Below are 52,536 nucleotides of genomic sequence, written 5' to 3' on the forward strand. Positions count from 1 at the left end.
CGCTGCGGCATCACCGTCGTCGCCTCCGAATCCGCAACCGAACGACGCGGCAACGGATCAGGACGCTGAGGCATGACCGTCGTCTCGGGCAGGAACGCACCAGAGCGTCCCGGAGCGGCAGCCGGGTTCTGCGGCATCACCGTCGTCGCCTCCGAATCCGCAACCGAACGACGCGGCAACGGATCAGGACGCTGAGGCATGACCGTCGTCGCCTGCTGATCGACAGCCGGGGATTGAGGAGCGGAAGGAACTCCACCGCCGCCGGGCACCGACGTCGCTTTGCCTGCACCCGTACGCTTAAGGCCACCGTTTTGACCAAGGTCGCCTGCGCTTGGACGCCTACGCTCCGACAGCGGAGTCACGGCGCTTTCGGCGAAGCGCTGGGCAGCCGAGGCTGACAAAGCGACCTGCGAGTCGGGGGATTCGTGCTGAGCAGCCGATCCTTGGTCTGTCTCTCGGGATTCTGTCACGATCAGTCCTTCCGTACTCAGGCGTTCCGCGTGCGTGCGGTCACGGCTTGGGAGACAACATTTTGTTGATCGGCGATGGAGGTTAGGCGAAGGAATTCCCTTCGATTCTCCACTACCGTCGCAAGTTTCTGGCGGTCAGCATCGATACGCGCCGGGTCGGGGCCGTGCTGAGCCATGATGCACTGGTCAAGTCCGAGAGAAGCCAGGTTTGCCAGGAAGGAACGCATCGCACGGGTTGCATCGCGCCCACCTCGCGTTGACCACTTGATGGAGGCCTTCTGCACGCGCTTATCTATGGCCATCGTCACCTCGCCGGGGAGTACCCATCCGGTGCGTACGTAGGGGACCAAGCCCTTGCGGATTTTCGCTCGTTGCTGGCGCGTTGCTCTCAGCAGCAGGAGCGCCCACAGGATGAAGCCGGGTACATAGATGACACCGTACATGGTATAGAATCCCCGGTCGCCAAAATATGCTGCGCTGCCATTCCACGTCAGATGGATGAGCATGGCGCACACCCAAAAGATCGTGACGATGCCAGCCCTCATCCATCCGTTCTTGAACGAGAGCAGGGCCAGAGCCAAACCGATTCCGGTCATGGATGTTGCCATCACGTGCAAGAACGGACTCATCAGGCCGCGCAGAGCGACCAGCCACAGAAGGTGCGCAGTTCCCTCTGGTTCTCCGCGCAGGTAGTAGAGGATGTCTTCCGTGAACATGAAGCCGGCTGCTGACAATCCCCCGTAGATGGCACCATCGAGGACGGAGTTGATGTTGGTGCGACGAACGACGACGACGATGATCACGCCGATGGCTTTGAGGGTCTCCTCGACGAGGGGAGCGACGAAGGTTGTGGACAGAGCGTTCGCCGTATCAAAGTTGCCGAGTGAATAGTCTAGGTTCTTGCCCAGCGCGGTATTGACGATGCCGGAGGAAAGTGTTGCGATGCCCGCGCCCCACAAAAACACTGCGACCTTGGTTTTCCATGGCTCGGGGGCCCACCGGTCCAGGCGGTGCAGGAACGCGAGGACGATCCCCAGGGGAATGAGAGCAAGCAGAGTAGTTTTCACGAGCGCCAGGTAGCTCGATGCCACCGGCGAAAGGAAGAAAACGGTGAGGCCGATCAGGCCGATAATCCCGGCAGCGGTCAGGATGATTTCAAGCCAGGGGAAGGAATGCTGAGCCTTCGGTGTCTGCCACACGGGAGCAGCTTCGTCGGGGGCGGGCGAACCAATGCTGCTGGCCTCACCGATGGCGGTGGCACTGAGCTTCTTGAGCCGGTAGTCTTCGCCCGGCCCTCCCCAATGGGCGCGTCGCATATCAGTATCCTCGTCCGCCAATGTGAGTATCGTCGTCAAAGTCGATGGGTTCCGGTATCGGAGCGCGCCCAGCGAGCCTGAGCAACTTTACCATTCGTGCGGAACGCAGGGCCCGAACCCCCGCGACGTCAACGTTGTGCACATTTCGCGTCAATTCGATGCGGTAGCAGGTCGCGTCGAGAGCCTCGAGGCGAGCGGCGGCCTGCGGATCCGAGGTTATTGAGCAACGTACCTCAGGAGTGAGTGTGTCACGGATGGCGCGTGACAGCGCCGACGCTCGCTCCAACCGTGCCGCGACCTCCACACGATCACCCCTACGCGAGGCCGTGGTTCGTCGGTCGAGGCCATCGGTCGTTAGCTGGTCACCGTCGTCGTGGATGGAGGCGCGCGCGACGTCACGCATAACCTCGGCCCCTCCCCCATTGAAAGGAGCAGTCTGTGCCAGGAGTGAGGCCTCGGAGGCACGGCGCAGCAGCAGACGTGAGAGCGCTTCACGCGAGGCGATAATGCGCTGGTGCAGACGGTCGAGCCTGCGTGCCCGACTGATCGCTGCTCCGACGCTGATTGCGAGCGCGACGACGACGAGGACAATGGCGACAAGAACCCAAGCGGACAGTGAGATCACGACAGCGATTCTCCTCGCTTTTTACGACGACGGAACAGATGACGCGTCCGGCGCGGACCGGAGGTGGCGGGACTACCCATGTCGATGGCCAGTTTGTATACCTCGAAAACCTTGTCTGCGACGACCTCCCAATCGTATTGAACCGATGAGCGCTGGCCGGCTTCGGCCAGCGCGTCGAGCCGCGCCGGATCCCCCAGCAGGTCAATGAGGGTAGCCGCCAAGGCTTCGGAGCTGCCCGTCTCGAAGAGGGCACCCGCGCGCCCATCCTCCAGGACCGCGCAAAAGGCCGGAATGTCGGAGGCAACGACTGCGGTGCGCGCGGCCATCGCCTCGACCAGAACGATGCCGAAGGACTCGCCTCCCGTCTGCGGAGCAACGTAGACGCTCGCGCCCGCCAACAGGGATTCCTTCTCCTCGTCGCTAATGCCACCCAGGAAGGACACCGATTCGCCGAAACGAGCCACGGCCTCGCGACAATCGGGTGCGTCTCCCCGGCCAGCGATCAGGAAACGCGTACCCGGGAAGCGCTCGAGGACAGTTTCGATTGCTCCGACGAAGATACTCAGTCCCTTACGCGGCTCGTCGAGACGCCCAAGGAACACGACGACAGGACTCTCCTCGGTGGCGGCCCACTGAGGAAGGGGCGTCGCCGTGCGGAACGAGGCGGTCTCCACGCCATTCGGGATGATGACTGCGTCACCACCGTGGTGTTCGATGAGAGTGCGTCGCGCTTCCTCGGACACGGCGATGCGCACGCCAATGCGCTCCATGTAAAGCCTCATCGGGGCCGAGGCAATGGCGCGGGAAACCGAACGACCGAGCGCCGCGTGGAACGTGCCGACCAGCGGGGCGCGCGAGATCATCGCCGCAGCCATCGACACCGACGGCACAACGGGTTCGTGCACGTGGACAACGTCAAAGTCGTTCTCCTCCAGCCAGCGCCGCGTGCGCGTCATCGTCGTTGGCTTGACCGAAATGTTGGCAACAGAACCGTTGAAGGGAACCGACACCGAGGAGCCTGCGGATGTGATCCACTCGGGCAGGTCACGTGACGTTGACGGCGTCAGGACGCGCACGTCGTGGCCGCGTGAGCGGAGTTTGAGCGCAAGGTCGCGAATGTGGAAACCCACTCCCCCGGGCACGTCCCACGAATAGGGGTTCACGATCCCGATCTTCATCGATTCTTCCTCTCGTGCTCGGCCCGGGCACGGGCTAGGCGCTGGGGGTCCAAGTCGTCGATGAACACCCGCTGCATCATGTGCCAGTCTTCGGGTTTATCCGCCATCATCGCGGCGAACGCGCTGACCCACGCCTGTGTCAGCGCCTCCACGCGGTTGACACCGGGGGCAAGGTCGGCTGGGACGGCGATAGGACCCACGCAGCGCACGCGAACGTCCGCCCCCGTCGGCGACTCGTTCTCGTAGGTAATGCACGCCGCGAAGAGTGGGCGTTCCAGCTTCAGAGCGAGGGCTGCCGGGCCGGCTGCGACGAGCGCGCGTCGCGTGCCTAGGTCCACTTCGATGCCAGAGCCGGAAATATCCCGGTCGGCCAGGAGGGGCACAATGACACTGCGTCCGCGTACGCGCTCGACGAGGGTAGCGAACACCGAGTCACCCTTGCCGACGCCGATGACTTCCATTCCCAAACCCTCGCGCAGGGCAACGAAACGCTGGAACAACGAACGCGGCTCAACCTTCTCAGCCACCGTGACGATTGGTCGCCCGTTCGCACACACCCATGCTCCCGCGCGATCCCAACTGCCCGAGTGTCCCAGGGCCAGAACGACCGGGCCGTCGACGCTGGCTGCGACGAGTTCCCCGAAGCCTTCGAAAGTGATGCCCTCTGCCAGCGGTGCCCCACGTCGCGAACCGAGCATGAGTTCCTCGGCGTAGTTGCGAATATGCGAGCGAACAGCGGCAACGACCAGTTCCTCCGTTGGCTCGCTACCAGTGAGCCGAGCCACATTGGCACGCAGACGTGCGATGGACGCTCCCCCACGCCGCGCCGCGATCCCAGCTCCGACATGGGCCGCGCGCATGACGAGGCCGAGCGGAAGGCGGGGAGCAACAGTGAAAGCTACGGACAGGAGGGAAAAGGTCACGAGGCTCCCTCGTCGATGTGACGCGCAGTGAACCAGATGCGCTGGCAGACGGTCACGAAGGATGCGAACGCCACCCAGGTCAGGCCGACGGCCAGCACCCACTCGGGCGCCCCGAGGCTCATGATCATCGCCGACCCCATACCAACGATCAGGCGATCCGTGCGCTCAGCGATGCCGAGTTTGGCGACGACACCGACCGATTCCGCGCGTGCGCGCGCATAGGGCACAGCAGCCGCACCGACGATCGAGCAGATGCCCGCGATGATCACCCATGTACGCACAGGGGAATCAGCCATGCGGAAGACCGCGAAAGCAGTCAACGATCCGAAGACCGCGCCGTCGGCGAGCCGGTCAAGCGTCGAATCCAGGAAGGCACCGAAGCGCGTTCCGCCGGTCGTCATACGCGCCAGCATTCCGTCGACCGAATCGCCGAACATCACGACCGCCAGGGCGATGCCTCCCTGCCAGATCCAGCCCCGCGGGATACAGATGACCGCGACGGCCACGGACGCGACCGTCCCAGCCACCGTCACCATGTTCGGGGTCACGCCCATGCGCGCGAGCACGCGAGCCAGGGGCGTGAACACGGCCTTGGTGATCGATCGTCCGTGGTTGCCGAGCATCAGCCCTCCTTCGGCCAGGCGGCGGCAAGCCGGGCGCGCGCGTCCTCAAGTAGTTCAGGCACAGCCTTCGTGCGCGCGATGATGGGAAGGAAGTTCGCATCCCCCGCCCACCGGGGCACGACGTGCTGGTGAAGGTGAGCGGCAATGCCTGCACCCGCGACCTCGCCCTGGTTCATGCCCAGGTTGAAGCCGTGAGGTCCAGCCACCTCGCGGCTGACCCGCATGGCGGTGGCCGTCAGCTCTCCCAGCTCCACGCGCTCGGCGTCGGTCAGCTCCGTGTAGTCGGAAACATGACGGTACGGGCACACCAGCAGGTGGCCTGAGTTGTAGGGGAACAGGTTCATGAGCACAAAGCAGGTGGCCCCTCGGTGAACGATGAGTCCCTCATCGTCGGCCTTGCCCGGCGCACTGCAGAACGGGCAGGTCCTGTCGCTCGCATCGGCTGGTTTGCCTTCTCCGTGGATGTAGGCCATCCGGTACGGGGTCCAGAAACGACCGAAGCCGTCCGGGACGCCCGCGAGTTCGCGGGCGTCCTCGGTGGGCAACGGTTCGGGGTGCGTGCCCGGCTCCGTCATGGTGCTCACGCCTCGTCGAGGCCGTCGATCTGGTCGGCGTTGTTGCGCTGCTCGATGTGCGAGACGATCAGCTCGACGGCGCGATCAACGGCGACGCCGTTATGCTGCGAGCCGTCACGCAGGCGGAAGGACACGGCCCCGGCCTCGACGTCCTCGCCGCCGGCGATGAGCGTGTAGGGGATCTTGTCCTTGGAGGCGTTGCGGATCTTCTTGCCGAAGCGGTCATCCGACAGGTCGGTCTCGACGCGTACGCCACGCTCGCGCAGCTTGGCGGCAACATCCTTGACGTAGTCGTCGAAGGCCTCCGCGACGGGGATGAGGCGGACCTGGACGGGCGAGAGCCACGCCGGGAACGCGCCCGCGTAGTGCTCGGTGAGCACACCGATGAAGCGCTCGACGGAACCCAGCTTCGCGGAATGGATCATGACGGGGCGCTGACGCGTACCGTCGGCGGCCGTGTACTCCAGGTCGAAGCGCTCGGGCTGGTTGAAGTCATACTGGATCGTCGACATCTGCCAGGTACGGCCGATGGCGTCCTTGACCTGCACGGAGACCTTGGGGCCGTAGAAGGCGGCACCGCCCGGATCGGGAACGAGGTCAAGGCCGGTCGCAGCGCACGCGTCCTCCAGAGCCTTGGTGGCGGCAGCCCAATCCTCGTCCGAGCCGATGAACTTGTCCTTCTTCTTGCCGTCCTCGTCGCGCGTGGACAGCTCGAGGTAGAAGTCCTTCAGGCCGAAGGCGGAGAGGATCGAGAGGAAGAACTCGATCTGGCTACGGATTTCTTCGGAGGCCTGCTCGGGCGTGCAGTACGTGTGCGAGTCGTCCTGCGTGAAGCCGCGCATACGCGTCAGACCGTGAACGACGCCGCTCTTCTCGTAGCGGTAGTCGTGGCCCAGCTCGTAGAAGCGCAGGGGCAGCTCGCGGTAGGAGCGGCCGCGCGAGCGGAAGATGAGGTTGTGCATCGGGCAGTTCATGGCCTTGAGGTAGTACTCCTGGCCCGCCTTGGTGACGTTACCCTCAGCGTCGCGTTCCTCGTCCACGAGCATGGGCGGGAACATCGTGTCCGCGTAGTAGGGCAGGTGACCCGACGTGTGGAAGAGTCCGCCCTTGGAGATTTCGGGGGTGTGCACGAAGTCAAACCCGGCCAACTTGTGACGGTCGGTCACGTAGGACTCGATCTCGTGGCGCAGGATGCCGCCCTTGGGGTGGAAGATGACCAGGCCGGGGCCGATCTCCTCGGGGAAGGAGTACAGGTCCAGCTCGGCTCCGAGGCGACGGTGGTCGCGGCGCTCGGCTTCCTTGATGCGCTCCTGGTAGGCCACCAGGTCCTCCTTGGAGGCCCAGGCGGTACCATAGATGCGCTGAAGCTGGTCGTTCGACTGGTCGCCCTTCCAGTAGGCGGCCGAGGCCTTGGTCAAGGCGAAGCCGTTGCCGATCAGCTTGGTGGAGGGCAGGTGGGGGCCGCGGCACAGGTCCTTCCAGGCGACGGAACCGTCGCGGCGGACGTTGTCGTACATGGTGAGGGTGGCGCCGCCAACCTCGACGGAGGCACCCTCGGCACCCTTGCCCTTCGTGGTGACGAGCTCGAGTTTGTAGGGCTGCTCGGCCAACTCAACCACGGCCTCGTCCTCGGAGACCTCGCGGCGCACGAAGCGCTGGCCTTCCTTGACGATGCGCTTCATGCGCTTCTCGAGTTCACGCAGCAGCTCGGGGGTCACCGCGTCGATGTTGCCGAAGTCGTAGTAGAAGCCGTCGGTGATGAACGGGCCGATGCCGAGGTTCACGTCGGGGAAGACGTCCTGAACAGCCTGCGCGAGCACGTGCGTGGCGCTGTGGCGCAGGATGTTCAGGCCATCCTCGCTGGCCAGGGTGATGGCCTCGACGGTCGTGCCCTCCTCAAAGGGGGTCGCGAGGTCACGCGGCGTGCCGTCAACCTTGATGGCGACGACGTCACGGGACTTTTCGAACCACGTCGTGCCCGTGGTCCCCGCTGGTACGGTCTGGTTTTCTCCGTCGATGACGAGCGAGATGTCGGGCACGGTGTCTCCTTTTTCGATTCGTTCGAGAGCTTTAGTCGCTAGTGGGATTCTATCCCTGCTGACCCCGCCGTTCAGGAGCGGGCGTGCCAGTCCTTGACGGCTTTGGCCGCACTCAGGGCGCGATAGGTGCTCTTCTTAATGGGCATATCCCAGCCGCCGGGCACGTCTGTGAAGTGCGAGGCAAAGGCACTCTTGTACTTGCCGACGCTGTAGAGTTCGGGGCAACGCGGCGAGTGCGCGCCCATAAGATCGAATTCGCGCACGCCGTCGCGCGCCAGGAATTCGGCTGCCAGGAAGTCCAAAACGGGGGGCTGGCGCAGGCGTCGGCCGGCCTCCGTGGAAGCACCATATTCAGCCTGTGCGCGAATGCCCTCAACCAGACAGAAGTCCCAGCACAGGATATTACCGTCGGCGTCACGCATCGAGAAGATGCGCGCGTGCTTGGGGCCGAGAGTCGTGAGCAGGCTCATGTAATAGTCCTTGGGGTGAGGACGGAAACCATCGCGCTCGGCGGTCTCTTCCATGACAGCGTAGTACTCGTCGATGACCTCGGCGGCGTTGGCTGTGTCCTCATGGAAGGTGATGCCTTCGGCTTTGCCCTTCTTCAGGCCGGAGCGGATCGAGCGCTTACCGGACTTGGGCATGGTGGCCAGAATCGCGTCCTCGGTCTTGCCGGAGGTGTCGATAACGACGGTGCGGTCGTAGGAGATGGTCTGCAGCGGCATGACCAGGTCGGGGTGCTGGTAGATGGCGTGCAGGCGCACGAAGACGACGGACTTGTCCCGCTCCTTGATCTCGCGCACCAGGTCGGCGCGCAGCGCGGCCTCACGTTCCGGGCTGGCTTCCTTCACCCAGGCAGGACCCCACTTGGCCCACAGGTAGTGCACGCCGCGCACCGTGTACTTGTAGAGGGTGATGAAGGCTACCTTGGTGTCGTCCTCGTACCAGGCGTAGCGTCCCCACACGCCGTGTCCCTGCGACTTTTCGAAGGTCTCCCACACGCAGGTCTGTTCGATCGGCAGGGAGCGGTCCTGGAATCCGGAGACTGCGGCAATCTTGTCTTCTTGAGAGATGGGCACGAGTGAGGTGGTCGTCATGGTGTCCTCAGTTTGTTGTAAATGTCTGTCGCGTGTAGGTAGGTGGTCAGTGTAGCAGGGGCTGCTCCCCCGTTGACGAGGTCCTGGCCGGGTCTCGGGTGCAGTTCCTTGGGGCGGGTGACCGCCTCAGTACGAGGTTTCGGTGGGCTTCGGGTAGTAGCGCGCGAACTTGCGGCGGTGGTTTTGCTTCTGAAGCCACACGGTCAAGTTACGGCGCGGGTCCGTCTCAGTGGGGTTCAGGAGCAGGTCGAAGCGGCGTCCCTCGCGGATGATGCGCTTGACGCGCGCACGCAGATCGGTGTCGATGATGTAGCGCAGGAGCAGCGAGTCGGGAACCAGCGTGTAGAGGATCTCGTCCTTGGCCTGCGTCTGCTCGCAGGCCTGGCCGTCGATGAGGTCAGCAACCATCGGGATCATGGGGTTGGCACCGGCGGCGGCCATGTACCAGTTGTTACGGCCAATACGGGGGTTAACCTCGAAGAAAACGGCGCGTCCATCGCGCGGGTCGATCTTGACATCGAAGTTCGCGAACCCACGGTAGCCGTTCTCGGTGAGGAGCGTGCAGGCGTCCTTCCACAGCGTAGGGAAGTTCTCAGTGATCATGGCGACAGGGTTACCGATCATAGTCGGAGCGTGGTCTTCGAGGAGCACGCGGGCCGAGCCGATGAGCGTGACTTCACCGCGCGAATCCACGTAGGCGGTGATCGAACGCATCGCGGTGTTGTCCCCGGGGATCAGTTCCTGGACGAGGAACGTGTCGCGGAAGCCCGCATCCTTCAGAGTCTTCCAGAGCTGAGTCAGTTCCTCAGGCGTGTCGATGAACCAGATCTTGCGCTTTCCCTCAAACTCGAGGACGTCGTAGGGTTCGCCGTTAGCGGCCTTGGCCACCACGGGGAACGTAAAGGGGATCTCCGGGGCCGCCCAGGCCTCGTCCGTGGCGTTGGAGAAGTCCACCTCGACCGTGCCGGGCGTGTCGATGCCGGCGCGCTCGCAGGCGCGCGCGAACTCTGCCTTGTCAGTGAGCCTCTCCATGACCTCCAGGTTCGGGAAGGGCAGCGCGTAGTGGCGCGAAAGCTTGTCCATGTTGCGGGCCACGAACGCGGAGAAGATGTCATGGTTCGCCATGAGGATGAGTTTCTTGTCGGGGAACTCCCCCGCGATCATCATGAGCGTGTCGAGGAGCTGGGCGTCGGTGGCGTGTGCGCTCACGTGGCGGACATCGAAAAAGTGTGACCGTGTGATCGATTCGGTCGGCTGGGACCCCACACAGATGCAGCGGCACCCGAAGGCTTCATTGAAACAGCGGCCAATTCCGTATACGCCGAAGTCCCCTCCGATGATCACAGGAAGGATGTCCTGGCGGGGAGAGAGCGGACGTGGCCGAGTCAGGTAGTCAATCGTCATGCCACCAGCCTAGCGCCTGGTAGGATACAGAACGATCCCTGAGACTTGACTCACCTACCCGAAAGTCCATCATGAGTGCCCAATTCCCGCCCAACAATCGCCAGCCGTATCCGCGCCAGCCGATGGGCGGATACCAGCAGCAAGGCGGCTACCAGCAGGGCGGATACCAGCAGGCACAGCCTCAGCAAGGCGGCTACCAGCAGGGCGGATACCAGCAGGCACAGCCTCAGCAAGGTGGCTACCAACAGGGCGGATACCAACAGGCACAGCCTCAGCAAGGTGGCTACCAACAGGGCGGATACCAACAGGCACAGCCTCAGCAAGGTGGCTACCAACAGGGCGGATACCAGCAGGGCGGATACCAGCAGGCACGACCCCAGCAGGGCGGCTATCAGCAAGCAGGCCCACAGCAGCGCGGGTACCAGCAGGGCGGCCAGCAACGCTACGGCGCGCCCATACCCAGGCAGCCTCGGCCCGCCATGGCACCGATGGGTGATTCTTCGGACGACAATACGAGAAAGATGATGATCGCTGCGATTATTGCTGGCGTCTTCGTCATTACGCTGGTGTGCGGCTATCTGCTGAAGGACTACTTCTTTTCCGAAGTAGTCGTCTCGGAGGGTTCCTCTCACCAGACGACATCGGAAGCCGTAGCGAGTATGCAGATACATCCATTCGTCGCCCTCACGACGCCTACTGCCTCCTCAGAATCCCATGTTCTTGCGCTCTGATCTTCTGCCCGCCGCTCGTGTCGATGCCGACCCGTGGTGGAAGAACGCGGTCCTTTACCAGGTGTACCCCCGCTCTTTCCAGGACACGAACGGCGACGGGATCGGAGATCTCGACGGTATCTACCGTCGCCTCGAGTACCTGGCGCGCCTCGGGGTCGACATCATCTGGATCTCCCCCATCTATCGCTCGCCGCAGGCCGACAACGGCTACGACATCTCCGACTACCGCGACATCGACCCGCTGTTTGGCGACCTAGCAGTCTTTGACACCCTCGTTGCGCGCGCCCACGGGCTGGGTATGCGCGTGGTGATGGATCTGGTAGTCAACCACACGTCGATTGAGCACCCGTGGTTCGTTGAATCGGCATCGGGGCGCGAGTCCGCGCGCCGCGACTGGTACTACTGGCGTGATCCGCGCCCAGGCCTCGAACCGGGCACGCCAGGCGCAGAGCCGACGAACTGGGAGTCTTTCTTCGGTGGTTCTGCCTGGGAGTACGATCCAACCTCGGGCCAGTACTACCTCCACTTGTTCGCCCGCGAGCAGCCGGATCTGAACTGGGAAAACCCGCAGGTGCGCGACGCGGTCTACGACATGATGAACTGGTGGCTTGATCGCGGTGTCGACGGCTTCCGTGTCGACGCAATCGACGTTATCTCCAAGCGCCCAGGCCTGCCCGATGGAGGCCCCGCCCGTGCTCCCTTCGGTGTCGGTCACGAGTGCTTCGCTGATGGCCCTCGCCTGCACGAGTTCCTCCAGGAGATGCACGAGCACACGTTCGCGCTCCACCCCGGCACGTTCACGGTCGGCGAGGCTTCCAACGCCTCCCCCGAGTCTGCCCTCCTGTTCTGTGATCCGGCCAGGCGCGAGTTCAACATGCTCATCCAATTCGAGCACGTGAACCTCGGTCAGGAGAACGGGAAGTTTTCCCCGCGTCCCCTGGCTGACGGCGAGTTGGCCGACGTACTGACTCGCTGGCAGGAGACCCTGGGCGAGCGTGGCTGGAACGCCCTGTACCTGGAAAATCACGACCAGCCGCGGGCGGTGGCGCGCTTCGGGGATCCCCAGAACGCCTGGTTCGAGTCTGCGACCGCCCTGGCAACCGCGTATTTCCTGCAGCGTGGTACACCCTTCATCTACCAGGGCCAAGAGATCGGCATGCTCGGCGGGCAGTTCACCCGACCAACCGATTTCCGTGACGTCGAATCCCTGAACTACCTGCGCGCCCATACCGGCGATGATGTGCCCGCCGGTCTGGCGGCTATCTCGCGCGACAACGGACGCACCCCGATGCAATGGGATTCCTCCCCTAACGCCGGGTTCACGAGTGGAACGCCTTGGATCGACGTGCCTGCCTCGGCCTCGCATATCAACGTCGAGGCACAGCTGGAGGATCCCTCCTCCGTTTACGCGTACTACCGCGCGCTCATCGAGGCACGCCACCGAGTGCCGGCACTGACGGTCGGCTCCTTCGAACGTATCGACGCTGGCGATCCTGCCCTGTTCGTCTATCAGCGCTCCTGTGAGGGGTCTGCTGTTCTCGTTGCCGTGAATCTCTCGGGACGCGCAATCATCCCGTCAGGCGCCCTCATCGACGAGGCCTTCCCTTCTTCGCGCTGGAACCTGTACCTGGGAAACACAGCGGATTCCCACTCCGACACCGAGCAAGAAACACTGCACCCGGCCCCGGCCTCGTCCATGGCCCCCTGGGAGGCGCGCGTCTACCTGGCAGCACGCTAAGCGCTGACGGGTACTGAAGACGCAGACACGAGTGGGTGGGAGGAACATTACTCCTCCCACCCACGTCAGTTGTGCGCGTGCCGCGCAAGACTCAGCGGTGGCGACGCTTGGCTGCCACGAACGACAGACCCGCGAACGCGACGATTCCCGCCAACACGCCCAGCCCAGCGGCGTCGGTACCCGTCGACGCCAGGTTCGGCGTCGGCGACGGTGTTACCGAAGGAGTCGGGGCCGGGGCGGAGGGCGTCATCGAAGGGGTCGGGGCCGGGGTGGAGGGCGTCTCCGAAGGTGTCGGCGACGGCGTGGGGGCCAGCGTATTCGTCAGGGTGAGCGCGAAGATGTGGTCATCACTCAGTGTGAAACTCGCCTCTCGGTTGTCAGCTGCCAGCGTGACGCCATCGGCGGTCTCAAACACACGACTCTCCGCATCATTCCAGGTGATCTCGGCGGCCTCGGGCAGATCACCCTCGGACACGGTCACCTCGGTGCCCGGCGGCAGTGGCGCAGGGTAGGTGTAGGTTTCGCCAGCCTTGATGGTCGCCTCGAAGGTCTTGTCCACCGTGGGGTCAGCGGCGTTCTTCAGCGTGATCTCCAGCGTATAGTTGAGGTCCTTCGCAGCTTCCGGCAGGTCACCCTCAACCTTCTTCGTCACCGAGAACGTCTGATGAGCGTTGGCGTCTGCGACCGCACCGTAGCGCAGCACCTTCGTAATCGGGTCGACCCTCTCGCCGGGAACGTTGTAGGTCACGGTGTTGGAAAACTCGCCAACAACATCACTGGCTCGCTTAGCACCCTCAACGCGGGCCGGCAGCAGGATGATCGCCGACTGATTGGCGGGGATCTCGCCGAGCGCGACCGTCACCTTGGTGGGCGTGCACTGGATCTGAGCAGCCGCACCGAATGCGCCATTGGACGTGTCCTTGTCACGGCGCAGGCCCTCAGAGGTGGTCGGGTCGGTCACGAGGTAGGTGTGAGTCCTCGTGTACTCGTTGACCGTGTCGCAGTCAAAGCTCCAGCTGGAGGCGGCGGGTGCCTCGTCGACAATGGACGCACCCGTCACAGCCGTGTCACCCGCAGGCAGCACGACGCGCCACATGATGGCTTTGTTCTCATCACCATCCTCAGAATCGGACAGGTTAATCCAGCCGTCCTTCTGGTAGCGGGCTTCACCGGGGGTACGGCGCGTCATCTCGAGATGACGCGTGGCCTTTCCACCGATCTCGACGACGTAGGTCTCGCCCCCGGGGCCGGAATAGCTGGCCAGGCCATACGTCGTGACCGTGCCGTACCACTGCGCAGCGGATTCGACCTTGTCATTAAAGATGACGGTCACCGTCCCATCAGTGGCCCAGGTTCCGCAGCCGACGGCGACGTTGTCGTGGGAGTACACCGTAAAGGCACGCGCAACATTCGGGCGCAGAACGGTCTCGCCCGTCGCCTGATTGACGACATTCGCGTTGTAGGTGAAATAGTCACCGGCCTTTACGTGTCCCTCGGTCTGCCAGGGAAGTTTCACTCCCAGATCCCACCAGTCTCCCACGGCGTGGACCTCGTGCCCCGCGTGATCAACAAGCTGGGCGTTGTCCCAGTCCAAGGTAACCTTGTCGCTCACATCCGTCACCGGTGCTGGACAGGCCGGCGCGTCGGCATGTGCAGGGACCGACGCGGAGACGATTTGTGTGACGCCAAAGAAACTCAATACCAGTGCACATATGGCAAGAAGGGCACCAAAGTGACGGTGCTTCAACGCAACCATAGAAAACTCCTGTCAACGGGATGCGCGACGATGTCGCTTCACACCCCGTCAGTGTAGGCCATTACCCTGTAATTAGGTCAAGATACGGTTCAAACACCGCCCCACACCCCCCAAAATTAGGATTCGTAAGGCGTTTTATCCGTGTATTTACGCCATTTATATTGCTAGTGTCAATTTTGAAAGTTCGGGCGTGTCGAAACGGCGGGTGCCGACGCGCGACCAGCATGAATGATCAACGACCGGGCACACCTATTTGACTGTACTAACCGACTGATAGGGTTTTAGCCTTTCAGTCGCTCACAGATGATGATTACCTGGAACAAACACCCTTACCAACCCGTCAAACAAGATGGCCCACACAAGTGCGCCGCATGTCATATTCGCCCATTGTGCAGCAGAAACACCAGCCAGCCATTCCCCCTTCAAGCTCACCACATGCACCCAAGTTGGACAGCCAGAACACCCGCACAACTACGAGTGACATTCATCACCCAAGACACGGCTAAACCCGCCTGGCGGAACCTAGGCGTGGCCTCCCAGCCGCCAGCAGATGGGTTAATGAACGCATATGCTGGTCGAACCCGCCTGAGAGATCCTTGAAATAACGTTGTTGCAATTCCAAGGTTTGGGGCTATTGGACACGTGGTGTTGCCGTGTTGCATCGCTAGATGTCGGGTCCGCGCACGGTCTGGTGCTCCACTCGTTGTTTGCGCTGTGGCCACGGGGTATCAGCTTTGGACCTGGCCACCGTTGGGCACTGGAGCTGCGATCTCGTGCCCTGTGGTACCCGGTGTCTGGGTGATTTGGGGGTCGTGGTGGCATGAGAAGCATCGAATCGACGCATCACCAGCACGCGCGGCACTCATAAGGAGCATGCCGCCCAAAGTGCAGACCACCTCGCCGAAAAACGGCAAAAATGGGCTGTTCTGGGTGAGGTGGTCTGCGATTTGGGCAAATCCGGGAACACGGCAAACACGACCACCCACAACCGCGACTTTCCCGCGCAACACAGCCGACAAGTCACCACCCCAGCAACACGATGTGTCCATCCTTCGGCTTATAGGACATGTCGTGTTGCTGGGTTCGTACCTTGCGCGCCTTGGTATGCCCTTCTCGTCCGCACGTGGGCCTACTATTCCGAGTCTGGGCTGTCTCATCCTCACGTGGACCCGCTATTCCGAGTCTGGGCAACCCCGCCCACGTACGGAACAGCGGGTTAACGTGCGGAACAGACGGCCCACGTGCGAAACAGCGGGTTCACATGCGGGACGCGTTGGAACCCAGGCCGCTGTCGCACACAGCCAATCCATGACGGATCATGGGGCAGCCACACACAGGCCCGCGATGCAGCATTCACAGGAACGAGGCAAACACGACCACCCACAACAGCGACTTTCCCGCGCAACAAAGCTGAAAAGTCACCCTGCTAGCAACACGATTTGTCCATCCTCATAGTTGGTCCCAACCAACTAAAACACCGACTTTCCCGCACCAGCACAACGAAAAGTCAACACTCCAGCAACACGTAGTGTCCTATAACCCGATAACCCCGCAACATCACGCAGCATGAGGGAAAATACGAAAAAGCCGGACCCTATGGTTCGGCTAATATGGTGGGCGATACTGGGATCGAACCAGTGACCTCTTCCGTGTGAAGGAAGCGCGCTACCCCTGCGCCAATCGCCCGAGGTGGGTACGGGATTCGAACCCGTGTATACGGCTTTGCAGGCCGCTGCCTCGCCTCTCGGCCAACCCACCACGCCCAATGGGATCGTGTGGATTCCCGATTGAGAGCGGATGACGGGACTCGAACCCGCGACCCTCACCTTGGCAAGGTGATGCTCTACCAACTGAGCCACATCCGCGTGAACCGCTTGTGCGGCTGGGCTAATGCCCGATAACCCCAAGGGGTTTCCGTGGGCGATACTGGGATCGAACCAGTGACCTCTTCCGTGTCAGGGAAGCGCGCTCCCGCTGCGCCAATCGCCCGAGCGGATGACGGGACTCGAACCCGCGACCCTCACCTTGGCAAGGTGATGCTCTACCAACTGAGCCACATCCGCGTTGTCTCCGGAACGTTTCCGTTCCTTGCAACGGGTAAAACCTTAACAGACCTTCCGGCGAGAATGCAAAACGAAACCGCAGTAATCCAAGTCACATGCTCATTTTTGCCCGGATTATCACCAGTTGTGCGGTGTTCATGCCACCCTTATTCGTATGGAAACTCGACCTGGTAAGGCGTACCCGCTGGGCGCCACCTTTGATGGAACCGGCACCAACTTCGCGATCTACTCATCGGTCGCCACCGCAGTCACGCTGTGCCTGCTCGATGACGACCTGAACGAAATGCGCATCCCCATGACGGAGGTGGACGCCTACGTGTGGCATGTCTACGTGCCGCAGGTGCGTGCTGGCCAGCGCTACGGCTACCGCATCGACGGACCATGGGATCCCATGAACGGTCTGCGCTGCGACCCTTCCAAGCTCCTACTCGACCCCTACGCTAAGGCTATTGAGGGCCAGCTGAAGGATTCCCTCTCCCTCCTCTCCTACTGTTCCGACGATCCCCTCGTCCTGAAGGGCGGGGATTCCGCCGCCGCCACGATGCACTCCATCGTCGTCAATCCCTTCTTCGACTGGCAGGGCGACCACAGCCCGGGTCACGACTACTCGGAGTCGATCATCTACGAGGCACACATCAAGGGCATGACGATGCGCCACCCGGACGTGCCAGAAGAGCTGCGCGGCACCTACGCCGGTATGGCACATCCCGCGATCATTGAGCATCTGACAAAGCTGGGCGTCACCACGGTCGAGCTCATGCCAATCCACCAGTTCACGAACGATACGACGCTCCAGGCCAAGGGGCTGTCGAACTACTGGGGCTACAACACGATCGGATACTTCGCTCCGCACAACGCCTACGCGGCCAGCCGCGAACCCGGCGCACAGGTCTCAGAGTTCAAGGCGATGGTCAAAGCACTGCACGCCGCAAATATCGAGGTCATCCTCGATGTTGTCTACAACCACACAGCTGAGGGCAACCACATGGGTCCGACGCTGTCATTCCGCGGCATTGACAACCCGTCGTATTACCGCCTCGTGGATGGGGATCGCCGCCACTACTTCGACACGACGGGAACGGGCAACTCCCTGCTCATGAGTTCCCCTCAGGTCCTCCAGCTCATCATGGACTCCCTGCGCTACTGGGTGACCGAGATGCACGTCGACGGCTTCCGCTTCGATCTAGCCTCCACGCTTGCCCGCCAGTTCGCTGAGGTCGACCGACTCTCCGCATTCTTCGACCTTATCCACCAGGACCCGATCGTCTCGCAGGTCAAGCTGATTGCTGAGCCTTGGGACGTGGGCGCGGATGGCTACCAGGTGGGCGGCTTCCCTCCCCTGTGGTCGGAGTGGAACGGGAGATACCGCGACACGGTGCGTGACTTCTGGCGCGGCGAATTCTCCTCGTTGCCCGGCTTCGCGTCCCGTTTGGCGGGTTCCTCGGACCTGTATGGGACGACGGGCCGCAAGCCGATGGCATCCATCAACTTCGTCGTTGCCCACGACGGCTTCACGCTGCGCGACCTCGTGTCCTACAACGAGAAACACAACGAGGCGAACGGTGAGGGCGGCGCGGACGGCGCGAACGATAACCGGTCGTGGAACTGTGGCACCGAGGGCAACACGGACGACAAGGACATCATTGAGTTGCGCTACCGCCAGCAGCGCAACTTCCTGACGACCCTCATGTTCTCCCAGGGCGTACCGATGATCGCCCACGGCGACGAACTAGGTCGCACCCAGCGCGGCAACAACAACGCGTATTGCCAGGACAATGAGCTGTCGTGGATCGACTGGAACCTGGACAAGCACGACCACAAGCTCCTGCAGTTCACGCGCGACCTGATCCATCTGCGCCGCGATCACCCGGTCATGCGCCGCCGCCGCTTCCTCGAAGGGCCTGCCAAGCGTGGCGGCGAGTCTGAGCTGGGTGAGATCGAGTGGTTTACACCCGCTGGCACGCACATGACGGAAGAGGAATGGAACCAACCGTGGGCGCGCTCAACGATGGTCTTCTACAACGGGGATGCGATTCGTGAGCCCGATGCCGACGGACGCCGGATCCTCGACGACGATTTCCTGCTGCTGATCAACGCTGCGCCGGAGGCGGTCGACTTTACACTCCCCGACGCAAAGTATGGGTCCCTGTGGCACACGGTTGTTGACACGGCGGGCGACGATGACCACCGAGACTACCGCTCGGGAGACACCGTACATGTCAGGCCACATACCGCCTTCATTCTGCGCAATCCGCGCGGCCTGTAAAACCTAGGGGTCATCTCGATACGTTGCAGGAAACACGTACCCGCTACTTATCGAGATGGCCCCGCGCGGCGCGTCTGTAACAAAAGACAAGATGACACCCGTACGATTTCAATCGTGAATGAGAACGCGGTGCCCGAGGACTTTGTTCGGGCCCTGCTGTCCCTGCGACAGGCCTCCCACCTGCCGCATATCCTCCTCGAGGAGGTGCCACCGCCTCGGCGGCTGGCTCCTTTTACAGCTGCGCTCGCGATGCGCACGATCGATGAGGACAGCGCTGGACAGCCTTTGTCGACTGGCCGCATGGTCGTGTTGCACGACCCTGTGGGCCAGCTCGGCTGGAATGGCACGTTCCGCATCGTGTGTCAGATGCGCACTCAGGTGGATTCCATCATGGCCGTCGATCCGATGTTGTCGGAGGGCGTGTGGGGGTGGATGCTCGATTGTCTTGACGGCGCGGGCGCTGGTTTCCACGACATCACGGGCACGGTCACTCGTGAGATGAGCGAGGCGTTCGGTGGACTGGAGCTGCGAGGCTCGTCCCTGTTTGTCGAGGTCCGAGCCTCGTGGACGCCCAATAGCGAGTATCTTGGGGAGCATCTATTCGGGTGGGCGGATGCCATGCGCAAGACGGCTGGCATCGTTCCTACCCGTCACCTCGAAGGAGTTTGAGTGCTGGTAAACAATGGCGGTGGCTTGCCGCAGGGCGATACGGATAACCCGGAGCTTATCGCTCAGCCACGCGGGGGGACCCCTGCCGTCATTGATACCCGAGAAGGCCTCGAGAAGGCCGCACGCGCGCTGGCACAGGGTTCGACGCCGATTGCGCTGGACGTGGAGCGCGCGCAGGGGTTCCGTTATGGTTCGGACCCGTATCTGGTTCAGATCCGCCGCGAGGACGTTGGCTCGTTCCTGATTGACACCCATGCGCTGCCGGATCTGTCGGTGTTGCAGCCCGGTGTTGAGGACGTGTGGCTGCTGCACGATTGTTTGCAGGATCTGCCGAATCTGCGTCAGGTGGGTCTGCGTCCGTCCGCTCTGTTCGACACGGAGATTGCCGCTCGCCTCGTGGGTTTGGAGCGTTTCGGTCTGGCGGCGGTGGCTGAGCAGGTGTTGGGCTTGGGCCTCGTGAAGGATCATCAGGCATCGGATTGGTCGGTGCGCCCTCTGCCCAAGGAGTGGCTACGCTACGCGGCGCTCGACGTCGAGCTGCTCACGGAGCTGTATTACCGCCTGTCGAAGCGCTTGGATCAGATGGGGCGTTGGGAGTGGGCGCAGCAGGAGTTCGCGCACGCACTCAGCGTCAAGCCGCCGACCGCGAAGCCTGATCGGTGGCGTTCCCTCCCCGGGGCCGGCAAGATCCGTTCGCGCCGAGGTCTGGGTGTCCTCAAGGCGCTGTGGGAGACCCGTGAGTCAATCGCGCGTCGTATCGACATGTCCCCTGGGCGTCTGGTGCGTAACGCGGCGCTCGTACGTGCGGCGTCGAATCCGCCTCGCAACAAGCGTGCCCTCATGTCCATCAACGAGTTCCGCTCCCCCATCGCCCGACAGTACGAGGATGAGTGGATGCGCGCGCTCGCGTCCGTGGCCGCTTTGACCGAGGACGAGCTGCCGCCCAAGCGCAAGCCAGTGCAGCCCGGCTCGATCCCGGAACCGCGCCAGTGGGTTCGCATCGACGAGGCCTCGGCTGCGCGCCTGGGAGTCGTTCGTCGTGCGGTCGCCTCGGTGGCGGCCAGCGTGGGGCTGGCACCCGAGGTGGTGCTGGCTCCGCAGGTGCAACGCTACCTCGCGTGGGCGCCTCTGGATCCTTCGCGTCCATCCGGTGACGAGGTCGAGGAGCGCATGGTGACGCGCGGAGCCAGGGATTGGCAGATCGATCTCACACTCGACCCGGTGTGTGACGCACTCGGCGTCTGAGGGGGCCGCTCGACGCATGCATGCGTGCGACGCGTGTGCGTCGAAGCCCCACCATTCGCTGGTCCATTCGGTCGGCGCCCCCGAGTAACGTGCGTCAGCGCGCTGCGACCACGCTCACGAGGCCGCGAGCCGTCGCCTCAATGCCGTCCGCGTCGTAGCCAAAGTCAGCGATCATCCGGGAACGTTCCCCGTGCTCGGGGAATCCCTGGGGGACGCCGAGGCAGCGCACGGGTATTCCAGATTCCGCGAGAGCGTCGCGCAGCGCCCAGCCGAAGCCGCCGTGCACGATGCCGTCCTCGACCGTGATCACGGCGTCGTAGTCGGCGGCCATGTCCACCAGACCGGACGAAATGGGGATGAGCCAGCGGGGGTCCACGACGGTGACGCTGATGCCGTCTGCGGCCAGTCGTTCCCCCGCCTCGATGGCGTCGGGCGCGCATGCTCCGGTTCCCACGATCAGTACTTTGGCGGGTGAGGACGGGCAGGCCTCGTCGAGGAGAACATCCACTCCCCCAACGCTGCACAGTGCAGGCATCGGCTCAGGCAGGGCACCCTTGCGGTAGCGCAGGACGGTGGGCGCATCGCTGACGTCGAGTGCTTCGCGCAGCTGGCCGCGCAGCGTGTCCTCGTCGCGGGGTGCGGCCAGACGCAGCCCCGGGATCAGCGAGCACATCGCGATATCCCAGACGCCGTTGTGGGACGCACCGTCCGCTCCCGTAATTCCCGCTCGATCAAGGACAAGCGTGACGCCCGCCTTGTGCAAAGCAACGTCCATGAGAAGCTGGTCGAAAGCGCGGTTCAGGAACGTCGCGTACAGGGCGACAACGGGATGCGCGCCCTCGTAGGCCATGCCTGCAGCGGAGGCGACCGCCTCAGCCTCCGCGATGCCCACGTCGATCACGCGACCCGGGTAGGCCTCGTGCATGGGACCCAGACCAACCGGCAGCATCATCGCGGCAGTAATCCCGACGATATCCGTGCGCGTCGCGGCCTGGGCGCAGATCTCGTCCGCGAAGACGCCGGTCCAGCCAAAGCGTTCAGGGGCGACGGGCAGGCCCGTCTCCGGGTGAATCGGGCCAACGGCATGGAAGCGATCAGCGATGTCTTTCTCGGCGGGCTTGTAACCGCGTCCCTTCTCCGTGATGACGTGAACGATAACGGGTTCTTCGAGCATCCGCGCACGACGCAAAGCTGTCTCCACGGCGGCGATATCGTGCCCGTTCACAGGACCGATGTATTTGAGGCCCAGATCCTCGAACATGACCTGCGGCAAGAGAGCATCCTTGAGTCCAGTCTTCAGGCCGTGCAATGCATCGTAGGCGGCGCGCCCCGGCGTCCCGTGGCTAAGAAGATGTTGCTTACCCCACGCAAGCGCCTTCTCGTAGCCGGCGGAGGTGCGCAGCGCGTCCAAGTGGTCAGCGAGGCCGCCGATAGTCGGAGCGTAGGAGCGACCGTTGTCATTGACGACGATGACAATGCGGCGGTGCTTCGAGGCCGCGATGTTGTTGAGGGCCTCCCACGCCAAGCCACCCGTGAGCGCGCCATCACCGATGACGCCGACCGTCCACGTGCGTTCCCCATGTCGGTGTTTCTCGCGTGAAATGCCATCCACCCACGCCAATGAGGCCGAGGCATGGGAGGACTCCAACACGTCGTGCTCGGATTCGGAGCGCGACGGGTAGCCCGACAATCCGCCCGGGCAGCGCAGCGCGGAGAAATCCTGGCGCCCCGTGAGCAGCTTATGCACGTAGGCCTGATGCCCCGTGTCGAAGACGATCGTGTCCTGGGGGGAGCGGAACACGCGATGCAAGCCAATCGTCAGCTCGACGACACCAAGGTTCGGGCCGAGGTGGCCGCCCGTGCGCGACACGTTGTCGATCAAGAAGGCGCGGATTTGCGCCGCCAACTGATCCAGCTGTTCCCGCTCGAGGCGACGCAGCTCCCGAGGGGTGGTACAGCGCGACAGCAAGTCACGCGTGCTTAGTGCTCCAGACATGGCTTCTAGTGTAGATGCCCAGCGTCTCACCTACAGATCAAATTATTCGCGCACGGGTCCCGATACACGCAGGCCCCTAGCGGGCGCATTAAGATAGGAGTATTGGCTCGCCATACCGCTCAAGGAGGCACTATGTCCGTTACCGTCGCACCCCACGGCGTCTGGAAGTCCCCGATCACGGGCAACTCGTTCACTGCTCGATCCGTCACTCTATCCCAGGTTCGCGTGGACGGGCCAGATACCTACTGGGTGGAGGGTCATCCGCTTGAAGGCGGTCGTGGCACGCTCCTGCGCCGTCGGAGCACCGGTGAGACGGGAGAGGTCTTGCCGCTGATCGACGGTGTGCGTCTGCCAGACATTGGCACCCGCGTCCATGAGTATGGCGGCAAGGCGTACGCGGTGCACCACGGCGTCATTGTTTTCTCGGATCGCACCGACGGACGCGTGTACGCCTTTGATACGGCGGAGCCGCGCCGCGGCATACGACCGCTGACGACCCTGTCTCAGGTCCGTTACGGCGACTTCTGGATTGCCGACGTGCGCGGCCTCGTCTACGCGGTGGCCGAGGATCACTCGGGCGAAGGCGAACCCGTCAACTCCATCGTGGCAATTCCGCTAGACGGTTCGGCGGCGCGCAATAACGACGCCATCATTCCCGTCTTCGGCGGGACCGACTTCGCGCAGGCTCCAACGGTGTCCCCGGATGGCACGAAGCTGGCATGGATCTCGTGGAACCACCCGAACATGCCGTGGACCTACTCGCAGCTGCACGTGGCGTCCCTGACTTTTGAGGGCACCATCGACCAGGAGGTCATCCTCGTCGATCAGCCGGGCGTGTGTGTCTACGAGCCGCGTTGGACGCTCGACGGCGAACTCATTCACGTGGATGATGCCTCCGGCTGGGCGAACCTGTACCGCACCCAGGGCTTCACATGGAAGGACGGCGAGGACCCGAACGCGTGGACGTCGCGTCTGCGTACCCGCGCCCTGCACCCAGGCAAGCGCGCGTTCTCACACCCGCACTGGCATCTCGGCCTGCACTCCTACGACAACTTCGATAACGACTACCTGGTGTGCTCGTGGGCCGAGGACCAGGTGTGGCACATCGGTACCGTGCGCATCGACAACGGCATGACCGAGGAATGGGCGACTGGCTGGTGGCCCATCGGTAACGTCGCTGCCGCTGACGGTCGCGTCGTCTTCCTGGCTGACTCCGCCACGCACACGCCGGCGATTATTGAGGTGTCGCGCGGCAAGACGAAGGTGCTGCGTCCTTCTTCTGAGGCCGAGGTTCCCACCGCCTTGGTCTCCACCGCTGAGATGATCACGTGGAAGACCTCGGACGGTGAGGAAGCGCACGGCTTCTACTATGCGCCCGTGAACCCCGACTTTGAGGCTCCCGAGGGCGAGCTGCCCCCGCTCATTGTCAACGTGCACGGTGGCCCGACCAGCGCGGTGCGCCCCGGCCTGCAGATACCTTTCCAGTACTGGACTAGCCGCGGTTTCGCTGTCCTGGACGTGAATTTCCGTGGGTCGACGTCCTTTGGTCGCCCCTACCGTGAGCGTCTCAACGGAAATTGGGGTGTCATGGACGTTCAGGATTGCATTGACGGCGCTCAGTACCTCATCGACCTGGGCCGCGTCGATCCCCGACGCATTGCTATCCGTGGACGTTCGTCCGGCGGCTTCACCGTGCTCAACGCGCTCGCCTCCTCCGATGTGTTCACCGCTGGCGCTTCCTTCTCAGGTATCGCGGACCTGGCGAAGTTGGCGGAGACCAGCCACAAGTTCGAGTCGCACTACGACGGTATTCTGCTTGGCACGTTCGACAGGTCGGATCCGGTGTGGACACAGCGCTCACCGATCAACCGCGTTGCGGAGATCACGGCCCCCCTGCTGCTCCTACAGGGCACTGCAGACCCGGTGGTGCCTGCCTCGCAGGCACAGGAAATGTACGAGGCTCTGCGCGCTAACGGCAGCGCTGTCGCCCTCAAGCTCTACGAGGGTGAGGGACACCGCTTCCGTTCGGCCGTCAACATTAAGGATGCGTTGCTGTCGGAGCTGGCCTTCTACCGGACCGTCTGGGGCATCGACACCGATAACCCCATTCACGTGGAGATCGCGAACCTGTGACACTCTCATCGAAGTCCCCGCAGTCTGACCACTCGGCTGCGGGGACGCGCGTTCGCGTCGGCCACACAGTCGCCGCCCATCGGTCCCTGCTCGGCGTGGCCGCCGCGCTCGTTGGCGCGGTTGTCGGCGCGGCAGCGGTTCTGTTTAACCTCGCGATTCGCGGGTGGACGTGGGTGTCGACCGGCTTCGACGAGTACACGACCCACATTGGGCAGTCGCACGGCGTCTGGGGCTGGGCACCGTGGCTGTTCCTGCTGCTGTCCCCCGCCATAGCGGGCTTCATCTACGGGCCACTTATCCAGCGCTACGCACCGTCCGCGAAGGGCCACGGTATCCCCGAGGTCATGCTCGCGGTGCGCCGCAAGGGTGGGCTCATCCCCGGGCGAGTCGCGGTCGTGAAGATCCTGGCCTCGGCCCTCACAATCGGCTCCGGTGGTTCGGCAGGCCGCGAGGGACCCATCGTCCAGGTGGGGGCATCGCTCGGCTCAACCATCGCCTCGTGGATGCGTATGCCTGTCTCCCGCGTCGTCCTTCTTGCCTCCTGCGGGTCGGCGGCGGGTATCGCGGCGACCTTTCATGCGCCCTTGGCGGGCGCGGTTTTCGCCCTCGAGGTCATCCTCGTCGAGTTCACGGCTGAGACCTTTGGCTTCGTCGTTCTCTCAGCCGTCACCTCCTCCATCGTGGCGCGCCTCCTGCAGGGTGACGAGATGGTCGTGCGCGTCGCCGACAACCTAGCCTTCGCGTCCATGTCGGACATGTGGTGGGTGGCTCTCCTCGGTCTCGTTGCGGGACTCTGCGGACTCGGTTTTTCGAAGATTCTCTATGCCTCCGAGGACGCCATTGACTGGGTGTGGGCGCACACGCGCCTGCCTGAGTGGGCGCGCCCGGGCGTCCTTGGCTTGCTCCTAGGCGCTGGCCTCGTGGCTTTCCCGTACATGTACGGGTCGGGCTATCCGCTGGAGGAGGAGGCGATCGCGGGCAACTACTCGATCGGCTTCCTGTTGGCGCTCATGGTGGGGCGTGCGCTGTACACGTCCTTCACTATCGGCATAGGCGGATCGGGCGGCGTGTTCGCCCCGACGCTGTTTATCGGCGCGATGGCTGGCGCTGCTTTTGGGGACGCGCTGTCGCCTGTGACGAATTCGCCGGTCGGCGTCTTCGCTGTGGTGGGCATGGGCGCGGCCTTCGCGGGTGCGGCCCGCGCACCGATGACGGCGGTGCTCATCATCGTGGAGATGACGGGGCAGTTCTCGTTGATTCTCCCCATGATGTTGGCGGTTGTCATTGCCACGGGAGCCTCGCGTTTCCTCACCCGCGCGACGATCTACACGGAGAAGCTGCGCCGCCGCGGCGACGTTCTTGACGATCCTGTTGAGGGCACGCTGCTGGGTACGCGCGAGGCCTCGCAGTGGATGATCGCAGCTCCGGAGGTCCTGGCCTGCACCCGTTCCGTTGCCTCCGCGCTGTCGGCGCTGCGCCGCACGAAGGAGACCGCTCTCCCGGTCGTCGATAATGAGGGGCGCTTCGCGGGCCTCGTGTCCTCGCTGCGCCTGGCCGAACTCACGCAGGAGGGCGGTTCGCTCGACGCTCCCGTCTCGGATCTGCCTCTCATCGACGAGGCCGTGGCGGCCTCCGCTCCCCCATCCGAGGTTCTCGGGGCGCTGAGGTCCACCGGCTTGCAGGCGTTGCCCGTTCTGGATGAGGATCGCCGCGTGGTCGGTTGGGTGTCCGAGCGCGACCTGGTGGATCGCATGTACCGCGATCAGCGCCGCGCTATTGCTGCCCGCACGCAGACCTCGTGGGGGTCGCGCATACAGGAGCGCAGGAGGACACGCTAGCGCCGATACCACGACGCCAGCAGACCGCGCAGCGTGACGTAGCTCGATCTGGCGGCACACAAAACCGCATGCAATTCCCACCACAGTAGCATCAGTTCATATCTGTTCGATGCGATTTGCAAGGGAATTGCATGCGGAATTGCATGGGTTCAAGCAGCCATACCGAGCTGTCCTGCCGTGAAAATGCTCTGATGAGGCTGAAGCAATCGATTGCGGATAAAATGGGCTTATTTGTCGCGGCTCAGAACCTTTAGGATGAGCGTCTCAGCGCGCGATGAGTAAAGATATCGCCTCAGCGAAGTCATCGCTCTATCGATGGAAAAGAGTAACTCAAGTCCTTCGTAAATTCGCAATGCTAGAGATGATTCAAGCAATTCTTTCCGACTGTCAACCACATCACGATCAACCGCCCAAAGATAAGGTTCCCACTCCTCAATCCATGAACGAACCCCATACTTTGTAAACAAAGAACGTTCGACGGTTTCAACAGTTCTTAACCGACGAAAGCCACGATAATAGAGATCCCATATATCTTCATCATAAACAGAAAACGCCCTTACGAAGCGATCCAGCTCATCAGCTGACAACCTTTGCACAAGATCACACAATTCCTGCAGATCAGCAATTTCTAAAAAGTTGTACCCACTTAGCTCTCTCTCAAAAATATAATCATTAAACTCTTCCACCCTCAGGAATCCAACACCATCAGAAGACTGTAAATTAGGAAACAATCGTCTAATCTGCAATTCCACAAGCGACGAACGAACACCAACAACATACTCAAAATTTAAACAAATATCATAGGCATTTCGCTCATACCAGAAGAGTAGCTTTTCATACAAGAGCACCACTTCTTTACGATAGATAATACCCTCTTTTTCAACCAATCTTCTTACATCGCGCTTATGACTATAAAAGTACAAATAGAATACAATTGAAAATATAGGAAGCAAAGCCAATACTGCAGGCACTTTTACCGAAACAACATTAAGTAACTGCCCCAAGGAAATAGACCCTTTTATCGGATCAATTATTTCACCACAGTATTGCAAGACAGGAAATTCACATGCTCCCAGTGCAAAATATGCCGACATAATGGACAGACAGACTGGAACAGAAAACAGCATCCGCGCAACCCTCGCCAATCCAGCGCGCACAGACCACGATGACAACCCCCGCCAAACACGATCATTACTAGCACGATCAAAATAGCGCCACCCTTGACAAAGCAGAAAGGTTAGTTGCCCAAGACAATAATCTAGACGAATTGCCACCAAAGCGCCATACACACTACCTTTTGAAATTGCTCGACGACCCCAACGACGGATGCGAAAAGAGCAGTTTACGTATACCAGCTTAATAAGCATTTCCCACACGAACAAAACACCGAGCAACCCAATACACCGCACAACAATTAGCAGGAACAAGCTCACCCCCGGCGAGTGTGCACTAGAATCACGAAATATTTCTAATCCTGGCACCCATAAATGCAGAGCTATCGAAAATAAAATGGGCATGATGAACTTACGGGCAATAATTTTCATCCGCATATGCATCATCTCCATCTAGAGCTTCCATCACCATTGATGGACTCACTATATCAAGATCGTGTCAACACAGATACGCACTCCACGTGGTGGGTGTGTGGGAAGAGGTCCCAGGCCTGCAGTGATTCGAGCTGGTACCCGGCCTCGGTGAGGGCCCGCAGGTCGCGCGCGCCCGCCGCCGGGTCGCACGAGACGAGCACAACGCGCGGGGTACCCGTGGCCGCGATGGCCTGGCAGACCTCGGCACCAGCACCGGCGCGCGGCGGATCAGCCACGACCACATCGGGCACGGCTCCCAGCTGGCCCGACAGGTCGACGACGCCCTCGCGATCCACATTCCCGGCGAAGGCATCCACCCAGTCGAACGCGGCAAGGTTCTCTCCGGCGTCACGCACGGCACCCTCCTCGCCCTCGAGCGTCGCAACACGACCGGTCTCGCCGACAGCGCGCGCGAGCGGCACAGAAAACAGGCCCGCGCCCGAGTACAGTTCCATGACCGCGCGACCGACCCCGGCCTCGTCGACGCCGAACGCCGCAGCCAGAACGGCGTTCGCGAGCACCTCGGCACCGCGCACGTGCGTCTGCCAGAAGCCGGAGGGACGCACGTAGTAGGACTCCTCCACGCCACCGACGGGCACGTTCCAACGCAACACATCGGCGTCAATACGCACGCCGTCGGCGGCGTAAGTATCCTCGCCGATCAGGACAACGGGATCGCCGCCGGAAGGGGCCACCGCGCGCACGCGGTCCCCCGGTTTCCACAGGCGTCGCCACGGCGTCCCTTCATCGAACAGGCCGAGTTCACGGATCGCCGGCACGGCCAGCGGCATGTCCTCGAGTGCGATCACGCGTCGGCCGCGGAACTCATGCATGCCGGCGCGGCCCGCCTCGTCGATGACGACGTCGATGCGCGAACGGCGACCGGTCAGCGGATCGATCGGGTCCTCGTCCCCGGGTGCGGGCACAACGTGCACTCCCCCGAGGGCATCCACGGCCTCTGCTAGGGCCTCGCCACCCACGTGGCGTACCTGCCCCGCGATCACGCGGGACTTCCAGGCGCGCTGGGCGACCGGAGTCAGGTGCGCGAGTTCACCACCGCCGACACCTCCGGGACCTGCCTGAGGCCAAACGGACTCCACGCGATCATCGGAGGCGGAGAGGACCTCGACGGCATCCGCCCATGCGAGCTTCTTCTGAACGGCGGTCACGCGCGCACGAACGATCTCGCCGGGTGCCGCGTGGCGTACGAAGACAACGCGTCCGTTCTCGTCGCGGGCGACGCACGCGCCGCCGTGCGCGGGTTCACCGACGGTCAGCTGGAGGATCTCACCGACCCCCTCGCGGGGCTGCGTGTGTGCGGGGCGACGACGCTGAGAAGAGCGGCGACGGGACGGACGGTGACTCATGAGGACTCCTCAGCGGTGTTTTGCGCATTAGCGGGCTGCTCAGCATGGGCATTCGACTCAGACGAGGTCGGTGCTCCCACGCGCAAGAACGGATCGTTGACGCGCTGACGCCCCTCCACGACGTCGTCCTCTCCGAGTTGCCAGGGCACGATCGTAATGACCACGCCGGGCACGTCCAGGAGAGCGGCCCGCAGGCGCAGACCGGACTGGTTGTGAACCAGGTTCTCCCACCAGTGGGTGACGAGGAACTGGGGCATGTAGATGACAAGCATCTCCGTGGGCATCGCGCGACGGCGACTGCGCACGTATTGCAGGATCACCGAAGCGATGTCGCGGTAGGGCGCGGACAGGAGAGTCAGCGGCACGGGCACTCCCGAGGCACGCCACTGACGCAGCATCCTGTTCTCTTCCTCGTCGTCGGCGACGACCGAGACGAGTTCAATGGACGTCGGTGAGGAAGCTCGGGCGGCCGCGATGGCGCGCATCGCGGGGCGAGACAGGGAGGAGACGAGGACGAGGGCGCGCACGCGGGTCGGAAGAGCACGGCGCGCGTGCCAGTCATCAACCCGCAACTGCTCACGGACAGTCTTATAGTGGCGATGAATCGAGATCTGACCACAGAACGCAACGGCGATCATCAGCAGGGTGATCCAAGCACCGTGCGTGAACTTGGTAGCCAGAACGATCAGGAGAACCGCGCCCGTCATCATGAAGCCGACGATGTTGACGGCGCGCGAGCGCAGCACACTCATGCGTTCCTGACCCGACTGGCGCGTGCGCAGCTGCCTGTTCCAGTGCTTAATCATGCCCAGCTGCGAGAGCGTGAAGGAGATGAAGACACCGACGACGTAGAGCTGGATGAGGCGTGTGGTCTGTGCCTGGAAGCCGACGATCAGCGCGATCGCCGCGACGGTGAGCACGACGATGCCATTGGAGTAGGACAGGCGGTCGCCGCGACGCACCATCTGGTGAGGCAGGAAGGAGTCGCGTGACAGGACCGAGGCCAGGGTTGGGAAGCCGTTAAACGCAGTGTTTCCAGCGAGCACCAGAATGAAGCCGGTGACGACGGTGATCAGAATGAACAGCACGGATCCGTGCCCGAACACCGCGGAAGCGATCTGTGAAATCGCGGGGTCAACAGGGGTCTTCTCAGGGACAGGGGCACCGTCGAGAGTCAGCTGCGCGGCCGGGTCTTCGACGATCTTGACGCCCGTGGCGCGAGCAAGCACGAGGATTGAGATCATCATGGAGGCCGCGATCATGCCCAGCATCGCCAAGGTTGTCGCGGCATTGCGGGATTTCGGGCGACGGAACATGGGCACGCCGTTCGAGATAGCTTCGACGCCGGTCAGGGCCGCACAGCCCGAGGAGAAGGCACGCATGAGCAAGAAGGCACCCGCCAGTCCGGCCAAGCCGTCGGCATGTCCGGGGGCCGCCACGAGATCGTAGGCAGCCGTGGGGGCAGTACCTAGATGGCCCGTCGCCATCTTCGCGAAGCCGACGACAACCATGAGACCGATAGAAAACATGTACACGTACGTGGGCACAGCAAAGGCGCTGCCCGCTTCACGGGTACCGCGCAGGTTGAGCGTCGCCAAAATGATGACGAGAGCAACCGCGATGGGGACCTCATGACCGAGCAACGATGGCACGGCTGTGGTGATGTAACTGGCACCCGAGGAAATCGAGACGGCGACCGTCAGGATGTAGTCGACCAGCAGAGCCGAGGCCACAAGTAGTCCCCAGGAACGCCCGAGGTTCGTGGTCACAACCTCATAATCGCCGCCACCCGACGGATAGGCGTGGACAGTCTGCCGGTAGGAAGCGACCACGACTGCCAGGACGAGGGCAACCACAACGCCCACCCACACGGATTGGACGGCTGCCATGCTTCCGGCGAGCGCCAGCGTTAAGAGAACTTCATCGGGTGCATAAGCAACCGACGACAGCGCGTCCGAAGCAAAAATCGGGAGGGCAATGCGTTTGGGGAGAAGCTGGTGACCCATCGCGTCCGATCGCATCGGGCGCCCGATGAGCACGCGCTTCGCGTAAGCCAACAAGTTCATCACGAATGTTAAGCGTAGTCCACCTGACCCGCGTCTGGGAAAGACACATGAGCACGCGTGGCCATCTGGCGTGCACCGGAGTAGTTTGGTTCTCGTGCACTTTGTGATCATGGGTTGCGGGCGCGTTGGTGCCCGCCTGGCATCAACGCTCGACGCAGTGGGTCATTCCGTGGCCATTATTGACCAGGATTCCAAGGCTTTCGCGCGCCTGTCCCCCGACTTTTCTGGCCGGAAAGTCACGGGCGTAGGCATGGACCGCGACTGCCTGCGTCAAGCGAACATCAAGGACGCGTACGCCTTTGCGGCGGTCTCTTCGGGTGATAACTCGAACATTATCGCCGCGCGCGTCGCACGTGAGGTTTTCCACGTTGAGCACGTGGTGGCCCGCATCTACGATCCCACGCGCGCCTATCTCTACGAGCGCCTGGGCATCCCCACGGTGGCCTCCGTGCAGCGCACCGCCGAATCCGTCCTTCGCCGCATGCTTCCCCCGGATGCCTCACTCATCTGGTCCCACCCAACCGGCGCGGTCGGCCTCGTCAACGTGACCCCCTCCCCCCACTGGTATGGCCTGAGCTTCGCAGTCGTCGAGGAACTCACAGGATGCCGGGTCATCTTCACATCGCGCCTGGGTTCGATCCGCACGGCCGAACCCAGCTTCGTTGTGCAAGAGCACGATCAACTGTATTTCGCGATCAACGGGACGGACACGACGCAGCTGCGTGACCAGCTGGCGAGTCCGCCCAAGACGGAGGAATGAGCATGAAAATCGTCATCGCGGGAGCGGGTTCGGTGGGCCGCAGCGTCGCCCTGGAGCTGCTGGCGCACGGCCACGACATCACACTCATCGACAACATGCCGGAGAAGCTGCGCATCGCGACCGTCGCGGACGCGGACTGGGTGCTTGCGGACGCTTGCTCGCCTGATGCTCTGCGTGACGCCGGCGTGGAGGAGGCGGACGTCGTTGTCGCAGCGACCGGCGACGACAAAGCGAATCTGGTGATTTCGCTGCTATCCAAGACAGAGTTCGCCGTCCCGCGTGTCGTCGCACGCCTGAACAATCCGAATAACGAGTGGCTTTTCGATCAGGCATGGGGTGTCGACGTATCGGTGTCGACGCCGCGTATCATGACCGCTCTGGTCGAGGAGGCTGTCTCCATCGGCATCCCGGTGCGTCTCTTTTCGTTCAATACCGCTGCTGTGTCCATGCACGCACTGATTCTTCCCGAGGATTCGCCCGTGGTCGGCAGGCGCGTGCACTCCCTGGAGTTGCCCCCGCGCTCCGTCCTGGCTGCGCTACTGCGCGATGGGCGTCCGCTCACTCCCAGCGCCGATGACGTATTCGAGGCCTCGGACGAGCTGTTGCTGCTGGTGCCGGATTCGGATGCGTCGGCTCTGGATCAGCTGCGCGAGGCCGTAGCGTCCCCGTCCTCGGAAGAGGAGACGGAGGACGAGGAGTAGTCGCGCAGGCCCCACCAGGTGGCCCAGGCACCGAGCGCGAAGAGCGGCAGACCCAAGGCGAGCTTGGCGATGCCGAGTGCCGCGACCGCGCCTGCGGCCCACAGGGGGGCTTGGACGGCGACGCGCAGGCCAAACAAACCCGCCCACATCCACGTGAGCAGGGCGCAACGGCGGCGGAGGGGACGCAGGGAGGGGTCACGCTGCCAGCCCGTGGACAGGCCGGTAAGCATTGCGTAGAAGAAGCCGACCAGGGAACGCCGCGCGAGGACTGACAGGGCGAAGGCCGCGGCCATGGCGAGGTTCGTGACGATCCCCCACGCAAAATAGTTTTCGCCACGCCCGGTCGCGGCGGCCAGAATAACGCCAACCGCGACGCCGAAAAACCCCGAGACGGCCTGTTGAGTGCTCTGACGCTGGATCAGTCGAATGATGCAGGCGATGACTGCGACGGCGGAGGCCGCGACGAGGGTTGGCACGAGGGCGTGGGTTGCGACGTAGACGATGACGAAGATCAGCCCGGGAGCGCTGGTCTCAATGACGCCGCGTGTGCCGCCCAGGGTCTGCGACCACGAGAATTCCTCGGAGGCAGCCTGGCTCATCCAGCGCGGCGCGGGCATCAGCCCTCCCCCGCGATGACATGGTACAGGGGATTGATGATGACCGTGCGCTCGCCAACACGACCGACGGTGCCCTCAACTTCGAGGCGCTGACCGACGCTCAGGCCCGGGATGGATGAGCGGCCCGGCCAGCGCAATTCGAGCGTGTCGGTTCCATCGTAGAGCGTGGCGACGAGAACACGCTGGGTACCCTCCTCCGGCGGGTAGGTCATACTCAGGAGGGTGCCGAACACCAGCGCGTGGCTGCGGTCGGTCACGTCGCGGATGGGTGTGACGCCGCGGGCGGCGCGCGCAGAATCTTCGTCGAGGGCGGCATCCAAGGAACGCGCGTCCTTATCCAGGCCGAGGGCCGCACCGACCCGAGAAATCCACGAGGCCATGTCAGTCCTCCTGGGCGCCTGCGGGCAGGTGAACGGGCAGCAGCTCCAGGCGCGTGCGCGGCTGCTCGTCGCGACGAATGACGATGCGGTCGATGACCTTTTCGATCTCGAGTCCGGACTCAGCGTTGGCGGCGGCGGGGCCGATGATGTCGATGCGCGCGAACCAGCGGTCGCCTTCGCGGCCCAGGATGCGCATGCGCGAGGTCGCGGAGCGGCCATCAGGCATCTTCATCGGCATATCAACGAGCAGCTCGGCACCGTAGCGCGTGCGGATGTCGGCAACCTTGGCACCCTGCTTCTCGAAGCCCGCACGGATTTCATCGCGCAGCTCATCCCAGACTCCGCCGGATCGCGGCGCGGCAGCGACGCTCATCTGGATGCCCGAGTTACCGAGTACTACGAGAATCTGCAGGACGGTGGTGCCGTCGTCGGCGACCTGGGTGCGCAGCTGCATACCCGGACGAGACGGGAGTAGAATGGCACCCATGTCGACGTAGCCTTCGGAGGTATCCACGTCCTTGTAGTTGCGAGGACCGGGCTGACTCCAGATTTCGGCGTCTTCGTCACTGAGGCGAGGCAGCGCCTCAACCTCGTCGAAGTCGTCGTTGTATGTCTTTTTCTTTCGTCCGAACATCCCTCTACCTTACATCGCGCACTCGGTGCACACAGGATTGCCGTTGGCATCCACGTGATCGAGCTGCGACGCATGGTGGACGAGGAAGCACTCCGAGCAGGTGAACTCATCATCCTGGCGCGGAACGACGTGAACGGTCAGCTCTTCCTTGGACAGGTCGGCACCGGGAAGCTCAAAGTTCTCGGCAGCCTCGTTCTCGTCTTCTTCGATCTCGGCTGAACCGGCATCGTTGCGACGGGACTTCAGCTCCTCAATCGAGTCCTCTGAGACCTCGTCTTCGTTCTTACGCGGTGCATCGTAATCGGTTGCCATGGTTCTCCCCTTTCACCCTCGTACAGTTTTATACGAGTGTCTATGCGCAGGGAGGATAACACTTGTGGAACGAATGTGCCATCGTATGTGTGACACGCGCGCCGTTACGCGACATTGTGCGCATAATTTGAGACGATTCCACCGTGACGTATGAGGAGGAAGCGATGATTGAGCTCGAATTGCTCGGGACCAGCTCCGACGGCGAGTCCCTGGTGCTCACCGACGCCCAGGGTGAACGCTATTCGATCTTGATCTCGGACGAGCTCCGCGGCGCTATCCGCCGTGACCGCCCCAAGGTGGATATCACGCCCTCGCGTCCTACTCTTGCTCCCCGCGACATTCAGGCTCTCTTGCGCGCAGGTGCGACCCCGGAGGAGATCGCATCCACACACGGCATGGACGTGAAGGCTGTTGAGCGTTTTGAGGCTCCCGTTCAGGCTGAGAAAGATTACGCGCTGTCTCGGGCCCAAGCGGTGCGCATCGGTGAGGGCGGCCCCACGATGGGCGACCTCGTGCTGGACCGTCTGGCGGCGCGTGGCGTCGAGCCGTCCTCCCTCGATTGGTCCGCGACGCGCGAGGCCGGGGAACCTTGGCAGATCATCGTCACCTTTGTGCAGGGAGCAGCCGAGCACGCGGCCCACTGGCATCTGTCAAACTCGGGCACGCTCGAGGCCATCGACCAGGAGGCCCAGTGGCTGACCGAACAGGTCTCTGCTTCCCCCTCCTCGTCGATTTTCTCTCCCATCCCCCGCCCCGCGCCGGCTCCTGATCCCGACGAAGAGGATCTACGCACCCGCGAGGCCCTGATCGATCAACTGAACGCTGCGCGCGGCAAACGCCAGAAGGTCGACGTAGATCTGGGCGACGAGGAGGATGAAGAAGCAGAATACCTGGCCGCTATCGCGGGTGAGGATGCGGAGAACTCCGCCGAGCCTGAGCCGTCGAGCGGCCCGATCTCCGCACGTATCTACTCGTTGGCTTCCGCGCGCACCAAGATTGAGCAGGACGCGGGTACGCCCGCTTCCGGTGCCATCCCCCTGCCCACGCGCCGTCAGGTCACCGGTGCCATCCCCGTCGGTATCCGCTCGACGCGTGACGGCGCCCAGACCTCGTCCCACGCGCTGCCGTGGCTCTCTGACTCCGCTTCTCCTTCCGAAGGGACCGAGGCCTCGGCGAATTCAGAGGAGCAGCGCACTCCCGCGCTACCCATGAAGGCCGTGACCGCTGGCGGCGAGTCCTCCGGCGCGGACAATGCTCCCACGACGACGGGGGCTGTGTCTGCTCTGACGGGAGGCGCGCTGACCGCAACCGGATCGATACCTGCGCAGGGTCTCTCAGGGAACCGCCTGACACGTAGCGTGTCCTCTAAGAAGGGGCGGCGGTCGGTGCCCAGTTGGGACGAAATCGTCTTTGGCTCGAAGCCGTAAACAGGTCGGCCCCCTGACAACAGGGGGCCGACATTATTAGGAGAGCGTCACGACGGGGATACGCATCTCAGTCGGCGTCACCGAGCCATGAATGCCTGGCATCGCGATGGCCGCCGCGCTCTGTGTCCGCGAATCGACCACTCCCCCGCGCCCGCGCGCAAGAACCAGCAGGTCGCCGATAACCGATGCGCCGCTGCCCTCGCCGATGAGCGCGGGCATCTGGGCGCGCGACAGCACCCAGGCGCTCTCCCCCAGCGTCTCACGCCAGCGTTCCTCAACCTCGTCGGCGCGTCCCTCCTCGGCGTGCACATGGGCCGCTCGCGTCTCGCCCGCGACGATTCGCACACCCTCACGCAGGACGGGCGTGGAGGCCACGTCGATAATGCGGTCGGGTTCCACGTTGATCATGCCGTGATCGGCCGTCAGAACGACGCGTACGCCGCTCGGCAGGCCCCGCATGAGCATTGCCAGGCCCGCATCAAATTGCTCGACCTGTCCGATCCACGCATCGGAGGCCACGCCGTGAGCATGACCCGAATGGTCGATCTCGGACCAGTACAGGTAGACGACAGGCGTGCCCGCGCGCAGCTCGCGCAGGGCCGCGCTCACGCGCTGCTCAAGGGTATCGGCGGGCACGTGGCGCGCACCGCGCAGTGCTGCGCCCGTCAGGCCGGACCCGGCGAAGCGCGCGGGCGACACGACCGCTGAGGACACGCCCTCCTCGGCAAGACGCTCAAAATAGGTGGGGACCGGCTGCCACTGCGTGGGCGCAGGTCCGCCCTCCATAGCGAGCAGATTCATGACGCCACCCCCGTAGGCGACGGAGAAGCCCACCATGTTGGTCGCTCCCGGGCGCGCACCCGTGCCAAACGCGGTGATCGCAGCCGACGTCGTCGATGGCACAATCGTGTGGATCGAGCGGATGTCGGCCCGCATGCGACGAAGCGTCGGCGTGTGCCCCAAGTGCTCTTGCATGAGTTCATAGCCAAAGCCATCGACGAGGATGAGGAGCACTTGGTCAGCCCCGGCCTCGATCCCGAGCGCGCTGGCGGCCTCGGACGACGCGCCGGGCAGAGCCGGGTCGATGGCGGCGAGCGCGCCGGGGATGATGTCCGTGATCGACGGATCGGTGGTGCCCGGCAGGTCAGCGCCGGGCATGTCCAGTGTCATGACGCGTTCACTCACTGCGGGTCCCCATCAGCCCAGCCAGGCAGTCAACGAACTCGACGGCCTCGTCCAAGGCATCCTGCCCGTCGGCAGCCGCCGACACGCGGAAGGTCATGTCATCCGGATACGAAGTACCCGTGTAGCCGTGGTCGGCCATGCAATTCGGGTCGTCGCAGCGGGCGGGTTCGACGTCAAGACGGCGCGCCCCCTTCAAGTCCAACGCGATGGTCATCTCGGACAGGCCGACGGCGTTCTCGGGGTCAGTGAAAACCTCCATCGTGGAATATCCGGCGATGTCAGCCACGCGGTGCACGGCCGTCGCGATGGTCGCCGATCCGCCGTCCATCTCGTCGACGTGCAGCTGGACGATCGCCCGCTCGGTCAAAGAAGCGACGGTGAGGTGACGGAACACGGAACCCCGGTCGAAGCCCGTGTCCACCTGACACAGCGTCGCGAGAGGTTCTCCTGCTCCCAGCGCTCGGCGTAGCGCACGCTCCACTGCGCGCGGGTAAAAGCCGCTTCGTTCTATGCGGGTCCAAGTATTCATCCCACAATTGTGCCCCTAACCTGCGTCCCAGTCGAAATGAGAGCGTTCCCGCGTCATAATTGCGCCTATGGCAAAAAAGGACCAGGTCGTCGACATTCCCGAAAAAGACGAAAATATCTCCGAGATCGACGTGTCCGATGAGATGCGTGGGTCCTTCCTGGAGTACGCGGTCTCCGTCATCTACGCCCGAGCGCTGCCCGACGCGCGCGACGGCCTCAAGCCCGTGCAGCGCCGCATCATGTTCCAGATGGATCAAATGGGGCTGCGTCCCGACAAAGGGCACGTGAAGTCTCAGCGCGTCGTCGGCGAGGTCATGGGTAAGCTGCACCCGCACGGCGATTCCGCGATTTACGAGGCCTTGGTGCGTCTGGCTCAGCCGTTCAATTTGCGGGTTCCCCTGGTAGATGGACACGGTAACTTCGGGTCGCTGGATGACGGTCCGGCCGCAGCGCGTTACACCGAGGCGCGCATGGCACCCGCCGCGCTGGACCTGGTGACGGGCCTGGACGAGGACACGGTCGATTTCGTCCCCAACTACGACAACCAGTTCATGCAGCCCGACGTCCTGCCGGCCGCATTCCCGCAGCTCCTGGTCAACGGCGCCTCGGGCATCGCCGTGGGTATGGCGACGAATATCGCCCCGCACAATCTTTCCGAGACGATCGCGGGCGCTATCCACCTGTTGGATAACCCGTCGGCGTCCGTCACCGACCTCATGCGCTACATTCCCGGCCCCGACCTGCCTGAGGGCGGCGTCATCGTCGGACTCGAAGGTATCAAAGAAGCCTACGAGACGGGCCGCGGCACGTTCAAGACACGCGCGAAGGTCCAGATCGAGCGTGTGACGGCCCGCAAGATGGGCATCGTCGTCACCCAGCTGCCCTACATGGTGGGACCCGAGAAGGTCATCGAAAAGATCAAGGAAAACGCGAACGCGGGCCGTCTCAAGGGCATTTCGTCGGTCCAGAACTTCACTGACCGCGTCCACGGCCTGCGCCTGGTCATCGAGGTGAAGAACGGCTTCGTTCCCGAGGCCGTGCTCCAGCAGCTCTACCAGCGCACGCCGCTGGAGGATTCCTTCTCGATCAACGCGGTGGCGCTCGTGGATGGCCAGCCGCGCACGCTGGGCCTCAAAGAGATGCTGCAGGTCTTCCTGGATCATCGCCTGGACGTCACCACGCGCCGCAGTCGCTTCCGCCTGACAAAGTGTGAGGATCGCCTGCACCTGGTCGAGGGCTTGCTCATCGCGATCCTAGACATCGATGACGTCATCGCGATCATTCGGTCTTCCGATGACGCGGAGAGCGCGCGTGAGCGCCTCATGACGGCCTTTGACCTGTCCGAGGCCCAGGCGAACTACATTCTGGAACTGCGCCTGCGTCGCCTCACGAAGTTCTCCCGCATCGAGCTGGAGACTGAGCGCGACGAGCTGATGGCGACAATCGCTTCCCTGCGCGAGATCCTGGAGAATCCGAAGCTGTTGCGCAAGCTTGTGAAGAAGGAGCTGCGCGAGGTCTCGAAGCGTCTGGGCACGCCGCGTCGCACGCTGCTCATGGCCTCGACGGGCACGCCAGTGGGGGCTGCGGTGGCTGCGGAGGATGCCGCCCTGGCAGCCTTGCCGTCGGTGTCGCGTTCGGGTGAGGGCCTGGAGCTGCAGATCCCGGACGACCCGTGCGTGGTCGTTTTGTCCTCCTCGGGCGCGCTTGCTCGCATTGAGGGCGGAGAGCCGCTCGAGCCGGGTTCGCGCGCGGCCTCCGACGGCTGGCGGGTGCAGCTGGCTTCGACGGTGCGCTCGCAGGTGGCCGTGGTGACCCAGGATGGCATCGCGCACCGCATCGAGGTCGTGGACCTGCCGGCGCTCCCCCGCTTCGAGACGGGTCTGTCGTTGGCCGGGGCTATGTCTTCCTCGATGCTCCTGCACACGGATGTGCCAGCCGTGGGTCTCCTGAACCCTGAAGGCGAGGCCATCGTCGCGATGGGCACGGCCCACGGCACGGTCAAGCGGCTGCGCCCGGACGTGCTCCAGCGCGACGAGTGGGAGGTCATCACCCTGGAGGACGGCGACCGCCTCGTGGGCTTCGATCAGTGCACTGACGACGCTGACCTGGTGTTTATCTCTTCGGATGCGCAGCTGCTGCGCACGCCCGCGGCGAAAGTTCGCCCGCAGGGTCGCACGGCCGGTGGCATGGCGGGCATGAAGCTCAACCCCGGTGCCGTGGCCCTGGGCTTCTGGGTGATCGAGGCTCCCATCGATGCTGTGGTGGTGACGGTGGCTGCTGCGCTGGGCGCGCTGCCGGGCACGGGCCAGACAACGGTGAAGGTCACGCCTTTCGAGTGTTACCCGTCGAAGGGCCGCGGCGGACAGGGCGTGCGCTGTCAGCGTTTCCTGCGCGGCGAGGATCGCCTCGACATCGCGTGGGTCGGCACGAGGCCTGGGTGGGCTGCTGCCTCCGACGGCACCCCCGTGGAGCTGCCCGCCGAGGACGAGCGCCGAGACGGCTCGGGCGTGCCGATCACCTTCGCGATTGCGGCGATTGGCTGACGCTCTCCTGTTGTTACGACGGTGGGGTGGCCGGGAAAAATCCCGGCCACCCCACCGCTTTGTCAGGGTCACGCTGATATGGGTGTGGGCCCGGCCAATCGGCCGGGCCCACACCCATCAGTCGAGGATTGCTCCCCTGTCAGCCTCGCAGCGTCTTGTCTGCTGCCAGGATCTCGTTGACCTCCTCGCGCGTGGGCGAGTAAGCGCCCTGGTAGAGGATCGTGATACCCGAGGTGATGATGCCGCGGTGAATGGCGGGCAGGATCTGGTCCCACGACGCCTCGCGCAGGCGCTGCTTCGCCTCAGCCGAACCCAAAAGGTCCGCGTCGACCAGGCCGGAGATCAGGCCTGCCATAAGCGAGTCGCCCGCGCCCACCGTGTCCACGAGCTCGACATCGAGAGGATCGACGACCAGCATATCGCGCTCGGCGGCAGTCAAAATGTAGACGCCCCACGGGCCGCGCGTGCACAGGATCAGGGAGGGACCGGACTGCAACCACTCGCGCAGGACGTCCTCGATGGGACGATCCGGGTACAGCCACTTCAGGTCCTCGTCGGACGCCTTCACGACGTCAGCGAGGGCGACGATCGCCTCGACGTGCGGGCGGGCCTCATCCGGCGTCCCCAGCAGAGCGGGACGGATGTTCGGATCGTAGGAGACGGTGCCACGGATAGCCTGGCGCTTAACGGCAGCCAGGACCTTGTCGGCACCGGGTTCGACGACGACCACGTAGGAGCCAGTATGCACGTGTCCAACGCTTTCGGGATCCTCAACGGCGGGCACGTCCCACGAGAGATCAAACTCGTAGGTGGCATGGCCCTTCTCGTCGACTGCCGCATGGGCAACCGTGGTGAATTCGGCTCCGTCAGAGCCGGGAGTGAGGGTCACTCCCGCGGCCTCGGCGTGCTCGCGGACCTTGTCGCCGCGTGCATCGCGCGCGAACCAGGTCGCCAGCTCGGATTCGTGACCCAGCCGGGTCAGACCGGCTGCGACGTTGAGCATCGATCCCCCGACGACCTCGACGGGTTCACTGTTTGGGCGGGTGATCTCATCGATGAGAGCTTCCCCGATGTTCACGATTCTAGTCATTCGTCAACCCCAGCTTCTCTTCCATTTCTTCGAGCGGGATGCCCTTGGTTTCGGGCATAACCTTCAGGACCCAGAATAGCTGACCGACCATCGCGAGGAAGAAGATTCCAAAAGCGTAGCCACCACCGAGCTTATCGGTGAGCACAGGGAAGGCATAGGTGGTAATGAAGGCGAACACCCAGTGCGTGAGCGAACCCAGCGACTGGCCGCGCGCACGTACGCGGTTGGGGAAGATCTCCGAGATGAACACCCAGATGACCGAACCCTGACCGAAGGCGTGGGAGGCGATGAAGCCGAGGAGACCCAGGAGGATGAGCCACACGGGGGCAGCGCTGCCCTCCTCAAACCAGCCGCCCTCGTAGGCGAACATCATGCCAGCGAGGAAGCCCAGGGAGACCAGGTAGCCGATCGAGCCGACGATCATGAGCTGGCGGCGACCGATCTTGTCGATGACGGTCAGGGCAGCCATGGTCGCGATGAGGTTCATGAGGCCGACGATGACGGAGCCAATGTAGGGGAAGGCATCGCCCAGGACGGCGGCACCGCCTGCGAGCTTCATGACCTTCGGCGCGTAGTAGAGGATCGCGTTGATACCGGAGAGCTGGTTGAACATCGCGATGCAGAACGCCATGAGAATGACCTTGCGGTAGCGGCGCGTAAAGAAGGCGACCTTACCACCCGCGGCATCTTCGGCGATCTGCGCCTTGATCTCGTCGATCTGCTCGTGGCTCTCTGCCTGCGTGGCGGTGAGGCGCTCGGAGATCTTAACGGCGCGTTCCTCCTGTCCATGAGCCAGGAGCCAGCGCGGAGTCTCGGGCACAGTAGCCAGGAAGACAAGGAAGAAGACGGCGGGGACGGCCATGACGCCGAGCATCCAGCGCCACGCGGTCTCCTCGTGGGCGATCTCGCGGATCACCGCGTTGGAGGCGTAGGCCAGGAGGATACCGAAGACGATGTTGAACTGAACCAGGCCGACCAGGCGACCACGCACGCGAGCGGGCGCAATCTCAGCGGTGTAGATGGGCGCGACCACGGAAGACAGGCCCACGCCAACGCCGCCGAGGAAGCGGAACACCATGAAGAAGGTGATCGGGAAGGAGGACGAGGCCGACACAGTTCCATCCGCACCTGTGACCAGTGCGGGCAGAGGGGCCAGCGCGGTCGCCAGAGCACCAACGCCGAAGAGGACACCGATCCAGAACAGGATTGGCTTACGACCGAAGCGGTCGGCGAGGTTACCGGCGACGATGGCACCGCAGATCGTACCGATGGTTGCGATGGCGACGATCATGCCCTCACCCAAGGAGGACAGAGCGTACAGCTCGGTAAGTTTTTCTTCCGCACCGGAAATGACCGCCGTGTCAAAGCCGAAGAGCAGGCCGCCGAGAGAGGCAACGATGGCGCTTCGAATGACCAGAGGCGGAATGGATGTGTTTTGTGCTGACGACTTCGTAGTCATGCTGGCTCCGCACTGTGGAGATGGGGCGCGCGTGGCACCGAGGACGCTCACGGTCCTCCGCTGCGAGCCTAAAAAATTAATTGGTCAGACAATTAGGACTAAGGGAGCGATTCCCGCGAAAGTGCTCACAGAAACTCACTCCTCACAAGAAGCTTGCAAACGTGAAACACAACACACAATCGTCCTAGTTTGACACTGTTCCAGAATATGGGACGATTGTCACACTTCGATCGCATACAGCCGGGTCTGCCCGACCGTGCGAAAGCCCAGAGAGTCATAGACCGCCAGCGCGCCCGTGTGGTTGGCAGAACCGACGCCGGTGCCCGAGCGATCCATGCCGTCGCGCTTCTGCGCCCACATCGAGGCCAGGATCAGCGCATCCGCAACGTGAGTCTCGCGCCACGCCGACAACACGCCCAACTGGTCGATGTAGCCCTCGCGCCACCCCAGCGCCGCCCAGTCCTGCTCGTAGCGCGAGGCCAGCAGGAACCCCGCGACGCGCGGACGATCACCCGTGCGATCCACGGCAACAAAAGACCATTCGGGTGCAAAAGCGGTGCGCCCCTGCATCCACTGCTCCTGCGTGAGCGGGGGGCGCCCCCACTCCGACTCATTCAAACGGTTCGCAGCGCGCAAGGCCGGTTCTTCCCACTGGGGATCCCAGGCCTCGATACTCATGTACGACCCGAGGTCCGGCATCGGAGCCAGGTCCTCCAGCGTCGCGCGCAACTCGTAGTAGGTGCGCGCCCAGCGGAAACCATGCACCTTCAGCTGCGCCTCAAGATCATCCTGCCCCGCCTCGACGTGGCAGGTAATCTGGGCAGGACCGTCGCCCTCAACACCGGCGAGCATCTGGCGCGCCGTCCCCTCCTGCCAATCGACAATCGCATTACCGAGGCCGATACGCCGAAAGTCTGGATCCACTCCCCCGACGCACACACACTCCACGCGCCCAGGGAATCGCAGGACTACCTGCGCGAAGGCAACGAGGCGACCCGCGGCGATACCCCTGCGCGCAACCCCGACGAGGCCTCGCCAATGAGAGGCCGACGAGAGCATCTCCTTTACCTCGTCCGAGCTGGTGCGATACGGCGGATTATCACGAGCCTCCATGCGCGCAAAAAGCGCCGACAAGCCGACATGATGAGAAGCCGTCAGCGGCTCCCACTCGATGCCGTGATGCTCGCCCGGGAAGGGAACGAACTCAGGGGCACCGGCTCTCTGCGCGAGAGGAATGCTCATGCTCGACTCCTAGCGGACTACTGATCGATCGTGTAGTAAACCTCGGCGGCTTCGTCAACGAAACCAAGATGCTCATAAATACTATGCGCCCGATCAGGACTCGACATATCCACATCGAGCCCAATGCGTGACGCACCCGACGCTGATGCGGCTGCGACAGCGTTGCCCACGAGGGCACTAGCCACCGAACGACCGCGGTGTGCCTCGGCGACACCGAGCAGATAGATATAGGCCTCCGGTCGACCGGTGGCAACCCAGCGCTGCGCAGGACGACCCGTCATCGCATAGCCGACGACCTCGCCCTCGCTGTCCACAGCCACGAACGACCAGCGCGGATCGAAGTGATTCATCGCGTCATCCCACCACAGGGCACGCAGCGGAGAACGGAACGCCTGCTGGAAAGCCTCCATGTGGATCGCACGGATCTGCTCCTGCGGAACCTGGCTCCACGGCACAATGCGGTAGCCGTGGCGCGCCTGCGGGGCTACTTCGCCCCCCGCCAGGTCGCGATACATGACACGGTAGATGCGCTTGGCAAAGAAGCCTGCCGCAATGTAGAGGCGGCGGCGATCCGTCATATGCGCGTCCACCAGGTTCGAGATTGACACAGGGACGTCCGATTCGGCACCGAAAATCTCCACCAGCATCTGGCGAGCACGTCCATCCTGCCAGTACAGAAGAGCTCGACCCACGCCACGGCCTCGCCAATGCGGATGGATATAGGCACTCACGATGGCAGTCGCTGCCTCATGGATGCCGCGCAGCACGCGCACCGATGCGACCGCGCAAATATTCCGACTCGCATCAAGGCCGACAATCGTATCCACCCAATCGCGGCCGTTCTCCCCCTCCATCATGTCAGCGATGTCTTCCACGGAGGTGCGCCGAATAGCGTTATCGTCGTCTTCGATCAGGGAGATCAGCGCGTACACGGCGGGTGCGTCACGGCCAATCATGGGCCGCCAGCGCAACCCGAGGTGACTGCCCGGGTACGGGACGGACACGGGCGGCGTGAGTCGCTGCGCAAGTCCTGTCATGCGTAACATCCTAGCGGGTAATCGGGCCTTAAGTCACACTGACCTCGGATATTTGTGCGTTCATGATGAACGCTTTTTCAGAAAGTTGACAGCTTGTGCCCGAAATTACGCGTCAATCCGCATGCGATCAAGGCCAGCCGATTCAGTGACAATGAATTCTCTGCGCGGGCCGACGGTCGAACCCATGAGCAGCTCAAACACGTCCTCCGCCTGGCGCAGGGCCTCCTCGTCGGCCAGGGTGATGCGGCGCAGCGACCGGTGGGCACGATCCATCGTGGTCTCCGCCAGCTGATCGGCATCCATTTCACCTAGGCCCTTGTAGCGCTGGATCGGCTCCTTCCACGTACGGCCCGAGCGGCGCAGCGCGGCGAGCTTGCGGTGCAGCTCATCCTCGGAGTAGGTGTAGATGAATTCACGCTTCCTACGTCCCTTGCCCGCGACCTCGATGCGGTGCAGGGGCGGGACGGCCGCGTAGATGCGTCCGGCCTCGACCATGGGTCGCATGTAGCGGAAGAACAGGGTCAGCAGCAGGGTGCGGATGTGCGCGCCGTCGACGTCGGCGTCGGTCATGAGGATGACTTTGCCGTATCGAGCCTGGGACAGGTCGAAGGTACGCCCCGAACCCGCGCCGATCACCTGGATGATGTTCGCGCACTCGGCGTTGGCCAGCATGTCCGCGGTCGAGGCCTTCTGCACGTTGAGGATCTTGCCTCGGATCGGGAAGAGGGCCTGATACTGGGAGTTGCGCGCGGCCTTGGCCGTGCCCAGGGCGGAGTCACCCTCGACGATGAACAGCTCTGTCTCAGCCACGTCCTCGAGGCGACAATCCGCGAGCTTGGCGGGCAGCGAGGAGGTTTCCAGCGCATTCTTCTTGCGCGAGATCTCCTTGTGGATGCGCGCGGACACGCGGGCCTTCATCTCGCCGACGACCTTCTCCATGAGGAGGGACGTCTGCTGCTTGTCGTCGCGCTTGGAGGAGGCGAACTTGTCCTTCAGCCAGTCGGCGACGACACGGCTGACGACGGCTCGGATCTGCGGAGTGCCCAGCGTTTCCTTCGTCTGGCCCTCGAATTGAGGCTCGGGGAAGCGCACGGTGATGACAGCGGTCATACCGGCCTGCACGTCGTCCTTTTCGGGGCGCCCGTCCTTTGCACCGACCTTGAGCTTGCGCGCGTTCTTATCGATGGCGGCGCGCAGGGTTTTCAGGACCGCCTGCTCGAAGCCAGCCACGTGGGTGCCACCCTTGGGGGTGGCGATGATGTTGACGAAGGACCGGACAGCCGTGTCGTATCCGATGCCCCAGCGCAGCGCGATGTCGACCTCGCAGGTGCGTTCGACCTGGGTGGCGCGCAGGTGGCCGGTCTTTGAGTCGAGGGCCTGCACGGTCTCGTTGTAGGTGCCTTCACCCGTGATGTGCCACGTGTCGGTGACGGGGCCATCGGAGGCCAGCCAGTTCGCGAAGTCGACGACGCCTCCGTCGAAGCGGAAGCTCTCGCGCACTTCCTCCTCGCCGCGCTCGTCGTAGCAGTTGATGGTCAGGCCGGGCACGAGGAACGCGGTCTGGCGGGCGCGCGCCAGCAGGTCCTCCCAGGAGAAGGATGCCGTGGCCGGGAAAATCTGGAAGTCCGCCCAGAATCGCACGCGCGTGCCGGTCTGCGACTTCTTCACCTTGCCGACGGTCTTGAGGATGGAACCATCCGTGAAGGGCGCGAAAGGCGAGTTGGGGGTGCGCTGCTTCGAGTCGTCGAATTCGCCGGGTTCGCCGCGGCGGAAGCACATCTCGTGGGTCTTGCCGCCACGGTCCACCTGCACGTCGAGACGCGCCGAGAGAGCGTTGACGACGGACGCACCGACGCCGTGGAGGCCGCCAGAGGCCGCGTAGGAGCCGCCGCCGAACTTACCGCCGGCGTGGAGCTTGGTGTAGACGACCTCGACGCCGGTCAGGCCTTGGCCGGGGACGATGTCGACGGGGATGCCTCGGCCGTTGTCGGCGACGGAGGCGGAGTGGTCGGGGTGGAGGCGTACGTCGATGGTGTCGCAGTATCCTTCCAGAGCCTCATCGACGGCGTTGTCGATGATCTCCCAGAGGCAGTGCATGAGGCCTCGGTGGTCGGTGGAGCCGATGTACATGCCGGGGCGCTTGCGCACCGCCTCGAGGCCTTCGAGGACGGAGAGGTGCCGTGCGTTGTAGTCGGATGCGTCGGTAGGAGTCACGAGGTGAATCATAGGTGGCTACGTGCTCATTTGCGGTCCACTGGGCGTGTGGCGTGGGTTCTGGGAGGCTTTCCACGCTTGACGAGGCCTGGGCTATTTTGCGCTGATCGGCGCGGTTTGGCGGCTCGTCGCACGCGACATTCTCGTGGGCATTTTTCTGCGTTGTCGCGGCCCGTGAGGCGTTGTGTCATGGTGTCGACGGTGGTCAGAGATTGCGCCCCCGGTGAACAGGGGTGCGCGGGGGTGGCTCAATGGTGTGTGATGGATGCATGAAGGCACAGATTCTTGAACGCCCCGTACTGGACGAGCCGCAGTTGAGCGCGGCGAATCGTTGCGACGCCTGCGGCGCTCGCGCCTGGGTTCGTGCGACCATGCCGTCGGGCGGCCAGCTCTACTTCTGCGGCCACCACGCGAACGAGCACCTGCCCTCCCTGGTGGGCGCTGGCGCACAGATCCTGGACGAGCGTCATTTCATGAACGACTGATTTTACTGCTCCCGCAGCGGCGGGACGCACGGCTTCGAGGCGCGGGCGGGGACCGACGGGTCCCCGCCCGCGTTTTTCCTATGCTCGTTTCCTTTCTCCCGCTTCTGACGACTGTGTCACGAAACCACCCTGACCCGCGCTTTCACACCTCTCCCCCGCGCACCTGTCAAAGAGCGCGTGGTACAGTTGCGAGTCACTTTCGGGCACAAAAGGTGGCGAACTGACACACTTTCGCCCGCATTGGAGCAAAGCCATGAAAATAGCGTGGAACGAAATTACATATCAACCAAAGAAGTTCGTTCTCATCGAGTTCCTGATCGCCACGCTCATGTTCATGGTCGTGTTCCTCTCGGGCCTCACCAACGGCCTCGGCGCCTCCGTGTCCGCGCAGATCGCGAACTACGGTCCCCTCACCTACGTCCTGTCGACGGACTCTGAGGGAGTCATCCCCTATTCGTCGGTCACCTCCGACGACATCAAGGCCCTCGAAGCGGCCGGCATGCGCGACTACGCGAGCCTCGTCATCCAGCGCGCGACTATCACCCGGGTCGACGACTCGAACACCCTGGACATCACATACTTCGCGACGGATCACAACGACGGTAACGTTCTCCAGCCGACTCTCATCGACTCCGACCTTGCTATTTCCGACCTTGGGGACAACGAGGTCATCCTCGACAGCGCGTTTGAGAACGAGGGCATCCAGGTCGGTGACCGGGTGATCGACAAGATCTCCGAGCAGGAACTGACGGTCGTCGCCTTCGCCAAGAGGGCGAACTATGGATACAGCGACATCGGCTTTGTCAGCTCGCAGACCTACGCGGATATGCGCACGGTGACCGTTCCGAACTACGAATGGCAGGCCCAGACGGTCGTTACCTCGGATGAGATTGCGGAGGACGCCCTTCCCACTCACCTGATGACCGCCGACCGCCAGCAGGTCATCGACAAGATCCCCGGCTACAAGGCCCAAAACCTCACGCTCAAGATGATCACGTGGGTACTCCTCGTTGCCTCATCCGCGATCCTGGGCGTCTTCTTCTACATCCTCACCCTGCAGAAGCTGCACCAGTTCGGTGTTCTGAAGGCGATCGGCATGCCGATGCGCACGATCACCAACATCCAGATCTCTCAGCTGACGATCATCTCGATCATCGGCGTCGTGATCGGCCTCAGCCTCGCCGCCGCCATGGCGCCGTTCCTGCCGAGCACCGTCCCGTCGATCATGACTCTCGCAGACAGCGTCACCGTCGCAATCAGTTTCGTCGTGACTTCGATCCTGTGCGGCGCGCTGTCGCTGCTGAAGATCAAGAAGGTGGACCCCATCGAAGTCATCGGCGGAAACGGAGAATAAAGTGGCAATCATCGAACTGGATTCGATCGGAAAGTCCTACGCCGACGGCGACCAGACGCACCGCGTGCTCAGCGGTCTAAGCCTGAGCGTCGACCCCGGCGAGTTCGTCGCAGTCCTGGGACCCTCTGGTTCCGGAAAATCGACGCTCCTGTCTATCGCTGGCCTGCTACTGTCGGCCGACGAGGGGCACATCTCCATCGCAGGCCAGGACCTCACGCAGCTGAGCCAGAAGCAGTGGACGCGCAAGCGCCTGGAGCTGCTGGGTTTCATCTTCCAGGACCACCAGCTCCTGCCCTACATGCGTATTGGCGATCAGCTCGAGCTGGTCGCGAAGCTCAAGGGCGAGAAGGACAAGGCCAAGCGTCAGGCCGAGGTCCGCTCCCTCATGGAGGACCTTGGGATCGAGGCCTCCTACGCGAAGTATCCTCGCCAGATGTCGGGTGGCCAGAAGCAGCGGGCGGCGATCGTTCGCGCCTTCATCGGCAACCCGCAGCTGATCCTGGCAGACGAGCCGACCGCAAGCCTGGACCCGGACCGCGGCCAGGAGATCGCCCAGCTGATCCGCAAGGAAGTGAAGTCCAAGAACAAGAGCGCCATCATGGTGACGCATGATCGCTCGATCCTCCCCTACGTGGACACGATCTACGAGCTCACGCACGGCACGCTGACGAGGGTCGAGGCCTAAGAGCGGCGGGCGCTCCACGCTGAGAGCAGCGGCGGCAACGGTGCGGATCTCCTGTGCACTGCTTCAGAAGATCCGCACTGCTTTACGCTTTCAGCGCCAGCAGGCCGTCAGAAATGAAACGACGCACAAGCTCACTGCGAGTTTGTCCGAGTTCCCCGGCAGCCTCGTCGAGCTCTCGAACTAAGGATTCCGGCAGGCGCGTGCCGACCGGCATCGTGTCCTCACCGAAGAGCTGCGGACGACCCGGCAGGACCTTCCACGATCCGTCGCATTCGCCAGCTTCGAAGCGCTGAGCATCTACTTCAAGATCAGCATCAGTAACGGTGATCCCTCCCGCGAGACGGTAGGTCCCCTCTTGCTTCTTGCTCATCACCCTCTCCTCTCAGCTCCAAAAATCTCTGTCATCATTTTCTTTGAAGGCGGTGTCATCGCGTGATAGATGAGAATCGTGCCATCTTCTTGCAGAGCAGCAAGGAGTTCTAACAGCCGCCCGTTCCTGTCGTATCCCAGCGCAGCGTACGCGGGCCAGTACGGAGAGTCCACGCGTTCGGCACACTCAACTGCATAGACCCAGGCGTGGATCGCATCTTCGTCGGCTATCTCAGGATGTCGCGCGCTCACGCGTGGATGGACAACAACCGGCACGTCCACCAGTGGCTCACCTCCCCTGCGCCCATGCCAGGAATTTCGTTAACAAAATTCTAACACTGTTTTCCCGGGGCTGCTGGTCAATGCAATCGATGGTCGATCGAAGCCGGGAACGGCGACCGACGCCCGAGAAGGCCGCTCCCCTAGTCCGCGAGGCGCTGGGACACCACCGTCGTGACGCCGTCGCGCATCGTGACGCCGTAGAGGGCGTCCGCGATCTCCATCGTGCGCTTCTGGTGGGTGACGACGATCAGCTGCGAGGTCTCCTGGAGCTCCTTAAAGATCGCCAGCAGGCGCGTCAGCCATCACGCGAACAGACGTAGCACGACTAAGCACTACCCCAACAGGCACAATCACGACTCAGATCGCAACCACCAAGCGAAGACAGACGGTATAAAGCAATATGGAGGCGCGAGAGATCAGATTCCAGTCATCAGGAAGCTCGTCTAACAACAGCGACCTATATGCGCAAGAAAACCCAGCCCCACTCAATAGCGGAAGAGATGCCGACAGTACCTGACGTGACAAAGGTAACAAGAAATGACCAGCTTTATTCTTGTACCTCCATCTATACGGCGTAAACACCATCTACACGCAACACGATATGCAAAACTACAAACGTCCACTACAACGAAGCAGGCAGCGCACATTCAAAGAAGAACCAACACCAGCAAGGAGACAGAAATGAAGTACAGAACATTTAATGTACCCGACGATAGGGCGAAGCAGACAGAAAAAGAGATCCAACAACAAAAACTACACAGCTTTGATCTAGACGAAATCCAAGCGTACGCTTTCACCGAAAAAAATCAACCATTTATTGCACCGAGCGAATGGGCTCGCATAGTCGCAAACAATCGAGGATATCTTTTCCATCCAGAAATCGGTATCTTTGCGCAAAACCCCGATGGAATACCAGAGCACTTCCCCTGGCATCTCATCGCACAAACCTTTGAAGATTTGGCAGACGCCCTTCTAGAGCACGGCGCATTGATCAAATCGGAAGATAATAAACAAATCATTGCCGTATATTGGGAAAGAGTGAAGGAACTAGCTGATCAAGGATTATTACCATAAGACCTATCAACAGCTACAGGTATCATCAAACCTGACTGCCTGCCCCCTTTATCACTGCCGAGTCAGACAGACAAGGTTCGCCCGCACGTAGCAATAGAACGTGCGGGCGAACCACTTCCACCCATAACACGATCCAATCATTAACCACTATTCAGATTAGTTTCACAATTTATCTTAATGAACATTCCAGAATGTAACCCAGAAATATAATATACACACGAATACGCTGAGACAATATTACACAACGCTTAACCACACTTAACAGCACACACACCTAAGAACAGCACAAGGCGTTCCCCATTCAACACCAACCAACGCTTCAACACACCTATTCTCAAACAGCAATAAAGCGACTCACACACTATTCAACAAGAAACCAAACGACAGAAAATTATTTCTACATTGGCGAGCAGTCGTTTGACTGAAGAATAGAGTAATTTGCTTGCACGTACAT

General features: G+C 62.7%; 43 protein-coding genes, 5 tRNA genes and 1 pseudogene. 15 read left to right on the top strand and 34 right to left on the bottom strand.

Annotation, left to right across the window (positions count from 1 at the left end; genetic code table 11):
• The 10 genes from O3932_RS08180 to O3932_RS08225 form a co-directional block, all read right to left on the bottom strand.
• Positions 1-470 (bottom strand): hypothetical protein (locus O3932_RS08180; RefSeq protein ID WP_371537601.1); only part of this gene is annotated, 470 nt, incomplete at its 3' end.
• Positions 471-487: 17 nt separating this feature from the next.
• On the bottom strand, positions 488-1,786 hold the full coding sequence (locus O3932_RS08185) for a PrsW family intramembrane metalloprotease (RefSeq protein ID WP_371537603.1): 1,299 nt from the start codon (positions 1,784-1,786) through the stop codon (positions 488-490).
• Position 1,787: 1 nt separating this feature from the next.
• Positions 1,788-2,411 carry a hypothetical protein gene (locus O3932_RS08190; protein WP_009648886.1) on the bottom strand — a complete coding sequence of 208 codons (624 nt, stop codon included), beginning with the start codon at positions 2,409-2,411 and terminating at the stop codon, positions 1,788-1,790.
• A complete protein-coding gene (locus tag O3932_RS08195) occupies positions 2,408-3,589 on the bottom strand; it encodes a glycosyltransferase family 4 protein (protein WP_371537605.1) in 1,182 nt (393 codons plus the stop codon). The genes O3932_RS08190 and O3932_RS08195 overlap by 4 nt, the downstream gene beginning before the upstream one ends.
• Entirely contained in the window at positions 3,586-4,512 is a 927-nt protein-coding gene (locus O3932_RS08200; protein WP_009648865.1) for a phosphatidylinositol mannoside acyltransferase, read from the bottom strand. The genes O3932_RS08195 and O3932_RS08200 overlap by 4 nt, the downstream gene beginning before the upstream one ends.
• Positions 4,509-5,135, bottom strand: a complete 627-nt coding sequence (gene pgsA, locus O3932_RS08205; RefSeq protein ID WP_371537608.1) for a phosphatidylinositol phosphate synthase — start codon at positions 5,133-5,135, stop codon at positions 4,509-4,511. Before pgsA ends, O3932_RS08200 begins: the two co-directional genes overlap by 4 nt.
• Positions 5,135-5,710: an HIT domain-containing protein gene (locus tag O3932_RS08210; RefSeq protein WP_291449573.1), complete on the bottom strand. Its 576-nt coding sequence runs from the start codon at positions 5,708-5,710 to the stop codon at positions 5,135-5,137. Before O3932_RS08210 ends, pgsA begins: the two co-directional genes overlap by 1 nt.
• Positions 5,711-5,715: 5 nt before the next feature.
• Positions 5,716-7,749, bottom strand: a complete 2,034-nt coding sequence (thrS, locus tag O3932_RS08215) for a threonine--tRNA ligase (protein ID WP_371537610.1) — start codon at positions 7,747-7,749, stop codon at positions 5,716-5,718.
• A gap of 71 nt (positions 7,750-7,820) precedes the next feature.
• The gene (locus O3932_RS08220; RefSeq protein WP_009648887.1) at positions 7,821-8,846 is read right to left on the bottom strand and encodes a lipid II:glycine glycyltransferase FemX; all 1,026 of its coding nucleotides are present in this window, start codon (positions 8,844-8,846) and stop codon (positions 7,821-7,823) included.
• Between the two features lie 126 nt (positions 8,847-8,972).
• Complete coding sequence (locus O3932_RS08225) at positions 8,973-10,250, bottom strand: carboxylate--amine ligase (protein ID WP_009648856.1); 1,278 nt, start codon at positions 10,248-10,250, stop codon at positions 8,973-8,975.
• 71 nt (positions 10,251-10,321) lie between these two features.
• Between O3932_RS08225 and O3932_RS08230 the strand changes: the two genes are divergently transcribed.
• Positions 10,322-10,981 (top strand): hypothetical protein, encoded by a 660-nt coding sequence (locus O3932_RS08230; RefSeq protein WP_371537613.1) that lies wholly within the window; start codon positions 10,322-10,324, stop codon positions 10,979-10,981.
• Positions 10,965-12,719 carry an alpha-glucosidase gene (locus O3932_RS08235; RefSeq protein ID WP_371537616.1) on the top strand — a complete coding sequence of 585 codons (1,755 nt, stop codon included), beginning with the start codon at positions 10,965-10,967 and terminating at the stop codon, positions 12,717-12,719. The genes O3932_RS08230 and O3932_RS08235 overlap by 17 nt, the downstream gene beginning before the upstream one ends.
• Before the next feature lie 91 nt (positions 12,720-12,810).
• Here O3932_RS08235 and O3932_RS08240 read toward each other — a convergent pair whose 3' ends face one another.
• The 6 genes from O3932_RS08240 to O3932_RS08265 all read right to left on the bottom strand — a co-directional run bounded on the left by O3932_RS08240 (position 12,811) and on the right by O3932_RS08265 (position 16,538).
• Entirely contained in the window at positions 12,811-14,475 is a 1,665-nt protein-coding gene (locus O3932_RS08240) for a DUF5979 domain-containing protein (protein ID WP_371537619.1), read from the bottom strand.
• A 1,611-nt stretch (positions 14,476-16,086) separates the two neighbouring features.
• A tRNA-Val gene (locus tag O3932_RS08245) sits at positions 16,087-16,161 on the bottom strand.
• A 1-nt stretch (position 16,162) separates the two neighbouring features.
• Positions 16,163-16,233, bottom strand: a tRNA-Cys gene (locus O3932_RS08250).
• Positions 16,234-16,267: 34 nt separating this feature from the next.
• Positions 16,268-16,340 (bottom strand) — tRNA-Gly (locus O3932_RS08255).
• 52 nt (positions 16,341-16,392) lie between these two features.
• Positions 16,393-16,464, bottom strand: a tRNA-Val gene (locus O3932_RS08260).
• 1 nt (position 16,465) lies between these two features.
• Positions 16,466-16,538 (bottom strand) — tRNA-Gly (locus O3932_RS08265).
• A gap of 154 nt (positions 16,539-16,692) precedes the next feature.
• Between O3932_RS08265 and glgX the strand changes: the two genes are divergently transcribed.
• The 3 genes from glgX (at position 16,693) to O3932_RS08280 (ending at position 20,718) form a co-directional block, all read left to right on the top strand.
• A complete protein-coding gene (glgX, locus tag O3932_RS08270; protein WP_009648842.1) occupies positions 16,693-18,804 on the top strand; it encodes a glycogen debranching protein GlgX in 2,112 nt (703 codons plus the stop codon).
• Between the two features lie 129 nt (positions 18,805-18,933).
• Complete coding sequence (locus O3932_RS08275) at positions 18,934-19,473, top strand: DUF3000 family protein (RefSeq protein WP_009648858.1); 540 nt, start codon at positions 18,934-18,936, stop codon at positions 19,471-19,473.
• Entirely contained in the window at positions 19,474-20,718 is a 1,245-nt protein-coding gene (locus O3932_RS08280) for an HRDC domain-containing protein (RefSeq protein ID WP_009648853.1), read from the top strand. It begins immediately after the preceding gene.
• Between the two features lie 94 nt (positions 20,719-20,812).
• On the opposite strand, the gene dxs is transcribed toward O3932_RS08280, so the two are convergent.
• Positions 20,813-22,714, bottom strand: a complete 1,902-nt coding sequence (dxs, locus tag O3932_RS08285; RefSeq protein WP_299241162.1) for a 1-deoxy-D-xylulose-5-phosphate synthase — start codon at positions 22,712-22,714, stop codon at positions 20,813-20,815.
• A gap of 132 nt (positions 22,715-22,846) precedes the next feature.
• Between dxs and O3932_RS08290 the strand changes: the two genes are divergently transcribed.
• The gene (locus O3932_RS08290; protein ID WP_371537622.1) at positions 22,847-24,847 is read left to right on the top strand and encodes an alpha/beta hydrolase family protein; all 2,001 of its coding nucleotides are present in this window, start codon (positions 22,847-22,849) and stop codon (positions 24,845-24,847) included.
• The gene (locus O3932_RS08295; protein WP_371537624.1) at positions 24,844-26,685 is read left to right on the top strand and encodes a chloride channel protein; all 1,842 of its coding nucleotides are present in this window, start codon (positions 24,844-24,846) and stop codon (positions 26,683-26,685) included. The genes O3932_RS08290 and O3932_RS08295 overlap by 4 nt, the downstream gene beginning before the upstream one ends.
• 227 nt (positions 26,686-26,912) lie before the next feature.
• On the opposite strand, the gene O3932_RS08300 is transcribed toward O3932_RS08295, so the two are convergent.
• The 3 genes from O3932_RS08300 to O3932_RS08310 are packed head-to-tail and all read right to left on the bottom strand — an operon-like array spanning position 26,913 to position 31,704.
• Complete coding sequence (locus O3932_RS08300; RefSeq protein ID WP_371537627.1) at positions 26,913-28,229, bottom strand: hypothetical protein; 1,317 nt, start codon at positions 28,227-28,229, stop codon at positions 26,913-26,915.
• Between the two features lie 56 nt (positions 28,230-28,285).
• Positions 28,286-29,638 (bottom strand): class I SAM-dependent RNA methyltransferase, encoded by a 1,353-nt coding sequence (locus tag O3932_RS08305; protein WP_371537629.1) that lies wholly within the window; start codon positions 29,636-29,638, stop codon positions 28,286-28,288.
• Positions 29,635-31,704, bottom strand: a complete 2,070-nt coding sequence (locus O3932_RS08310) for an APC family permease (RefSeq protein WP_315293670.1) — start codon at positions 31,702-31,704, stop codon at positions 29,635-29,637. The genes O3932_RS08305 and O3932_RS08310 overlap by 4 nt, the downstream gene beginning before the upstream one ends.
• Positions 31,705-31,813: 109 nt before the next feature.
• Between O3932_RS08310 and O3932_RS08315 the strand changes: the two genes are divergently transcribed.
• Together O3932_RS08315 and O3932_RS08320 are read left to right on the top strand one after the other, a co-directional pair.
• Positions 31,814-32,464 (top strand): TrkA family potassium uptake protein, encoded by a 651-nt coding sequence (locus O3932_RS08315; protein ID WP_371537664.1) that lies wholly within the window; start codon positions 31,814-31,816, stop codon positions 32,462-32,464.
• 2 nt (positions 32,465-32,466) lie between these two features.
• Positions 32,467-33,165, top strand: a complete 699-nt coding sequence (locus tag O3932_RS08320) for a TrkA family potassium uptake protein (RefSeq protein ID WP_034505466.1) — start codon at positions 32,467-32,469, stop codon at positions 33,163-33,165.
• Here O3932_RS08320 and O3932_RS08325 read toward each other — a convergent pair.
• Genes O3932_RS08325 through O3932_RS08340 form a run of 4 tightly spaced genes read right to left on the bottom strand, consistent with a single transcriptional unit; the run spans position 33,105 to position 35,108 of the window.
• Positions 33,105-33,782 (bottom strand): DUF3159 domain-containing protein, encoded by a 678-nt coding sequence (locus tag O3932_RS08325; protein ID WP_371537632.1) that lies wholly within the window; start codon positions 33,780-33,782, stop codon positions 33,105-33,107. The two genes, O3932_RS08320 and O3932_RS08325, sit on opposite strands and share 61 nt — an antisense overlap.
• Positions 33,782-34,162, bottom strand: coding sequence for a DNA-binding protein (locus tag O3932_RS08330; RefSeq protein ID WP_296504159.1), 381 nt, complete (start codon positions 34,160-34,162; stop codon positions 33,782-33,784). The genes O3932_RS08325 and O3932_RS08330 overlap by 1 nt, the downstream gene beginning before the upstream one ends.
• Position 34,163: 1 nt before the next feature.
• On the bottom strand, positions 34,164-34,796 hold the full coding sequence (locus O3932_RS08335; protein ID WP_009648872.1) for a DUF3710 domain-containing protein: 633 nt from the start codon (positions 34,794-34,796) through the stop codon (positions 34,164-34,166).
• A 9-nt stretch (positions 34,797-34,805) separates the two neighbouring features.
• On the bottom strand, positions 34,806-35,108 hold the full coding sequence (locus O3932_RS08340; RefSeq protein WP_009648860.1) for a DUF4193 domain-containing protein: 303 nt from the start codon (positions 35,106-35,108) through the stop codon (positions 34,806-34,808).
• Positions 35,109-35,272: 164 nt separating this feature from the next.
• Between O3932_RS08340 and sepH the strand changes: the two genes are divergently transcribed.
• Positions 35,273-36,535, top strand: a complete 1,263-nt coding sequence (gene sepH / locus O3932_RS08345; protein WP_371537636.1) for a septation protein SepH — start codon at positions 35,273-35,275, stop codon at positions 36,533-36,535.
• A gap of 36 nt (positions 36,536-36,571) precedes the next feature.
• Here the strand turns inward: sepH and O3932_RS08350 are convergent, their stop codons facing one another.
• Together O3932_RS08350 and O3932_RS08355 are read right to left on the bottom strand one after the other, a co-directional pair.
• Positions 36,572-37,720, bottom strand: coding sequence for an alkaline phosphatase family protein (locus tag O3932_RS08350; RefSeq protein ID WP_371537638.1), 1,149 nt, complete (start codon positions 37,718-37,720; stop codon positions 36,572-36,574).
• A complete protein-coding gene (locus tag O3932_RS08355) occupies positions 37,713-38,249 on the bottom strand; it encodes a DUF5998 family protein (RefSeq protein WP_314736404.1) in 537 nt (178 codons plus the stop codon). Before O3932_RS08355 ends, O3932_RS08350 begins: the two co-directional genes overlap by 8 nt.
• Before the next feature lie 67 nt (positions 38,250-38,316).
• Between O3932_RS08355 and O3932_RS08360 the strand changes: the two genes are divergently transcribed.
• The gene (locus tag O3932_RS08360; RefSeq protein WP_371537641.1) at positions 38,317-40,791 is read left to right on the top strand and encodes a DNA topoisomerase (ATP-hydrolyzing) subunit A; all 2,475 of its coding nucleotides are present in this window, start codon (positions 38,317-38,319) and stop codon (positions 40,789-40,791) included.
• A gap of 139 nt (positions 40,792-40,930) precedes the next feature.
• On the opposite strand, the gene O3932_RS08365 is transcribed toward O3932_RS08360, so the two are convergent.
• The 5 genes from O3932_RS08365 to O3932_RS08385 form a co-directional block, all read right to left on the bottom strand.
• Entirely contained in the window at positions 40,931-41,881 is a 951-nt protein-coding gene (locus O3932_RS08365) for a PfkB family carbohydrate kinase (protein WP_034505452.1), read from the bottom strand.
• A complete protein-coding gene (locus O3932_RS08370; RefSeq protein ID WP_009648874.1) occupies positions 41,874-43,340 on the bottom strand; it encodes a sugar porter family MFS transporter in 1,467 nt (488 codons plus the stop codon). Before O3932_RS08370 ends, O3932_RS08365 begins: the two co-directional genes overlap by 8 nt.
• Positions 43,341-43,559: 219 nt before the next feature.
• Entirely contained in the window at positions 43,560-44,582 is a 1,023-nt protein-coding gene (locus O3932_RS08375) for a GNAT family N-acetyltransferase (RefSeq protein ID WP_296504147.1), read from the bottom strand.
• A 17-nt stretch (positions 44,583-44,599) separates the two neighbouring features.
• Positions 44,600-45,538 (bottom strand): GNAT family N-acetyltransferase, encoded by a 939-nt coding sequence (locus O3932_RS08380; RefSeq protein WP_299239794.1) that lies wholly within the window; start codon positions 45,536-45,538, stop codon positions 44,600-44,602.
• 186 nt (positions 45,539-45,724) lie between these two features.
• Entirely contained in the window at positions 45,725-47,845 is a 2,121-nt protein-coding gene (locus tag O3932_RS08385; protein WP_371537646.1) for a type IIA DNA topoisomerase subunit B, read from the bottom strand.
• A gap of 257 nt (positions 47,846-48,102) precedes the next feature.
• Here O3932_RS08385 and O3932_RS08390 point away from each other — a divergent pair, with 257 nt between their 5' ends.
• From O3932_RS08390 to O3932_RS08400, 3 genes are all read left to right on the top strand, one after another.
• On the top strand, positions 48,103-48,318 hold the full coding sequence (locus tag O3932_RS08390; protein WP_291450951.1) for a hypothetical protein: 216 nt from the start codon (positions 48,103-48,105) through the stop codon (positions 48,316-48,318).
• A 253-nt stretch (positions 48,319-48,571) separates the two neighbouring features.
• The gene (locus tag O3932_RS08395) at positions 48,572-49,672 is read left to right on the top strand and encodes an FtsX-like permease family protein (RefSeq protein WP_371537649.1); all 1,101 of its coding nucleotides are present in this window, start codon (positions 48,572-48,574) and stop codon (positions 49,670-49,672) included.
• 1 nt (position 49,673) lies between these two features.
• Positions 49,674-50,357 carry an ABC transporter ATP-binding protein gene (locus O3932_RS08400; protein ID WP_371537652.1) on the top strand — a complete coding sequence of 228 codons (684 nt, stop codon included), beginning with the start codon at positions 49,674-49,676 and terminating at the stop codon, positions 50,355-50,357.
• Positions 50,358-50,439: 82 nt separating this feature from the next.
• On the opposite strand, the gene O3932_RS08405 is transcribed toward O3932_RS08400, so the two are convergent.
• The 3 genes and pseudogenes from O3932_RS08405 to O3932_RS08415 all read right to left on the bottom strand — a co-directional run.
• Positions 50,440-50,727, bottom strand: coding sequence for a ribbon-helix-helix domain-containing protein (locus tag O3932_RS08405; RefSeq protein WP_371537654.1), 288 nt, complete (start codon positions 50,725-50,727; stop codon positions 50,440-50,442).
• Positions 50,727-51,008, bottom strand: a complete 282-nt coding sequence (locus O3932_RS08410) for a hypothetical protein (RefSeq protein ID WP_371537657.1) — start codon at positions 51,006-51,008, stop codon at positions 50,727-50,729. Before O3932_RS08410 ends, O3932_RS08405 begins: the two co-directional genes overlap by 1 nt.
• Positions 51,009-51,148: 140 nt before the next feature.
• A pseudogene (locus O3932_RS08415) lies at positions 51,149-51,307 on the bottom strand (chromosome segregation protein SMC); the annotation flags it as partial.
• Positions 51,308-51,689: 382 nt separating this feature from the next.
• On the opposite strand from O3932_RS08415, the gene O3932_RS08420 reads away from it, so the two are divergent.
• Complete coding sequence (locus O3932_RS08420; RefSeq protein WP_371537660.1) at positions 51,690-52,082, top strand: hypothetical protein; 393 nt, start codon at positions 51,690-51,692, stop codon at positions 52,080-52,082.
• Positions 52,083-52,536 lie beyond the last annotated feature (454 nt).

It is taken from the genome of Pauljensenia sp. 20925_1_25, assembly GCF_041433955.1.
Classification (GTDB): Bacteria; Actinomycetota; Actinomycetes; order Actinomycetales; family Actinomycetaceae; genus Pauljensenia.

Excerpts from the sequence above, each read along its gene's own strand:
- O3932_RS08385 (WP_371537646.1), bottom strand. The coding sequence starts at position 47,845 with ATGATTCACCTCGTGACTCCTACCGACGCATCCGACTACAACGCACGG.
- O3932_RS08240 (WP_371537619.1), bottom strand. The coding sequence starts at position 14,475 with ATGGTTGCGTTGAAGCACCGTCACTTTGGTGCCCTTCTTGCCATATGT.
- O3932_RS08365 (WP_034505452.1), bottom strand. The coding sequence starts at position 41,881 with ATGACTAGAATCGTGAACATCGGGGAAGCTCTCATCGATGAGATCACC.
- O3932_RS08395 (WP_371537649.1), top strand. The coding sequence starts at position 48,572 with ATGAAAATAGCGTGGAACGAAATTACATATCAACCAAAGAAGTTCGTT.
- O3932_RS08310 (WP_315293670.1), bottom strand. The coding sequence starts at position 31,704 with ATGAACTTGTTGGCTTACGCGAAGCGCGTGCTCATCGGGCGCCCGATG.
- O3932_RS08370 (WP_009648874.1), bottom strand. The coding sequence starts at position 43,340 with ATGACTACGAAGTCGTCAGCACAAAACACATCCATTCCGCCTCTGGTC.
- O3932_RS08375 (WP_296504147.1), bottom strand. The coding sequence starts at position 44,582 with ATGAGCATTCCTCTCGCGCAGAGAGCCGGTGCCCCTGAGTTCGTTCCC.
- O3932_RS08235 (WP_371537616.1), top strand. The coding sequence starts at position 10,965 with ATGTTCTTGCGCTCTGATCTTCTGCCCGCCGCTCGTGTCGATGCCGAC.
- O3932_RS08290 (WP_371537622.1), top strand. The coding sequence starts at position 22,847 with ATGTCCGTTACCGTCGCACCCCACGGCGTCTGGAAGTCCCCGATCACG.
- O3932_RS08405 (WP_371537654.1), bottom strand. The coding sequence starts at position 50,727 with ATGAGCAAGAAGCAAGAGGGGACCTACCGTCTCGCGGGAGGGATCACC.
- sepH (WP_371537636.1), top strand. The coding sequence starts at position 35,273 with ATGATTGAGCTCGAATTGCTCGGGACCAGCTCCGACGGCGAGTCCCTG.
- O3932_RS08195 (WP_371537605.1), bottom strand. The coding sequence starts at position 3,589 with ATGAAGATCGGGATCGTGAACCCCTATTCGTGGGACGTGCCCGGGGGA.
- O3932_RS08305 (WP_371537629.1), bottom strand. The coding sequence starts at position 29,638 with ATGAGTCACCGTCCGTCCCGTCGCCGCTCTTCTCAGCGTCGTCGCCCC.
- O3932_RS08355 (WP_314736404.1), bottom strand. The coding sequence starts at position 38,249 with ATGAATACTTGGACCCGCATAGAACGAAGCGGCTTTTACCCGCGCGCA.
- O3932_RS08380 (WP_299239794.1), bottom strand. The coding sequence starts at position 45,538 with ATGATTGGCCGTGACGCACCCGCCGTGTACGCGCTGATCTCCCTGATC.
- O3932_RS08330 (WP_296504159.1), bottom strand. The coding sequence starts at position 34,162 with ATGGCCTCGTGGATTTCTCGGGTCGGTGCGGCCCTCGGCCTGGATAAG.
- O3932_RS08360 (WP_371537641.1), top strand. The coding sequence starts at position 38,317 with ATGGCAAAAAAGGACCAGGTCGTCGACATTCCCGAAAAAGACGAAAAT.
- O3932_RS08315 (WP_371537664.1), top strand. The coding sequence starts at position 31,814 with ATGGGTTGCGGGCGCGTTGGTGCCCGCCTGGCATCAACGCTCGACGCA.
- O3932_RS08335 (WP_009648872.1), bottom strand. The coding sequence starts at position 34,796 with ATGTTCGGACGAAAGAAAAAGACATACAACGACGACTTCGACGAGGTT.
- O3932_RS08210 (WP_291449573.1), bottom strand. The coding sequence starts at position 5,710 with ATGACGGAGCCGGGCACGCACCCCGAACCGTTGCCCACCGAGGACGCC.
- O3932_RS08300 (WP_371537627.1), bottom strand. The coding sequence starts at position 28,229 with ATGAAAATTATTGCCCGTAAGTTCATCATGCCCATTTTATTTTCGATA.
- O3932_RS08390 (WP_291450951.1), top strand. The coding sequence starts at position 48,103 with ATGAAGGCACAGATTCTTGAACGCCCCGTACTGGACGAGCCGCAGTTG.
- O3932_RS08225 (WP_009648856.1), bottom strand. The coding sequence starts at position 10,250 with ATGACGATTGACTACCTGACTCGGCCACGTCCGCTCTCTCCCCGCCAG.
- pgsA (WP_371537608.1), bottom strand. The coding sequence starts at position 5,135 with ATGCTCGGCAACCACGGACGATCGATCACCAAGGCCGTGTTCACGCCC.
- O3932_RS08220 (WP_009648887.1), bottom strand. The coding sequence starts at position 8,846 with ATGACGACCACCTCACTCGTGCCCATCTCTCAAGAAGACAAGATTGCC.
- O3932_RS08325 (WP_371537632.1), bottom strand. The coding sequence starts at position 33,782 with ATGCCCGCGCCGCGCTGGATGAGCCAGGCTGCCTCCGAGGAATTCTCG.
- O3932_RS08230 (WP_371537613.1), top strand. The coding sequence starts at position 10,322 with ATGAGTGCCCAATTCCCGCCCAACAATCGCCAGCCGTATCCGCGCCAG.
- dxs (WP_299241162.1), bottom strand. The coding sequence starts at position 22,714 with ATGTCTGGAGCACTAAGCACGCGTGACTTGCTGTCGCGCTGTACCACC.
- O3932_RS08185 (WP_371537603.1), bottom strand. The coding sequence starts at position 1,786 with ATGCGACGCGCCCATTGGGGAGGGCCGGGCGAAGACTACCGGCTCAAG.
- O3932_RS08320 (WP_034505466.1), top strand. The coding sequence starts at position 32,467 with ATGAAAATCGTCATCGCGGGAGCGGGTTCGGTGGGCCGCAGCGTCGCC.
- O3932_RS08340 (WP_009648860.1), bottom strand. The coding sequence starts at position 35,108 with ATGGCAACCGATTACGATGCACCGCGTAAGAACGAAGACGAGGTCTCA.
- glgX (WP_009648842.1), top strand. The coding sequence starts at position 16,693 with ATGGAAACTCGACCTGGTAAGGCGTACCCGCTGGGCGCCACCTTTGAT.
- O3932_RS08420 (WP_371537660.1), top strand. The coding sequence starts at position 51,690 with ATGAAGTACAGAACATTTAATGTACCCGACGATAGGGCGAAGCAGACA.